This window comes from Clostridium tyrobutyricum DSM 2637 = ATCC 25755 = JCM 11008 (assembly GCF_000359585.1).
Lineage (GTDB): Bacteria > Bacillota > Clostridia > Clostridiales > Clostridiaceae > Clostridium_B > Clostridium_B tyrobutyricum.
The window spans coordinates 57,672-115,342 of the sequence record NZ_APMH01000003.1 but is presented as its reverse complement, the minus strand read 5'-3'; the positions used below and the strand labels follow the sequence as shown (position 1 = coordinate 115,342).

Genomic DNA, 57,671 nt, shown 5'->3' with positions numbered 1-57,671 from the left:
CTCTATTTTTTAATTTTTCATGTTTATCTTGTAATATATTATCCAATAATGATTTTATATTATTCAATCCATAACCAGTAATGCAATTTACTGATAAAACCCCTACATTATTTGAAGATAAAACTTTTATCCACTTATTCGTTACTTTATCTTCACTTAAATCACTTTTGTTAAGTAAAATTATTCTAGGCTTATTCCCACATATATCGTCGATTTCAGGATTTTTACTAGATCTTACTATTCTAGCATCTCTTATCTCAATTACAGCATCTATAAGCTTTAAACTCTCTCTTATTTCTCTTCTAGTTTTTACCATATGTCCTGGAAACCAATTTATATTCATATATAAACCTCCTGTATTAGATAATTTTCATATGTTAATATCTTATTTGGGAGTTTTTAAGGTACCCATTCTTGTAAATGGAAATAACCTAAATACTGCTCTACCAACTACTAATTTATAGCTTACAAAACCTACATCTGTGAATCTGCTGTCACGACTGTTATTTCTATTATCTCCCATGACAAATATAGTATTTTCAGGTACTGTAACTTCATTATAATTTCCAATCATAGGTTCTAGTATATATGACTCATTTTGAAGTTTATCATTTATATAAAGTTTGCCATTATCGATCCTTACTTTATCCCCACCTACTGCTATTACTCTTTTAATAAATTTTTCACTTGGATTTGCAGGATATTTAATTACAACAATATCGCCTGGCTTTGGTGCTCTAAAATAATAACTAACTTTTTCTACTATAAGTCTATCCTTGTTATTTAATGTAGGATCCATAGAATGACCGTCAACACTTACAGTTTCAAACACAAAGGTTATAATTAAAAAAGCTGCTATTATAGCAATTAATATTGATTTACCTATATCTAGTAGTTCTTTAAACAACTTTCACTACCCCCTCAACATAAAAAAGGGCTTTTATAGCCCCATTTTACTTTAATATCTCTTTTACCTTAGCAGCCTTACCAACTCTATCTCTTAAATAGTATAGTTTAGCTCTTCTTACTTTACCTTTTCTAATTACTTCTATTTTATCTATTATAGGAGCATTAACCGGAAAAGTTCTCTCAACTCCAACACCATAAGCAACTCTTCTTACTGTAAATGTTTCCCTCAAGCCACCATTCTGCCTTTTTAATACTATACCTTCAAATACCTGTATTCTTTCTCTATTTCCTTCACTTATCTTTACGTGAACTTTTACTGTATCTCCAACATTAAAGTTCTGTATATCCTCTCTTATCTGTTCTGCTTCTATAGCTTTTATTACATCTAACATTGTGTGCATTACCTCCTTATATTAATAAACCTTCTTGCCCAGCATATCATATGCAGACAGAGGAAGATCCGTGTAGCACAAGCTACATTGTATCATATTTAAATATTATTTTCAATATAATTGTTTAATAATTTCATATCCTCTTTAGAAAGTTTGGTTTTCTTTAAAATATCCGGTCTTTTTTCCATGGTTATTAAAATAGATTGAAGTCTTCTCCACTTTCTTATATTTTCATGGTGTCCTGACAATAAAACTTCTGGAACTCTTTCACTTTCAAAATATTCAGGCCTTGTGTATTGTGGATACTCCAAAAGTCCATTATAAAAAGATTCATCCTCATAGCTCTGTTCCGATTTAAGTACGCCAGGTATCATTCTGCATATACTGTCTACAATTGGGATACAGGCAGATTCTCCTCCTGTAAGTACAAAGTCTCCTAAAGAGACTTCCATATCTATGTACTTATATGCTCTTTCATCTATACCTTCATAATGCCCGCATAAGAATACTAATTCTCTTTCTTTTGATAGCTCTTTAGCCATTTTTTGATTGAAAGTCTTACCCTTTGGTCCTAAAAATATAATTCTACCTTTGTTTAACTTTTTAACTGCCCTTATACAATCTACTATTGGCTGAACTGACATTACCATTCCAGCTCCACCACCATATGGATAGTCATCTACCTTTTTATGTTTATCTTTAGTATATTCCCTTATATTGACTGTATTTATATTTAAAATTCCCTTTTCTCTTGCTCTACCAATTATACTATAATTAAAAACGTCAAACATTTCAGGAAAAAGAGTTAGAATATCTATTCTGCCATCCATGCACTCACCGGCTTTATAATAATCTTTGATTTTTCTATATCTATATTTAATACTATATTTTCAAGTGCAGGAATCAAAATCTCCTTTTTTTCTTTTATCCAATACACATCATTATTGGGAGTATGGATTACCTCACTTACTTTTCCATAGTAATTATCTTCATCATCAAATACATCGCATCCTATTATATCAGATATGAAATAGCTGTCTTTTGTCAATTCTACTGCATGTTCTCTTTCTACTTGAATATACTTTTCCTTGTAAGTTTCTGCATCTTCTATAGTATCTATTCCTTCTATTTTTAATATTACCCTCTTGGACTGAAGTTTACAATTCAATACATTTGTTTCTTTTTCTTCAATATATACTTTGTGTAATTGTTTGAATCTTTCTAAATTATCAGTAAGTGGATATATTTTCAATTCACCTTTTATCCCATGAGTATTTACTATTTTACCTATAGTAATAAATTGATCCATAAAATCAATCTTCTCTCCTTTCACCTAGTATTTTTTTATATAATATAAGAGTTAGGATAGACCTAACTCTTATATTATCTCTTATATTATCTCTACAACAACTCTCTTATTTTGTTTTATAGCTGCTGCTTTCACTACAGTTCTTATAGCCTTGGCTATTCGCCCCTGTTTGCCTATTACTTTTCCCATATCTTCTTGAGCAACTTTCAATTCAAGAATTATGGACTGTTCACCTTTAATTTCATTTACCTGAACCATATCTGGGTTATCTACTAATGATTTAGCTATAATTTCAACTAATTCTTTCATTCAATTCACTCCCAGTTACTACTTGCTCAATTTTTCATCTAATCCAGCTGTTGTAAAAAGTCTCTTTACAACATCAGTTGGCTGAGCACCATTTTTTATCCATTGTACAGCTTTTTCTTCATCAAATTTAATAGTAGTTGGTTCTGTTAAAGGATTATAATATCCTAATTCTTCTATAAATCTTCCATTTCTTGGAGATCTCGAATCTGCAACAACTATTCTATAAAATGGAGACTTTTTTGCACCCATTCTTCTCAATCTTATTTTTACTGACACCTAATATCACCTCCTTAAATATAATAGGAAATTAGCATATATTAAAATGGCATTTTCCCAAATAAATTTTTGCCAAAACCTTTTCCATTCTTAATACCATTAAATTGCTTCATCATTTTTTTAGTCTTGTCAAAGTCTTTAAGAAGTCTATTAACCTGTTGTATTGTAGTTCCTGAACCAGAAGCTATTCTTTTTTTTCTTGAAGAAGAACTGCTTATAATTACAGGACTCAATCTCTCTTTTTGAGTCATGGATTTTATAATAGCTTCCTTTATTTTCAAATCCTTTTCTCCTTGAGAAAGATCTACACCTTTTAAAATTTTTGAATCAACTCCTGGAATCATCTCTACAAGTTTACTAATAGGCCCAAGCTTTTTAGCCTGCTGCATAACATCCAAAAAATCTTGGAAGTTAAATTCCTTGTTTAACATTCTCTCTCCGAGTTGTTTTGCTTCATCCTGATCTATGGATTGCTGGGCTTTTTCTATAAGTGACAGTACATCACCCATACCCAATATTCTAGAGGCCATTCTGTCTGGATGAAATACCTGAAAATCATTCATTTTTTCTCCCAGGCCTATAAATTTTATAGGTTTTCCTGTCATGGCCCTTATAGAAAGAGCTGCCCCTCCTCTAGTATCTCCATCGAGTTTTGTCAGTATGACCCCTGTAATGTCGATTTGTTCATTGAAACTCTTTGCTACATTAACAGCATCCTGACCTGTCATTGAATCAACAACTAACATAATCTCATTTGGGTTTACTACTTGTTTTACATCTTTAAGTTCATTCATAAGTTTTTCATCTATTTGAAGTCTGCCTGCAGTATCTATTATTACCACATTTAAGTTATTATTTTTTGCATATTCAACAGCTCCTTTTGATATATCCGCTGCTGTAACTCTATCTCCCATGGAAAATACGGGAATATCTATCTGCTTTCCTACTACCTGTAACTGTTTTATAGCAGCCGGTCTATATATATCACATGCTACTAAAAGTGGTTTTTTATTCTTTTTTCTAAGTTCAAGTGCCAATTTTCCACACATTGTTGTCTTTCCTGCACCTTGAAGTCCTACAAGCATTATTATGGTTAATCCATTTTTTGAATACTCAATAGAACTTTCACTTTTTCCCATTAAAGCAGTTAGCTCTTCATTTACTATCTTTATGACTTGCTGTGCTGGAGTTAAACTCTTAAGTACTGCTTCTCCAAAACATTTTTCACTTACACTTTTTATAAAATCACGTACAACTTTATAGTTAACATCTGCTTCCAAAAGTGCCAATTTTACTTCTCTCATTGCATCTTTTATATCTTTTTCCGAAAGCTTACCTTTTCCTCTAAGCTTTTTTAAAGTTTCCTGAAGCTTAGATGCCAATCCTTCAAAAGCCATGTTAAACCTCCTATATTAAATATTATCTACTATATATCTCTTCATATTATTTACAAGTTCCTCATTACTTGAGTTTTCCAACAAATCCAAATCTCGTAAAATATTTTTTTTAACTTCTTCCAATTTCATTTTTTGTTTAGCTAAACTCAATTTCTCTTCATATTGGAACAGTATCTTATGACATCTTCTTATAATATCATATACCGCCTGTCTTGTTGTATCTGTATGTTCAGCTATCTCACCTAAAGACAAATCACAGTTATAATATAAATCCATTATATTTTTCTGTTTGTCCGTCAACAAATTTCCATATGCATCCATCAGTATGGACATTCGTATTCGTTCTCTCATGACACCTACAGTACGATCCACTGTCTCTGCCACTTCCTTAAAATTTATTTTTATAATAATTAAAACTTATATAGTTATCTACCAGAGATATAATATCAAAATTTAAATAAGGTGTCAAGTGTTTTTACTTAACAGGCTGCAGAATATATGAATTTAATTTAAAATAGTGCTTCTACAAAATCGTTAGCATTAAATTCCTGAAGATCATCTATACCTTCTCCTACTCCTATTAGCTTAACCGGTATACCAAGTGAATGTTTTATGGATATTACAATTCCTCCTTTGGCAGTTCCGTCTAATTTAGTCAATACTATACCGCTTACTTTACAAACTTCCATAAACTGCTTTGCCTGCTGAACTGCATTCTGTCCAGTAGTAGCATCTAATACTAGCAAAGTTTCCCTATTTGCCTCTGGATATTCCCTGTCAATTACTCTGTTTATTTTTCCAAGCTCATCCATCAAGTTTTTTTTGTTATGCAATCTACCTGCAGTATCACATATAAGTACATCAACATTTCGTGATTTGGAAGCCTGAACTGCATCAAATATAACTGCTGCTGGATCAGAGCCTTCTTGATGTTTTACTATATCCACTCCTGCCCTATTACTCCAAATTTCCAGCTGATCTATAGCAGCTGCTCTAAAAGTATCTGCAGCAGCCATTAAAACTTTATATCCTTTATCTTTTAACTTTGAACTTATTTTACCTATAGATGTTGTTTTCCCAACTCCATTAACTCCAACTACCAGTACAACCTCAGGTGTACTCTCAGGTTCCAATACAGCATTTTCACTTCCCAATATATCTATAATCACTTCCTTTAAACAATCATTTATAAGGTTTGGATCTTTTATCTTGTTTTCTTTTATCTTCTGTTTAAGCATTTCTATTATGTATAGTGTAGTATCAACTCCTATATCAGCAGTTATAAGTATTTCCTCAAGTTCATCATACAGATCTTCATCTATAGAAACATAACTACTCAAAACCTCCATTATCCTGCCTGTTAAATTATTTTTAGTTTTAGTAAGTCCATTTTTTAATTTGTCAAAGAATTTCTGAATCATATGACTGCCTCCTCATTTTTATCTTAAGATATATTTTCATTTAAATCTACAGAAACAATTTTTGATATACCTTTCTCTTCCATGGTAACTCCATATAGAACATCACTTACTTCCATAGTTCCTTTTCTATGGGTTATTACAATAAATTGGGTGCTTTTAGAAAACTTTTTTAGAAATTCAGCATATCTGGCTACATTTGCATCATCAAGAGCCGCCTCAATTTCATCCAGTATACAAAATGGAGTTGGTTTCATTTTAAGAATTGCAAATAAAAGTGCTATGGCGGAAAGTCCTTTTTCTCCACCAGACATGAGATTTATATTTTGAAGTTTCTTGCCAGGGGGCTGTACAGTTATATCTATATCTCCTGTAAGCTCATCACCATTTGTAATTATAATGTCTGCACTTCCACCCTTAAACAGTTCTTTAAAAGTTTCATTAAAATTTTTTCGAAGTTTATTAAAGTTTGCATTAAATACAACTTTTATTTTATCTGTCATCTCATAAATTACATTGTTCAACTCATTATTTGCATTTATTAAATCCTGCTTTTGAGATTCCATAAAATCCACTTTTTGTTTTAATTCCTTATATTCCTCAATAGCCCCTAGATTAACAACTCCTATATCAGATATTTGCTTTTTTAAATTCTGAATTTTTGTTTTAAATTCTTCTACATTTTCAATTTTGAATTTATATTTAAGAGCTTCTTCATATGTAATTTTCATATCTGAATTCAACTTTGAATACATATTTTCTTCATTAGCTATAAATTTAGTTAAATTTAATTGAGACTTATGCAATTCTTGTTCCTTCTTGTTTATTTCCAAAGCTAAATTTTGAGAATCACCATTTAGAATTTTAACCTTGTCTTTAATTTTTATTTCATCTATTTTTAATTTTTTTATTATATTTTCAAATTTTAATATGCAATTATTTTTTTCCTCTATATCCAACTTGTTTTTTTTAATTTCTTCATAGTATTTTTTGATATTACTATTAAAATCATTTGCTTCATTTTTTAAATTCAAAATTTTGTTTTTAAATTCATTTATATTTTCTTCATGGTTTTTAAGTGTATTATTTATATTTAATATACCTTCATCAACTTTAGCCTTTTTTATTTTTAAAGCTGTAAGTTTTTCTCTTGTATTATCTATAGTTTCATTTTTACCCTTTAAATCTTCTTCCAAAGTCAATATGCTTTCATTGTTAAAACTTTGTTTGTTATTAAAATTCTTTAATGTTAATTTTTTACTTTCCAGTTCTTTCTTATACTCTTTAATTTCTATATCATGATTTTGTATCTGCTTTTTAGATATATCTATATTCTTTTCCAATTTCAAGTTCTCATTATTTATATTATTTATTTTCCCTTTTAACTCAGTAATATCTATATTTTTAGAATATATACCATCTCTAAGATTTAAATTTTCTTCATCGAATTTTCTTATACTTTCTTCATAATTACTTATAAGCTGACTTATGGATTTTATTTTACCTTCAGATTCACCAAGTTTGATTTCAATACTTTTGATTTCTCTTTTTCTTCCTATTATATTGCTGGCTTTTGATTTTAAGCTTCCTCCTGTTAGAGCACCTCCAGGATTTACTATTTCACCTTGAAGAGTGACTATCCTTACAGTATAATTACTTGTTTTAGCTATATTTAATGCACTATCTATATCCCTAGAAATTATAGTCCTGCCTAACACATATTCTAATGCATTTTTAAAAAAACTATCACATTCAACTATATCACTTGCAATACCTAAATAACCATCTATTTTGCTAAACAATTTATTTTCAGATATCTTTCTAGCTTTTATTATTGTAAGTGGCAGAAACGTAGCTCTACCCAAATTATTTGATTTCAAATATTTTATAAGATGTTTTGCCATTTTTTCATCTTTGGTTATAATATTTGAAATAGCCCCACCTAGAGCTATCTCTATGGCTACTTCAAACTGTTTATCAACCTTTATTATTTCACCTAAAACAAAACAACTATTTTGCTCTACTTGAGCTTTGCCAGATTTTATATGTTTCATAAGCATTTTCACAGCTCTATTATATCCTTCATATTGATTGTCTAAATTTATAAGCATATTTCTATTTGCTTCATATCTCATATGTATACTATTTATTTGTTTTAACTCTTGCTGGAATTTTTTCAAATAATTTTTCTGATTTATTATACTTTTCTTATTTTCAACTATTTTAGCTTCATATTTTTTAATTTTTTTCTCTATATCTCTTATTTGTAAATCAATAACATCTTTTGTGCTAAAATTTATCCTCAGTGAATTTTCATATCCAGTATACGTTTCTTTTAAGTTTTCTATCTTATCTATAGTCTTTTTTATATCTTCTGTAAACGTTGAAATACTATTTTTTAAATTTGATATAGTACTTAAATACTCTATCTGGCTATCTTTCAAGTTTCTAATTAATTCATTTTTGTTATAAACTGTCTGTACATATTTATCTAAATTACATTGATGTTCCTCTATTTCATTATTCAGTTCAACTTGAATGTTGCAAAGCTTGGAAAGTTCATTATTCTTTAAAGTCTTTTCATCAATTGTAGAATACATTTTTTTCTTCAAAGTATCGTATTCCAAGTCATTTTTTTTCATAATATTTTCTATATTTGATATCTTTTCTTTTAATAATTCTACTTTTGAACGAAGTGCCTGTACTTCGGATTTACTATCATAATAATTTTTTTCGCAATTTCTTCTATCAACAATAATATTATCTATGTTTTTATTGAATTTATCTATTTTACATTTTAAATTTACAAATTTTAAATTTAAATTATCTACATTTTCTTTCTTTTCAGCAACTATATCTCTTAATTTTTCTACCTTTACCCTAATCTCATCTATCGAATGAATCAGTAAATTTATTTCTTTTTCCTTTAATCCTTCTGAAAGTTTCAAAAATCTATTGGCCTTGTCATTTTCTATACTAAGAGGTTCCAACCTATCTTTATAGGCACTCATTATATCATCTATTCTTATTAGATTTTCATTTGTATTCTTAAGCTTTTTTTCCGCCTCCCCTTTTCTCCACTTGAATTTTACAATTCCAGCTGCTTCTTCTAAAAGACTCCGCCTATCTTCTGGTTTTCCACTAAGAACAGCATCTATTTTACCCTGACCTATTATTGAATATCCTTCTCTGCCAATTCCAGTGTCCATGAATAGCTCATATATATCTTTAAGCCTGCATCTAGTACTATTTATATAATATTCACTTTCTCCTGACCTATACAATCTTCTTAAAACTGTTATAGAAGTATAATCCAATGGAAGAGCTTTATCTGAATTGTCAAGGTTCAATGAAACCTGGCATAACCCTACTGGTTTTCTAAATTGAGTTCCGGAAAAAATTACATCTTCCATTTTACCCCCTCTTAGATTTTTAACACTTTGTTCTCCTAGAACCCACCTGACTGCATCTGAAATATTACTTTTTCCACTTCCATTAGGCCCAACAATAGAAGTAACTCCATTTGTAAGTGTTAATTTGGTTTTGTCTGCAAAGGATTTAAACCCTCTTATCTCAATAGCTTTTAAATACATTTTATTCTCCACCTATCTCCCAAAAATCATTGGAAGCAAACCGACTATAAACATAATTACTATAAATACGACAAATATTTTAGTCATCTTATCTCTAGTATCTTTTTTCATAGTACACACCTCTTTAATATTTAAAATCCTTACTGGCTAAATAAATGTCAAAATATAATTTTCTTTCATCTTCTTCCAAATTTAAAATAAAAGTATCTCTTTTAAGGCTATTATCTTGAACTACTTGTATTTTAGATACATTAAGTTGCAATTTAACATCATTAAAAAACCTTTTACCATTAGCATATAATTTTGATATGTCTTTTCCATTAATCTGAATTTTTACTTTTCCACTATAATTATAAGGTATGTTTTTCCTCAAGAACTCACTGTATATACTCCCTATCACCAGTTCCCTAAAGGCAGGATGAAAAGGGCCACTTACAATTTCAGCACCCACGTTTATTTCTTCTGTAGGCTGAAGTCCAACTCTTATTATATTTATTTTATTTGATATTAACATACAATAGAGTATTTTAGTTATATAAATTGCTTCTTCTAAACTGTATGGACTATACATACCTTTTTTATACATATCTTCCATAGGAGTATTTTTTATTATAAGAGAAGGATATATTCTATATATATCCGGTTTCATATCTATGGATTGTTTAACTGAAGATATATCCTTCTGAAAATTATCGCCTGGAAGTCCAAGCATAATTTGGTGGCCTAATGTAAATCCGTATTTTTTGATTAAAGCTGAAGCTTTTAATACATCTTCTTTGGAGTGACCTCTACCAGACTTAAAAAGTACTTCTTCATCCAAAGATTGTACTCCTAATTCTATTACATCTACACCATATGATTTAAGATTGTCTAATATAGTATTATCTATATAATCAGGTCTCGTAGAAAGATGTATAAGATCTATAAGACCTGCATCTTTATACTTCTTAGCCACTTTCAAAAGTTCAGTCTGTTTTTTGATATCTATAGCTGTAAAAGTCCCTCCAAAAAATGATACTTCAACTTTAGCCTTATGTGAATTTATAGTATTTAAATATTTGTCTATAGTATTTCTAGTGAAATCAGCATCTACTTTTTTTTGACTTCCAGTTATAGTAGTTTGATCACAAAAAACGCAGTTATGTGGGCAACCTTCATTTGGAACAAATATAGGAATTATATAGTGCTTATTGCTCATATTGAAATTACCTCTTAATCTTTATAATAATTTGTATTTTTTAATGCTCTATATGCGGCATTTTGCTCTGACTGTTTTTTACTGTATCCAACACCATTTCCAAGTATATTTTCGTTTACAGATACCTGTGTGTAAAATTTTCTTCTATGTGGAGGTCCTTCAAATTTAGTAAGCTTATAGTCTATTGAAACCTCTCCGCTTTGCTGCATAACTTCTTGAAGTTTTGTCTTGTAGTCCAATATAATTTTATCATTTATTGCCTTTTCTATAATAGTGTGAAAATTGCTCATTATAAATTCATTAACCTTTTTGTATCCATTATCTATATAAACAGCTGCAATTATAGCTTCAACACAATCTGAAAGTATTGATACCCTTTCCCTGCCGCCTGTCATCTCTTCGCCTTTGCTCATGTTTATGTAACGGCCTATATCCCACTTCCTTGCAATTTCATAAAGTGAAGTTTCACATACTATAATGGACCTTTTTTTAGTAAGTACTCCTTCTGGCTCATCTTTATAATTTAAAAACAAATATTCTGATATGGAAAGTTGAAGTACTGCATCTCCTAAAAATTCCAACCTTTCATTGAATTTTATAGATTTCTTGCCATTTGCATAAGAACTATGGGTGAGTGCAGTTTTTAATATTTCCTTATCTTTAAAACAAACCTTTAATTTTTTCTCAAGTTCTCCAAAATCATTTGAAAATTGTTCCATTAGATATCTCCTTTTGAAGTTTATTCCTCAGTTTGCTTTTAAAAAACAAATTCAAGAATAAACTGCATATTAAATCATTATAAAATTTAGAGTCCCGTATAAAACGAGACTCTCTTCTTACTCCTCTGTATGAGCTTTTATGTACTCAACTACGTCTCCAACTGTAGATATTTTTTCTGCTTCTTCATCTGGTATTTCCAAATCGAATTCTGTTTCGAGAGCCATAATAAGTTCAACTATATCAAGTGAATCTGCACCTAAATCGTCTACGAATGATGAATCCATCTTTATCTCATCTTCACCAATTCCAAGTTGTTCTGCTATTATTTTTTTTATCTTTTCAAAAACCATAATTTCGCCTCCTAAAAATTTGTACATAAATAATATTACATAAATATTGTATACCGTCAATACATTAGCATTAAATTTATTATATACCAATATATTCTGTATTAATATACATATATTGATTTTTTTAATTACTATATCAAATATCTGATATTTTTTCTACTTCTAACTTTATTTTATCTACAACTTTACTGTCCACACAATCTTTAGCCCTAAAAATAGCATTCTTAAAAGCTTTACTGTCAGAACTTCCATGTGCCTTTACACATATTCCTTTGGAGCCTAAAAATGCACATCCACCATATTCAGAATAATCGAATTTTGACTTCAAATTTCTAAATACATTTTTCATTAATACTGCACCTATTTTAGCAGTAGAAGATTTTAATATTTCTTCTTTGAGCATACTCATTACATTTAATGCAACACCCTCATACATTTTTAAAACAGTATTTCCTACAAAACCATCACAAACCAATAAGTCCACATCACCATCAGATATATTTCTAGGTTCTACATTACCGATAAAGTTTAAATTAGATTCCTTTAAAAGTTTATATGCTGCTTTTGTAAGCTCATTGCCTTTTTGTTCTTCAGTGCCTATATTAACAAGACCAACAGATGGATTTTTTATATTCATCACATTTTCTAAATATATCTTACCCATTAAAGCAAATTGTAGTAAATATTTAGGTTTGCAATCTACATTTGCTCCTGCATCTACCACCATGAATTTACCATTTTTACCAGGCATAATTGGTGACAAGGCCACTCTGTCTATTCCCTTAATTCTACCTACTATTAAAGTAGCTCCTGTCATAAAAGCTCCTGTACTTCCTGCAGAAACTACAGCTTGTGCCTTTCCTGAAGATACAACATTAAGGGCCTTAACTAAACTTGAATCCTTTTTTCTCCTAACAGCCATGACAGGATGTTCATTAGTAGTAATTACTTCTTTTGCATCCAAAACATTAATTCTATTCTTATCATACTGATATTTTTTTAATTCATTGTTTATTATATCTTCTTTTCCAGTTATTATTATATCTATATTCGGTTCTTTTATAGCAGAAACTGCACCGCAAACAGCTTCTCCAGGTGCAAAATCTCCACCCATACCATCTACAACAATTATCATGATCTCACATCCTAACAATAAATAAATCAGATATAATTATATCATATTAGAATGATGAAAAATAAATATTAACCAAAAAAAGAAAGCCTATCGACTTTCTTTAACTATTTTGCAGCTGCAATAACCTCTTTACCACCATAGTAGCCACAATTCTTGCACACTCTGTGAGCAAGTTTCATTTCATGGCATTGAGGACATTCTACAATTCCTGGTAAACTTGCCTTAAATGTCTGAGCTCTTCTTGAACTCTTTCTTGCTTTTGATGATTTTCTTGCTGGACTTGTCATAGTAAAACACCTCCTTAATCATTTAGAAAACATATCTTTTAACTTTTCCCATCTAGGATCAATATTATTTTCTTTGCAATTGCAGATTGAATCATTTAAATTAGTCCCACATTCAGGACATAATCCCTTACAGTTTTCTTTGCAAAGTCTTTTTATTGGCAATGCTAATATTATATTATTTTCTATTATTTGAGTAATATCTATGTAACCATCATTAATAAAGAAAATATCCTCATCACAATCAACTATTTTCTTGTCTGTAAATCTTTCATTGATATTTATATTTATGGCATGAGCAAATTTCTTCAAACATCTCGAACAAGTAAGTTCAAGTACTCCACTGACTTTACCCTTTAAAGTAATCATATGATCTGTTTTCTCCAAATTTGCCAGTAACCTGATAGGGTTTAAAATACCAATATGTTCCTTGCCATCATAAAAACTATCATCTTTTAAAATAATATCTAGTTTTTTTGTAAATATCTCTTTATTTAGCAGATCAGATATATCCAATTTCATAATGCTCACCTCTATACATTAGCCACAATTTATTATATAGAGATGAGCATTAAAAGTCAAGATTTATTTAAATTTTACTCTTTATCTACCTTCAACTATTTCTTTTGTATCTCTAGCTATCATAAGTTCCTCATTAGTAGGAATAGCAAATACTTTTACTTTAGAATCATCTGAACTTATTTGAGCTGGTTTTCCCATAACATTGTTTCTTTCCTTGTCTAAAACTATACCTAAATTTGAAAGTCCAGCACATATTCTTCTTCTCAAAGGTTCTGAATTTTCTCCAGATCCAGCTGTAAATACTATGCAATCAACTCCATTTAAAGCTGCTATATAAGAGCCTATTACTGATTTAACCCTGTAAGTATAAACATTCAAAGCAAGTTCCGCTCTCTTATTTCCTTTAGCTTCTTCAGCTAATACATCTCTAAAATCACTGCTTACTCCTGATACACCAAGTACACCAGATTTTTTATTCATTAAGGTATCTACTTCATCTATAGACATTCCCACTGATTTTACTAGAAAAGGAATCACTGCTGGATCTATATCTCCACATCTAGTTCCCATGCAAAGACCTGCAAGTGGAGTAAATCCCATACTAGTATCTATTGACTTACCACCGTCAATTGCACATACACTAGCTCCATTTCCCAAATGGCAGGTTATAATCTTAAGAGATCTTATGTCCTTTCCCATCATCTTAGCTGCTTCTATTGATACAAATTTATGTGATGTACCGTGGAATCCATATTTTCTAACGCCATATTTTTCATATAGATCATATGGTACTGCATAAGTATATGCATAATTGGGAAGTGTTTGATGGAATGCAGTATCAAATGTTGCCACCATAGGAGTATCTGGCATTAACTCTTTACATGCATTTATACCTATCATATTTGGTACATTATGAAGTGGTGCCAATTTAGCACAATCTTTTATAGCTTTTACAACATCTTCATCTACTAGAACTGAATTTGCATATTTTTCTCCACCATGTACAACTCTATGTCCAACTGCAGATATTTCAGACATATCTTTAATAACTCCATAATCTTTGTCTACTAGTGCATTCAGAACTAATTTTATAGCTATTTTATGGTCTTCCATAGGCTGTTCAGTAATATATTTCTCTCCATTTACTTTATGAGTAAGGATGGATCCTTCTATACCTATTCTTTCCACAAGACCTTTAGCAAGTACATTTTCATCTTCCATATTTATCAATTGATATTTTAAAGATGAACTTCCACAATTTATTACTAATATTTTCATAAAATCATCTCCTCGTATATTAACAGAACCTTATATTGTAATATTCATTAAATTATTTTGCAGCTTGTGCTTGTACTGCTGTTACAGCTACTACATTTACTATATCGTCAGAACTGCATCCTCTTGACAAATCATTTATTGGTTTTGCAAAGCCTTGACATATAGGTCCTATTGCTTCCGCTTTTGCAAATCTTTGAACTAATTTATATCCAATATTTCCTGCTTGAAGTTCAGGGAATATAAGTACATTTGCTTTTCCTGCTACAGGACTACCAGGTGCTTTTAAATTTGCAACTTCCTGTATTAAAGAAGCATCCAATTGAAGTTCTCCGTCTATTTTAAGATCTGGTTGCATTTGTTTAGCAAGTTTGGTTGCTTCTCTTACCTTATCTACATTTTCATGTTGTGCACTTCCCTTAGTTGAAAATGAAAGCATAGCTACTTTTGGATCCATACCACATAAACTTTTTGCAGTTTCTGCAGTACTAATAGCTATTGCAGCTAATTGTTCAGTATTAGGTACAGGATTTACAGCACAATCTGAAAACAACAAGAAACCATTATCACCTAAATCACAATTTGGAACTTCCATCATAAATATGCTTGAAACTACTGAAGTTCCTGGAGCAGTTTTTACAATTTGAAGACCTGGTCTCAAAAGATCGCCTGTAGTATGTATAGAACCAGATACCAATCCATCAGCATCTCCTAGTTTGACCATCATTGTTGCAAAGTACAATGGGTCTCTAACTATCTTATTCGCCTTATCAGGAGTAATACCTTTTTTCTTCCTCAATTCATAAAACTCATGAGCATATTTTTCTAATTTATCAGAAGTTTGTGGATCTACCAATGTAACACCAGTTAAATCTACATTCAACTTGCTAACCTTTTCCTTTATTACATCAATGTTTCCAACCATTATTACATTGGCAAGACCATTTTTAGTTATTTTTTCACCTGCTTTAAGATTTCTTTCTTCTTCGCCTTCAGCTAAAACAATTGTCTTTTTATCTGTTTTTGCCTTTTCCCATATTTGTTTCATTAGTCTCATTTTCGTTTCTCCCTTCAAGATATAAAAATTAATATAAAATCACATATACTTATAATATAATCCTTTTTCAATATATATTTCAATAAAAAAACAGTATTTTTTTTATTTTTTTATAAAAAGATTTTTATCTGTTATAATAATATGTTTTATCTGTTATAATAATATTCATAAAGAATTAAATTAAGATAAATAAATAGGAGGTTTATTAGAATAATGAAGATAACCGGCATTATAGCGGAATACAATCCTTTTCATTGCGGTCATGCTTACCATATTCAAAATACACGTAAAATAACAAATTGTCAAGCTATTATAGCTATAATTTCAGGAAATTTTGTTCAACGGGGACTTCCTTCGATAATAGATAAATGGAATAAAACTGAAATCGCTCTTTTAAATGGAGTGGATTTAGTATTGGAATTACCTACATTATACAGTGTTTCTTCTGCAGAGTTTTTTTCTTTCGGAGCAGTAAGTCTAATGGAGAATTTAGGCGTAGTTGATACTATTTGTTTTGGAAGTGAATGTGATGATATATCTCTATTGAATTCTATATCAGAAATTCTATATGATGAACCTCCTGAATTAAAAAATTATTTAAAAGCTGAACTTTTAAAAGGTAATTCATATGCTGAAGCAAGAAGTAACTCTATAATAAAATTTCTTAAGGACAGGTATAAAAATATTTCTTCTTTAGAATTTAAATCTATATTATCATCCTCTAATAATATTTTAGCACTAGAATATTTAAAAAGTTTAAAAAAGTTAAACAGCAATATAAATGCTCTTTCTATAAAAAGAAAAGGTGAAAATTATAACAGCAATAAATTGCAAAATAATTTTTCCAGCGCCTCTGCTATAAGAACTTTCTTAAAACACAATAGAGACCTATCCCATATAAGAGAAACCGTTCCACCTGAAACTTACGATATTTTATGTAGATTATGCAGACAAAACTATAATTTTGATATGGAAAATTTAATGGTTCCGTATTTAAAATATAGATGTTTTTTACAAAAAAAATCTATATTAAATATTCCAGAAGTATCTGAAGGTATAGAAAATAGAATTTTTAGAGCTTTAGAAAGCAACTCTGATTATAATGAAATAATTAAATGTGCTAAAACCAAAAGATATGCTTATACAAGAATAAGCAGAATACTATGTCAATTTTTTCTTGGATTTGATGAGTTTGAAACTGATATTATGAGAAGACAAAAATGTCCTTATACACGAGTTCTTGGATTCAATGAAACTGGAATGAGAATACTAAAATCCATAAAAAAAAATTCCTCAATTCCTGTATACACAAAATTTCCTAAAAAACTGGATGATTTTTTATCTATAGATTTAAACTCTACAAAAGCATATAGTCTTTTAAATACTTTTGTGAAATTTAATTCAGATTACAAAAAAAGTCCAATTATATTTAAAGGAAACACTTTTTAAAACAAATAATATACGAAGTAATAAACATCCCCTTTTTTTAATATAATTCTAATATGTTTTTATATAAGAATTGAGTTAAATAAAAAGCAGGTGATTAAATTGGCAATATTATTCTATACACTATTATTTATAATAGTATTACTTCTAGCATTTCTGTTAAAAGACAGAAATTTATTTATAACTATATTGTGTTCTCTTTTGATTATACAGATTATATTATCTCCTAAATTATGTATAGATGGTGCTATAAATGGAGTTATACTATTCTTTTACAAGGTATTTCCATCGTTATTTTCTTTTTTAATAGTATCAAATATAATAATTAATTGTAATGGCATATATATATATGCCAAATTATTTGGTAAAGTATTATGTTCTCCCTTAAATCTTCCAAGAAATTGTAGTTTTGCTCTTATAATAAGTATGCTCTGCGGTTATCCTCTTGGTGCAAAATATGCCTGCGATTTATACGAAAATGATGAAATAGATAATAATACTTTTACAAGATTATTAAATATAGCATCTAATTCAAGTCCATTATTTATATTGGGTTCTGTAGGTATATCAATGTTTAAAAACAGTGTTTTAGGATATATACTTCTGCTTTCAAATTTAATTTCGTGTTTTATTATGGGATTTATTCTTCCATCCAAAGTTAGTTATAATAATAACAATCATATTCATAACTCAACAACATCAAATTCCAATATAGGAAATATATTAAAAAGAAGTATTGAAAATTCCATTAAAACTTGTCTATCCATTGGTGGTTTCGTTACCATGTTTTCTGTTATAAACGGCATACTTGAACATAACTTAATATTTGAAATAGTTACAGAAAAAATCTCCAATATATTCAATATTTCATCTAGTATTATTAAAGGTACAATACTTGGAATAATCGAAATGACAAATGGTTGTAATTTGATAACTACTTCTGATGGAAATATCTATATAAAGATTTTAATTATAAGTTTTTTATTCACTTTTAGCGGTTTTTCAATTATATCACAAGTATACTCTTTTACCTATAAATTTAAAATTTCCATGGGAAAGTACATATTTAGAAAAATAATCCACGGAATAATATGCGCTATATTAAGTTTATTTATATTTAAAATATATGAAAGTAAATTAATATCAAAGGAAATATTCTCTTACTATTATTCACCAATAGTAAGTAGTGACAACATATTTATGTTCCTAATTGGTGTCATTATATTTCCCGTTATACTATTTAAATTAAAAAATCTATTTAATATTTTTTAGTTCATCTATATTATCTCTTATTAAATTGGTTTTTATATTTACACTTTCATAAAGAGCGTCAATAAACTGCTGTGCCTGAAGCTTTAAATCTGAAAGCATAGCTTCACTTTTTGATTGTATTTCTGAATCTAACTGCTTGAGTATATTATCTGCATATTCTACTGAACCCATACGTATAGCTTTGGCATTTTTTTTTGCAGATGATATTATTTCAGCAGCACGTATATTTGCTTCTTTAGTTATATCATGATTTTCTATCTGCATTTTTAATATATTTAAATTTTCTTTTTTCATATTATCTGCTTCTTTTATAGCATCATTTAATATTCTCTCTTTTTCTTCTACTACCCATTTTGATTTTTTAAATTCACCTGGAAGACTGTTTGCTATTTTATCTAGTATATCTAAAACTTCTTTTTTGCTTATCATTACTTTACCAGTCATAGGTACCTTTGCTGATGTTTCTATGATTTCCTCAAGGTATTCTAACAACTTGATAGTATTCATAATTCTTCCTCCTAAGGATGACTAACTTTTTTTACAATATTTACGAGCTTTTTTCATTACATCAGTTATAATTTGATCTGGAACTAAATCTTTGATACATCCATTAAACATAGCAACTTGTCTTACTGCAGAGGAACTCAAAAATGAATTTTTAGCACTTGTCATCATAAATACAGTTTCTGCTTTGGGACAAAGCTTTTTATTCATAAGATCCATTTGGAATTCATATTCAAAATCTGATACTGCCCTAAGACCTTTTACTATTACCTGTGCATTTTTCTTTTTCATAAAATCAGTTAAAAGTCCACTAAAACTTTCTACACTTACATTCTCTATTCTATTTATAACCTTTTCTATGAGAAAAACTCTCTCTTCTATATTAAAAAATCCTTTTTTATCAGGATTGACAAGTACGGCAACTATTACATGATCAAATATTTTAGCAGATCTTTTTATTATATCCAGATGTCCATTTGTTATTGGATCAAAGCTTCCAGGATAAACTGCTGTTTTCACCTTATTTATCCTCCTTATATTTTTTATAAATGCATATAATCGTCTTTCCATATTTTCTATGGTCAATTAAAATTATATCATCATTTCCTTCATATATTTCTTCTCTACTGTCAATTTTGGAAACTATTATTCCGTAATCATCTAGCAATTCTTTATCTTTAATTATATTTAGTGCCTTCGGAATCATATTTTTTCTGTAAGGTGGATCTATAAATATAATATCAAACTTCATATTTTTAGAACCAAACTCTTCAAGCACCTTATAAGAATCCATATTAATACAACTGCATTTTTCATCAAATTTTAAATTTATTACATTTTGTTTTAAAAATGAAAAAGTTTCTCTACTTCCATCTATGAGATAGCATTTCTTAGCCCCTCTACTAACTGATTCTAGTCCAAGACTTCCAGTACCAGCAAATACATCTACTACTACAGAATCCTGTAACTTATTTTGAATTATACTGAAAATTGATTCTTTTACTCTATCTAAAGTAGGTCTTGTAGTATTATATCCAACTGGTGATAATAATTTTTTACCTTTGGCAAGACCTGCGATTATTCTCATTGTTTATTTCCTCCTCATGTCATTAAATCTAAGTATTTATCTTTAATATTTTACCATAAATTTTATTTATACACAAAATTTTTAACCTAGTTGAAACATATGAATTTAGAACTTTTCTCTATTTTATTGAATATATTATTTTTAATTTTGATATCCTCTTCTTTATCACTTTCTATAAGTCGTCTAGCCGACATGTTAGCTAATTTAAAAATATCTATATCCTGATTCAAGTCTGAAATTATAAGTTCATCCTCTCCATGTTGCCTATATCCAAAAATTTCTCCTGCACCTCTTATTTTCAAATCCTGCTCAGATATGAAAAATCCATCATTACTGCTTTTCATAATTTCCATTCTCCTTCTTATTATATTATTTTTTATATCCGCAATAAGAATACAATAGGATTTATACTTTCCCCTTCCAACTCTACCTCTAAGCTGATGAAGCTGTGATAAACCAAACCTCTCTGCATTTTCTATTATAATAAGGGATGCATTTGGAACATTTATTCCTACCTCTATAACTGTAGTAGATATTATTGCTTTTGTTTTTCCTGTTTTAAATCTATTCATTATATCTTCTTTTACTTTTGATGACATTTTCCCATGTATCATATCTAAAGGTATGTCTTTAAAATAATCTTTCTTCAACTCATCATATAGTTTCTCAACAGAACTTAAATCCATATCTTCATTTTCCTCTACCAAAGGGCAGACTATATAAACTTGTCTTCCATTTTTTATTTCATTTATGGCAAATCTATATGCCTTAATTCTTGAAGATTTACTTAAATACAATGTATCAATTTTTTGCCTTCCGGGTGGAAGACTATCTATAGTAGATACATTTAGATCTCCATATAAATATAGTCTTAATGTTCTTGGAATAGGAGTGGCAGTCATCACTAATACATCTACATTTTTACCTTTGTTCAATAATTTACTTCTCTGCATAACTCCAAATCTATGCTGTTCATCTGTTACTATAATTCCCAATTTAGAGAATTCTACATCATCTTCAATAAGTGCATGGGTTCCTATTATAATATCTATATCCCCATTTTTTAAATCTTGTTTTATATTCTCTTTATTTTTTTTAGTAGTACTTCCGCATAAAAGTTCTATATTTATATTGAATCTTTCCAATAGTTTTTTACTTTCAATATAGTGCTGCCTTGCAAGTATCTCTGTGGGTGCCATAAGAACCGCTTGATATCCATTTTTAACTACATTGAAGATAGCAATTAGGGCAACTATAGTCTTCCCGCTCCCTACATCTCCCTGAACCAGTCTATTCATAGAATTGTTTTTCTTTTCATCTAGTAATATTTCTCTTATAACCTTGTTTTGCGACTCTGTTAGTTCATATGGCAATGAATACTTCAAGTCTGTTAGTTCTTTCGAAATTTTAAAAGCTATACCCTTTTTATTTTTTACATAGTACTCTTTTAATGTCAATACTTTTAGTGAATATGTAAAAAGTTCTTGAAATTTAAGTCTTCTTTTGGCTTCTCTAAGTCCTTCTAAATCCTTGGGTTTATGTATAATTCTTATCGCTTTATCTAGACTACAAAGATTATACTTTTTTATTATCCAACTAGGAAGATTTTCTGAAATCTTTATTTTTTTTAAAACTTGACCTATTAACTTTATAAATGTATTATTTGTCAATCCAGCTTTAAGTGGATAAATTACCTCTATATTTTTATGATCTTTAAATTTGAAATCATCTTTTACTACAACTGGATTCATTATATATGATTTTCCTTTAAATTCATGTAATTTTCCAATTATAGTATAAGCACAGTTTACTGAAAACTTATTTTTCATATATGGCTGATTAAACCATCTACCAGCAAAAATACCATCTTCATTCTCAAATATTACTGTAGACATTATTTTTCCCGTTTTAGTTCTAATATCTCTTGTTATAGATTTAACTACACAGTTTAATATTATTTTACCTATATTGGAACTTGAACTTCCAAATTGTGAAATACTTTTATATTCCCTTGGAAGATAAAGTAAAAGATCTAATACACTAAATATACAGCATTTATTTAATGCACTCATTGTCTTAGGTCCTACTCCCTTTAAAATTCCTATATCACTGTAAGCATCCATAAAATCACCTGCCTTCTAAAACATATAAAATAAAAAAAGCCCTCTGGCTTTTTTTACTCAACTGAAATTATAAAATAATATAAAGGCTGTTCTCCATTATAGCACTGTACATCCATATCTGAATATTTATTTTCCACCTTATGCGTGAATTCTTCAATCTTATTATGGTCACAGTCTTTACCACAATATATGCTTATTAAATCACTGTCTTCACTTACAATACCATCTAATATATCCTCACAAACTTTAAATATATCATCTCCAACTTGTTTTATGTTTCCATCAACAAGTCCTAATATATCTCCTTCTTTTATTATTTTACCATCAATTTCAGTATCCCTTACTGCATAAGTTACAGAACCAGTAATTACACCTTTTATAGCTTCCTCCATTGATTTAACATTTTCTTCTACACTTAAGTCTGAATTAAATGTTGTAATTGCTGTTATTCCCTGAGGTATAGTTTTTGTAGGTACTACTATAAGTGACTTTTGACTAATTTCAGATGCCTGTTTAGCTGCCATAAAAATATTTTTATTATTTGGAAATATAAATATTTTTTCAGCATTTATGTTTTCTACAGCACTTAATATGTCCTGAGTACTTGGATTCATAGTTTGACCACCTTCTATAATGCAGTCTACTCCTAAATCTTTAAACATATTTGCCAACCCAGCGCCCATAGCCACTGTTATGAATGCATATTTTTTTATATCATTGCCATCTTGATTAATATCATCAGTTGAATTGTTTACATCTAAGCCCTTGTTATTAACATTGTCTATACCTAATACATGCCTATGTTCTTCCCTCATGTTGTCTATCTTTATTTTTGATAATTCTCCCAGTTTAATAGCTTGAGACAATATCCAGCCTGGATCATTAGTATGAATATGAACCTTTATTATATCTTCATCACTTACAACTACCATAGAATCTCCCATAGATGAAAGTTTATCCTTAAATGCTTGTATATCTGCATTTTTAGAATGTACAAAAAACTCTGTACAATATCCATATTTTATATCTTCCTGATCCAAATTCTGTGCCTGAGATTGAGTATCAATTTCTTCAAAATCCTGTAATTCAACATCTTCAATTCCGTCTCGCAGTGCTCTATACATTCCCTGTAATATTATAAGAAGTCCTTTACCTCCAGAATCAACAACTTTAGCTTTTTTCAGAGCTGGAAGCATTTCAGGAGTTTTATTCAATATAGCCTCGCTGTAGTCGCATACTTCCTTTAAAAGATCAGTTACATTGTTTGTATTAGAACTTAAAGCAGCTTCTCCTGCTGATCTTATAATTGTTAATATTGTGCCTTCTGTAGGTCTCATTACTGCCTTATAGGCAAATTTAGCTCCTTCATTTATACTATTTGCAATTTCTGTGGAATTAGCCTCTGATTTTCCTTCAAGCCCCTTTGATATCCCTCGCAATATTTGGGAAAGTATTACCCCTGAATTTCCTCTTGCCCCCATAAGAGCCCCTTTTGCAAGCTGTCTTGCTATATTTCCAAGAGACTCACTTTTCATATTTTTTATTTCAGATACAGCTGTTTTCAATGTCATTGACATATTACTTCCTGTGTCACCATCAGGCACTGGAAAAACATTCAATGAATTCACAAAGCCTTTCTGTTCTTCTAAATCATTACTAGCACTTACAAACATATTGTAAAAACGCTGTCCATCTATTTTTAAGTAATCCATTTTTACAATTCCTCCCTAGATTCTAACACCTTGAACATTTACTGTAATTGTTGAGACTTTTAAGCCTATATAATTTTCAACATTATATTTTATTCTCTGTATTATGTTATTTGCAATAACGGATATTTTGGTTCCATACTCAACCATTATATATAATTCTATCAAAAGTTCATTATTCTTAGAACGAATTTTTACTCCTCTGCTTAGGCTTTCCCCTCTTATTAATTCCCAAAATCCATCTTTTGCATTTTTAGATGCCATACCTACTACACCATAACACTCCATGGTAGATATACCAACTATATTTGCCACAGATTCCTCTGAATAATAAATTTCACCGATTTCACCTGTAATACTACCTATCACATTAAAACCTCCTTACAATAATAACGCCATATAACATATTTTATATTAAATAAAACATTTATTCAAGGAAATATTAGTATTGCCTTTTATTTTACTGCGATTCATAATATACAATTTATACATTAAATATTCAAGTTTTTTGTATAAATTGTACTCTTTGAAATGTTCTGAAGCCACATTACTTTGTTAAAAAATTTTTATTTAATTTCAAATTATGAATTGCACTTTATTTTACTATAGACTTGCAAAATTTATTACTATTGTGGTAAAATGATTAATGTTTGAGTTTAGGAGGTGTTTGTAATGTCAAAGAAATGTGAAATATGCGGAAAAGGTGTTGTATTCGGCGTTCAGTACAGCCATTCACATCGTCAATCCAAAAGGAACTGGGCCCCAAACGTAAGAAAAGTAAAAGCAATTGTTAAAGGAACTCCAAAAACAATACATGTTTGTACAAGATGCCTTCGTTCAGGCAAGGTTCAACGTGCCATATAAGAAATAAAATGCAGTTGTCCTATACAATTGCATTTTATTTCTATTGTGTATAATTTTATTCATTTCTTTTTCTTTTTAAATAGCTTTACAATAGCAGATAAAATTCCCGGAAGTTTAAAAGTTACTATTTTCATAAGACAATCCCCCTATCTATTTATATCATATGCTTTTTAATGTTTATTATGCTTACCTATTAAAGTCCAGCCACAATAGATAAAAGCCGCACCTCCAGCTATTATCCATCCCCATATTGGAATAATAACTGTAAGCAGAAGTCCAGCACCTATAGATAAGGTAATCAATCCTATTTTTTTTTTAGTTCTCCGCCTTAGATGTTTTCTACCCATTGTATTATTCCTTAGAAATTGCTTTATACTATTATATGCATTTTACAGTACATATGTTACAATTGTTTTAATCTTTGCTCCTAAATAATAATATCATACCCTTTTTAAATGAAATTTTAACATCCCCGTCTAAAAATTCATTTGATACAGTACGAGAATCTCCAAGTTCTAAATCATAGTTGTCTAATTTATATTTTGCTCCTGATATGCTTAACTTGTCCACTAGTTCACAGTATGCGTAAATTGAAAAAAATTCTCCTTTATTTCCCCTTATAATAACTGGTCTATCTATCAATTCTATTGAATTATTATCATCTTTTATATAGCCCTTTATACCAAATTTCAAACATTTCTTAAGCATTCCCAAATTGCCAAACATGTGATCTATTCTACTTCCTGTACATCCTAAAAACACTATTTCATTTGCTTTTAATTCAAGTGCCTTATTAAATACCAATTCTGTATCAGTAAAATCTTTTTTAGACGGATATTTTTCTATTATTACACCTGAATTTTTGAAATACTGCAATACATTTTCATCTATAGAATCAAAATCTCCCATTAAATAGTCAGGAATTATATGGTACTTGTAAAGGCAATTACCACCTGAATCTGCACATATTAAAATATTGCTGGATTCAACTTCTTCTTTTAAAAGCTTTAGAGATGGAGCAGTTCCCCCTGATATTATTGTTATTTTCAAATTAAATTTCACCTCTTAGGGATGATATGTTGTTTTTGATGTCCTTATCTTTAAATACGGCTGATCCGGCTACAATAACGTTTGCACCACTTTCTACAACTTTCTTTATATTGTTTTTTCCAATGCCACCATCTACTTCTATCATCATATCCCTATTATATTCATCTGCCAGTTTTTTTACCTCTTTTATTTTGTCATAACAATAATCTATATATTTTTGACCTCCAAAACCTGGATTAACAGACATTACAAGTACCATATCCAAATTTGGTATCAAATACTTTATATTTTCAATCTGAGTTGCAGGATTAAGAGCAACTGCAGCTTTTATTCCAAAACTCTTTATATAATTTATTGTTCTATCTATATGTCTATCTGCTTCAAAATGAACTGTTATAATATCTGCCCCAGCTTCAACAAAATCCCTAATATATCTAGAAGGGTCCTCTATCATAAGATGTACATCAAAAGGAAGTTTTGTTATTTTTCTTATAGATTTTATAATCGGAATACCGAAAGATATATTTGGCACAAACATTCCATCCATTACATCTATATGGATTAGATCAGCTCCATATTTATCTAAACTTTTTATATCCTCTCCTAATTTTGAAAAATCCGCTGATAATATTGAAGGTGCTATTTTCACCATAATTTTCCTCCTTGTGATTAATAATTCATACCTACCATTTATTTTTTTTATTATTTGAAATTTCTTCTAACATTTTAATATAAAAATCATATCTTAAACTATTTATCCTGCCTTCATTTACCATGCTTTTAACAGCACAACCTGGTTCTTTATAATGAAGACAGCTAGTAAACTTGCACTTTCCTAGGGCATCATTAAATTCAGGAAAACATTGTGCTAATTCCTCTTTATCTATAAAATCCATTTTAAATGATGAAAATCCGGGAGTATCTACTATGAACCCACCTTCTACTTCTATTAACTGGCTATGCCGTGTAGTATGTTTTCCCCTTTTAAGTTTTTGACTTATAACACCTGTCTCCATAAGTTTTTCACCAGCAATGTGATTTAATATAGTGGATTTTCCAACTCCAGAAGGTCCACATAAGACAGTAATCTCATCTTTCAATCTCTTTTTTACCTCTTCTATTCCTGTTCCCTCTTTTGCCTTTAAAAAAAGTATTTCATATCCAATGCTTTTTATCATATCTACAATATTACGTTCATCTTCAGATACTCCCAAATCCAATTTATTTATACAAACTATAATTTTCAAATTATTGTACTGACAATTTATAAGCATCTTATTTAAAAGTTCTGTATTTATTTCTGGTTTCCTAATGGAAAAAACTACAAGTGATTGGGTTACATTGGCAACAACTGGCCTAATTATCTGAGATTTCCTTGGATAAATCCTCTCAATAACCCCTGTATCTCCATCACATAGAATTTCTACATTATCACCTACCATAGGGGAAAGTTCATTATGTCTGAACTTTCCTCTGGATTTACATTCAATTATTTTTTCTTCTGTTTTTACATAATAAAAACCAGCTATTCCCTTAACTATAATTCCCTGCATAATTCCTCCAATCAAAATTTTTTATTTATAATCATATAATATTAATTTTTATTATGTGATCCACTTCCACTGCTGCTTCCGCTGCCTTGTTGTGATCCACCACTATTACTATTTCCACTGCCTTGTTGTGATCCACCATCGTTGCTGTTTTGTGATCCACCACTGTTACTGCTTCCACCACCTTGTTGTGATCCACCACTGTTACTGCTTCCACCGCCTTGTTGTGATCCACCACTGTTACTGCTTCCATCACCTTGTTGTGATCCATCACTATTACTGCTTCCGCTGCCTTGTTGTGACCCATCTTTACCATCATTATTGCCACTATTATCATTCTGATTCTTCGAACTTGCTGCTTCTACATATTTATAGTATGACAGAGTTATTGTAGATCCTTGTTTTTGGGATCCTACTGCACTCTGACTTGAAACCTTACCAGCAAGCGAGCTGTCTGGAGTATCTACTTGACTTGGTGCAACTTTAAATCCTGAATTTTCAAGTATCGAAGTTGCTTCGTCAATATTTTTCCCTGTTACATCGGGAACTGTTGCATACTTAACTTCCGGTCCATTGCTTACAACTAAATCTACTGAGGAACTATCATCCACATTAGAATCTGATTGGGGATCCTGGCTTATTACATTTCCACTTGCAACATTGTCACTATACTTATAACTTATATCTCCAACATTCAAACCACTTTTAGTAATAATATCTTTAGCAGTATCCAGATCAGTTCCCACTACATTTGGAACTGTAAGCTGCTTCTTGCCTCCACTTATACTAACTCTTACTTCTGAATTAACTTTTACCTTTGTTCCTGCTTTAGGCAAAACTTTTATTACTGTACCTTTCGGTTTATCACTATTTTCTTTACCAACTACTACAAATTTCAATTTTTTAGCTTCTACAGTGCTCTTTGCATCTGACTGCTTCATTCCCACTATATTTGGAACTGTAGTTTCTGCTACTCCACTGTATATCTTATTATATCCTACTATAAATCCTATAACTACTATCAATACAGCTAATGCAGCCAATAATATATTTCTTTTTTTCTTTGGATCAAGTATATTCTTTTTACTGGGCACTGAATCTTCAAGTTCTTCTTCATCGTCATCATTATCATTATTTTTATCATTTTGATTGTTAGCTGCACTTATGGCATTATTAACATCTGCTGGATCCATTATCCTAGTCATATCTTCTTCAAAATCATCATCTACAATATTAGGATTTTGATTATTTTGTATCTTATTTAAGTCCAGCAACATGGCGGTCATAGTCTGGTATCTTCTAATAGGTTCTTTTTCCACAGCTTTTAATATTAATTTATTTAGACTATCTGGAATATTTTCATCTAATTCTTTAGGTGGAACTACAGGTTCCTGTATGTGCTTTAAAGCTACTGAAACAGGACTATCTGCATCATAGGGAACACGTCCTGTAACCATTTCATACATAACTATTCCCAATGAATATATATCCGTTCTAAAATCTACAAAACTGCCTTTTGCCTGCTCTGGTGAAAAATAATGAGCTGATCCCATTATTCTGTTAGAATTAGTTATAGTCACAGAATTAGATGCCTTGGCTATGCCAAAGTCAGTTACTTTTGCTGTTCCATCATCTGTTACAAGTATATTATGAGGTTTTATATCCCTATGTATGATATTATTCTTATGTGCACATTCTAAAGCTTTTACTATTTGTATAGATAATTCCACAGCTCTATTTGGAGCAAGCTTTCCATTTTCTTTTATAACCTGTTTTAAAGTCTTGCCACTTACATATTCCATTATTATATAATTTATATCATTATCACTTCCTACATCATATATGTTGACTATATGATTATTTGAAAGACTGGCTGCCGCTGTAGCTTCCCTTTTGAATTTTTTAACAAATTCAGTATCACTTGAAAATTGCTCTTTTAAAATTTTAACAGCTACATTACGATTTAATAATTTATCTTTGCCCTTATATACAATTGCCATACCTCCTTCCCCTATTTTTTCCAACACTTCATATCTATTTCCCAGAGTTGTTCCTATCATATTTACACTCTCCTTCAAATACAATAACTGATATGTTATCTCTTCCACCTCTTAGCTTACTTAAATCTATCAGCTGTTTGCAGGCATCTTTGTTATTGCTATTTTTCATTATAATTTCATACATTTCATTTACACTAACTTCATTTGACAAGCCATCGGTACATATAAGTACTCTATCTACATCCTTCAAATTTACATTAAAGGTGTCCACTTCAACAGATGCATTAGTTCCAAGTGCTCTAGTTATTATATTTTTATTTGGGTGAACAGCTGCTTCTTCTTCTGTTATGCTTCCTTCATCTATAAGTTGTTGTACAAGTGAATGGTCTTTTGTAATTTTACTTATTCCGTCTTTTTTTATAATATAGCATCCACTGTCACCTACATTTCCTGTAATCATATGGTCATCTTTTACTAAACAAGCTGTTATAGTTGTCCCCATACCAGATAGATCCTCTCTGCTCTTTGAAAGTTTAAAAATCTTCTCATTAGCAATATTTATGGCTTTTATTAAATCATCTTGCATATTATCTGATATTTTTATGGATTTCATATAAGAAATTGTTGTATCTACTGCTATCTTACTGGCTACTTCTCCTGCATTGTGTCCACCCATTCCGTCAGCTATAACATATACTTTGAAATCATTACCTTCATAAAATCCTACACAATCTTCATTTAGCTTTCTTACCTTTCCTACATCCGATAAGATCCCCACCATTTTCTACACCCTTTCTCTATTCTTTTTGGAATCCAAATAACTTCTTCTAAGTTGACCACATGCTGCATCTATATCTGAACCCATTTCTTTTCTTATTGTAGTCTCTATTCCATGTTTAGATAATATACGTAAAAAATTTTCAATATTATTTTTAGAAGACTGTTTGAATCCATTTTCTTTTATTTTGTTTACAGGTATTAAATTCACATGGCACAGCATTTCTTTTAAAAGGTGTACTAATTTCAAAGCACATCTATCACTGTCATTTACGCCCTGAACTAATGCATATTCAAAAGAAATTCTTCTTCCTGTTTTATTTATATAATACCTGCAAGATTCCATAATTTCATCTATAGAATATTTATTTGCAATAGGCATCATTGTAGTTCTGAGTGTATCCTCAGCTGCATGCAGTGATATTGCAAGGGTTATCTGCATCTTTTCTTCAGCAAGCTTCTTTATTTTAGGTACTATACCACACGTTGAAAGAGTTATATGTCTCTGTCCTATATTTAAGCAGTACTGTGAGTTAACTATTTTAATAAATTTAAGTACATTATCATAATTATCTAATGGTTCTCCACTTCCCATTAAAACTATATTGGATATTTTTTCTCCAATTTGTTTTTGACAGGCTAAAACTTGTGCCAATATTTCTCCTGAGCTTAAATTTCTAACCATTCCACCTATTGTAGACGCACAAAACCTGCATCCCATATTACAGCCAACTTGAGTTGATACACAAATAGAATTTCCTCTATTGTATTTCATCACTACGGTTTCAATAATATTACCATCGTCATATTTATATAAGTACTTAAATGTATCTTTTCTTTCAGATTCATATGTTTTTACAAGCTGTGGAATACTTATATAGAAATTCTTTTTAAGAAGCTGCCTTGTATTTTGGGGAATATTTTTCATATTATCAAAATCCCATATTTGATTTTTATAAAGCCAATCCATTACCTGTTTTGCTCTAAATGAACTTTCCCCTGTATCCGTCATCCATTTTTTTAATTCATCTAAACTAAAATCTAAAATATTATACATATTAAACCTACCTACGTTTTATCATTTTTGCAATAAAAAATCCATCCATATTTTCATTTGGAAGTATGGTAATATATCCTTCTTTATGGTAAATTATATTGTCTATTGGACCATAATCAATCTTTTCCAACTCAAATTCAGGATTATTATTTATAAACCAATTTATATTTTTTTCATTTTCTTCTCTATTTATAGTACAGGTGGAATATATAAGCTTACCAGTGACTTTTACATATTTAGATGCATTTTTAATTATATTTCTCTGTATATTTATTATTTCCTTTAATTGTTTCATATTTTTATTCCACTTTATTTCAGGTTTTTTTCTTATTATACCAAGTCCTGAACAAGGTACATCTATGAGAACTCTATCTGCTTTCTCTTTTAATTTATCATTGTAAATTTCAGCATTTTGTAAAGTTGCCTTAATATTTTTTATTCCTAGTCTTTCAATATTTGCTTCTATCAACTTTATTTTATTTTTATATATGTCAAAGGCAAAAATTTGGCCTGTGTTTCCCATAATTTCCGCTGCATATGATGCTTTTCCTCCTGGAGCACTGCACATATCAAATACTACCATATTGTTAGCAAGATCCATAGATGTAACAGCGAGCATGGCACTTTCATCTTGTACTGATATCCTGCCGCATTTGAATAATGGATTTTCATTTATACTGCTGCCCCTATTTATTACTATGGAATCTTTACATACTATTCCTGATTGCACACTATACCCATTTTCCACAAGTTCATTGCATATTATATGTTCATCTGAAAATAGTCTATTTACTCTAACAGTAATCTTAGGAGTAGCATTTAATCCATTTAGTATTCTATTAATATTTTCATCTCCATATTGGGATATAAAAAGTTTTACCATCCATTTTGGAAAAGAGTAATCAAAACATAATTTATCTATATAATTATTACTTTTATGATATTTACCCTGTTTGTTTCTCAGATAGTTTCTAAGCACTCCATTTACAACTTTAGAAAGCTTTGATGATTTTTTCTTTGACAATTCTACAGCCTCGTTTACCACTGCAAAATCTGGTATCTTGTCTAAATATTTTATTTGATATATGGATATTCTCAATACATTTACTATGAATTTATCCATATCCTTTAAATTACTTTTTAAAAATCCGTCAAGTATACAGTCAATAGCATATTTATATTTCAATGTTCCATATACAATTTCAGTAACTAGGGACTTATCTTTTTTATTCAAATTACTCTTATTCAATTGGTTATTAAGAGCTATATTTGAATAAGCTCCCTTATAAAGTACTTCTTGCAATATAGTAATTGCTACAAATCTAGAATTATTCATTTTTTCTCCTATATCATTAATCTCTTTCTCTGCTTATATAAATCAATCTAAGAAGATTGGCTATAGATGTAAGTGCTGCAGCTACATAAGTCATAGCAGCCGCTCCAAGAACTTTTCTTGCTCCTCTCAATTCATCATTATATAATATTGCTCTTCTATCGAGTATTTTAAGTGCCCTACTAGATGCATTAAGTTCTACAGGAAGAGTTACTATTTGAAATAATACAACTGCAGTGAAAAGTATTATTCCTATGCTAACAAGTCCTCTTATGCCAAACATAAATCCCAATATAAATAGTATCCATGATGCACTTGAACCAAAATTTGCAACAGGTACTATACTATTTCTGAAAATCAAAGGAATATATTTTTCTTTATGCTGAATGGCGTGACCTGTTTCATGTGCTGCCACACCAATAGATGCTACAGAATTACCATAATACACACTTTCAGATAATCTCATAACTTTCTTGGAAGGATCATAATGATCACTTAAATGTCCTGGTATCAATTCAATTGGAACATAATTTAAGCCACTATAATCTAAGAGCATTCTTGCTACCTGAGCTCCAGTATATCCATTTTTACTTCGATATTTTGAATATTTATTGAAGGTAGATGATACTTTATATTGTGCATAGGCTGCAATTACAAGTGCTGGAATCAATATGATAAAACTTCTGTCAAACAACATATTTTTAACTCCTTTCTTTTTAGATTGAAATTAATTTTGCATTGTATTGAATAGATTATTTTCCTAGGATCAGGCCTTTTTCTATAGAATTTCCTCTTATATATTCATCTACACTCATGCATCTTTTCCCAGGAAATTGTATTTCTTCAATCAAGAGTATTTTGTCCTTGCAACATACTTTTATACCAGCTTCACATACATCAATTATAGTTCCAGGCTCCATACTTGAAATTTCATCTGTAATTTTGGACTTATATATCTTCATATTTTTTTTCCCATAATTAGTATAGGCAACTGGCCACGGATTCAATCCTCTTATAAGATTTTTTATATCTTTTGCATCTAATTGCCAGTTTATTTTTGCTATATTCTTATTTAACATTTTAGCATAATTCGTACATGTTTTACCTTGTTTTTTTCTAATTATAGTGCCATCTTTAAATTTCTTCAAAGTTTTGATAATAAGATTAGCTCCATCTTCCATCAATATATCATGTAGTTCTCCAGCTGTCATATCCTCTGTAATTTCAACTTTATTGCTCATAAGAATATCTCCAGTATCAAGTCCCTCATCCATAAGCATTGTAGTATTTCCAGTCTCTTTTTCTCCATCTATTATGCACCAGTTTATAGGGGCTGCTCCTCTATATTTTGGTAGAAGAGAAGCATGAAGATTTATGCATCCATATTTAGGTATGTCAAGTATCTGTTTTGTTAGTATTTGACCATAAGCTACTACTACAATAAAATCAGGATTTATTGATTTCAATTTTTGTATGGAAATTGTATCTTCTTTTAATTTTTCCGGTTGATATATTTCTTTTATACCATAGGATAATGCAGTTTTCTTAACAGGAGATTGAGAAATTTTTTTGCCCCTTCCTTTTGGTCTGTCAGGCTGGGTAAAAACTGCCCTAACATTAAATTTCTCTATTAGCGATTTCAAAGAAGTTACTGCAAAATCCGGAGTTCCCATAAAAACTATATCCATATATTAATCTTCTCCCCTTTGATCTGTAACTTTATCTATATAAAGTATTCCATCCAAGTGATCTATTTCATGGCATAAAGCTCTTGCCAAAAGTTCCTCTCCCTCTACTATTATTTCCTCACCTTTTTCATTAAGTGCCTTTACTTTTACTTTATATGGTCTTTCTACCTTTCCCTGTTTACCAGGTATACTTAGGCATCCTTCTTCATCTATATAACTGCCCTCTGTTTCTATTATTTCTGGATTTATAAGTTTTATTATACCTTCACCTATATCTATTACTATAACTCTTTTCAATACTCCAACTTGTGGGGCTGCAAGTCCAACTCCATTTGCATTATAGAGTGTTTCTTCCATATCTGATAAAAGTGTAGTTATTCTGTCATTTATATTATCCACTTTTCTACTTTTCTTTCTAAGTATTTCATCACCGTATTTTCTTATATTTCTTAAAGCCATTTTTTATTGCTCCTCTCCAATTTAAATAGTACTATTAGGATTGATATCTATGCTTATCTTTATATCACTATAGACATCTTTAATTAAATTATACACTGTTTTCTTGACATTTTGTGCTATATCCAAATCAATTTTTCCCTTAATCATTATCTGCCATCTAAACATTTCCTTTATCTTCGATATAATACAAGGACATGGTCCCATTACTTCAATTTTATCATGGTCTGCCAGTTTATTTTTTAACAATATAGCAATTCTTTGTATATTTTTTATTAATATGTTCTCATTTTTACTACTCATATTTATAAGCAGTATATTTGAAAATGGTGGATAATACATACTGCGCCTTATGCTTATCTCTTCTTCATAAAAATCCTCATAATCACCAGCTGCTGCATATTTTATACTATAATTTTCGGGGCTATACGTTTGAATTATGACTTTGCCTTGTTTGCTACCTCTTCCAGCTCTTCCCGAAACTTGAGTTATGAGTTGATATGTTCTTTCAGCTGATCTAAAATCAGGTAAATTTAATGATAAGTCTGCTGCTATAACTCCCACAAGAGTAACATTGCTAAAATCCAAGCCTTTAGCTACCATTTGGGTTCCTATTAAAATATCAGCTTTATGATTTTTAAATATATTATAGATATTTTCATAAGAATGTTTAGTTCTCGTTGTATCAAAATCCATCCTTAAAACTTTGGCCTGGGGAAATTCTTTTTTAACTTCCCTTTCTATCTTTTCTGTACCTATTCCAAAATATTTTACATATCTACTCCCACATCTAGGACAAACTTTAGGTACATTTATCTTACTTCCACAATAATGACAAACTAACTTCTTTATGTCATGATGATAAGTAAGAGATATGTCACAATTATTACACTTAAATATATATCCACATTTTCTGCAAGATACAAATGTAGAAAATCCTCTTCTATTTAAGAATAATATTATTTGTTCCTTTTTATTCAATCTATCAGAAATTAAATCATATAAGGCCTTGCTAAACATGGAATTGTTATTATTCAACAACTCTTCTCTCATATCAATAACTTTTACTTCTGGCATAGAAGCTCCATCTGCCCTATTTTTTATTTTTATAAGTTCTATATCCCCGGTTTTACATCTACTGTAAGTTTCAATTGAAGGAGTAGCAGATCCAAGTACCATTTTACAGTTATACTCATTGCATTTCATTCTACCAATTTCTCTAACATTATATTTAGGGTTACTATCAGATTTATAACTTTCCTCATGTTCCTCATCTACTATTATCATTCCAAGATTGTTAAAGGGTAAAAAAACAGCAGACCTAGCACCTATGGCTACTTTTATTTCACCTCTTTTTATTCTCATCCATTCATCGTATCTTTCGCCTTTTGAAAGTTTACTGTGAAATACGCTTATATTGTTTCCAAATCTCCCCTTGAATCTTTCTACCATCTGAGGTGTAAGAGCTATTTCAGGAACTAATATTATAACATCCTTTCCCTCTAAAAGCATCTCGTCTACTATATGCATGTATATTTCAGTTTTGCCGCTTCCTGTAACACCATATATAAGAAATTCACTTTTTTTAGAATTTAGTATCGATTTAACTGCCTTTTCCTGTTCATAATTTAACTTTTTTCTGGAATATACTTCATACTTGTTTTTGTCATATCTACTTACAACTTTTTTTTCAGTTATTATAAAACCATGTTTAATCATTGTATTTATTGATGATAGAGACAAATTATACTTTTTACTCATAAAATTTTTTGTATATATACCTTCATAATTGCTCACTATATCATAAATACTCATATAAGGTTCCTTTAAAAATCTTCCTGTTAAATTGTCACCTTTATAAAGCCGTATTTCACTTTTATCTTTCATTCCATTAAACAATCCCGTAGGGATAAATACTTTTATACATTCCAAATAAGTACACAAATATCTTCTTCTCATCTGTTCAATTAGATTCAAATCCTTTTCTGTTAAAAGAGGAAAATTATCACATATGGATATTATACTTTTTATTTTATTATTTAAATTTATTTCATCATATAATCTCAATACGAAACCATCTATACTTCTATTTCCCTTACCAAAAGGAACTTTTACTCTACAACCTATACATATATTTTTCTGCATATAATCTGGTATTCTATACGTAAAAATTTTATCTAAATTAATAGACGTCTTATTCACAATTACACCTGCATAATTCACCTTATCACCCTTTTTAGCTTATACATCAAATAAGAGAGGCCTGCTAACTAACCCCTCTTAATAAACCATCAATTTTGTTAAAATATATCTTTGCAATTATGCTAAATCAATTATGTCAAATAATTTTCTAGCTAGCTGTCTTTTACTCATCTTGAGTAAATCCAATTTTTCACCCGTCTTTGACAATACTGTAACTTTATTGTCATCTGAAGCAAAACCTGTATCTACAGCAGTTATATTATTTGCAACTATATAATCTAAATTTTTTCTTTTCAATTTTCCCTCGGCATTTTTAATCAGATCATTACTTTCTGCTGCAAATCCTACAAGTATCTGTTTGGTTTTTATTTCACCAAGTCTCTTCAATATATCTGTATCCTTTACAAAGTTCAATGAAAGTTCATCTTCTGACTTTTTTATTTTAATATCAGAATATACTTTTGGCTTATAATCAGCCACTGCTGCAGCTTTTACAACTATATCCTGCGAATCAAAATTATCCAATACAGCATTTAACATTTCTCTATTTGTATTGACGCCTATGTGATTTATTCCAAAAGGGATTGGCAATTTTGTAGGTCCTGAAATAAGTGTAACTTTTGCTCCCCTGTCTCTAGCTTCTTCAGCAATACAATAACCCATTTTACCTGATGATTTATTGGTTATATATCTTACTGGATCTATACAGGCTAAAGTTGGTCCTGCAGTTACAAGAACATTTTTACCTTTTAAATCTTTTTTATCGTACAGCATACTTTCTATTATCCCTGATATAAAAGAAGTATCTGGAAGTTTTCCATCTCCTATATCACCACATGCAAGTCTTCCACTATCCGGTTTTATAAATTCATAGCCCAACTTTGACAATTTATCTATATTCTGCTGAACTATAGGATTGTTATACATATTTGTGTTCATTGCCGGTGCAAATACTACTGGTGACTTTGTAGCCATAATAGTAGTAGATAAAAGATCATCTGCTATTCCAGATGCAACCTTTCCTATTATATTCGCAGTAGCTGGAACAATCAGCATTAAGTCGGCTTTTTTTGCCAGAGAAATGTGTTGTATTTCCCACGCACGTGGTTCTGAAAACATATCCGAGTTTACTATATTTTGGCTAATAGTTTGAAAGGTCAGAGGAGTTACAAACTCCATTGCTGACTTTGTCATTACTACATGTATATCAAAATTCTTTTTTTTTAGTTTGCTTATTACATCAAGTGCCTTATAAACAGCTATTCCCCCAGTTACTCCAACAACCACTGTCTTTTTACACTTATCCATTATTTTATACCTTCTATTACAGTTTCAAAATCTACTAGTCCCTTATCAATTTCATTTATAGCTATTGTAACTGGTTTAGTAGACTTTATGTCAACCATAGGCTCTGATCCTTCAATTAACTGTCTCGCCCTTTTAGATGTTATTGTAATCAAAGTGTATCTATTATCTACTCTTTTTAATAAATCTACAATAGATGGATTAATCATAGAGTTGCTCATTTATAATACCCTCCTTAGAATTTAATATTTCGTCTTTTACCCTATCCACTCTGCACCTTTCAGCTATAATTATGGATTGTATTGTTTCCACTGCATTTTCAACAGTATCATTTATAACAGCATAATTATATTTTGACACATAATTTATTTCTTTATAAGCAGATTTAAATCTAGTCATCAAAGATTCTGGAGTTTCACTTCCTCTTGATATTATTCTATGTTTTAATTCTTTCATAGATGGAGGTAAAATAAATACAAATACCCCCTGAGGATAGCTTTCCTTTACCTTAAGTGCACCTTGAATATCAATTTCAAGTATTACATCTTTTCCTTGTCCTATAGCTTCCAAGGCATACTGCTTTGGAGTGCCGTAATAATTTCCATATACCTCAGCATATTCTAAAAAATCTTCGTTTTTTATTTTACTTTCAAAATCTTTTTTTGTCAAAAAGTAATAATTGACTCCATCTTGCTCACCAGTTCTTGGCTGCCTTGTGGTAGCAGAAATAGACATCCAAAAATCATTTTTTTTGAGAAGAGCTGAACAAACTGTTCCTTTACCAGCACCTGATGGTCCTGATACTACTATTAAAAGTCCTTTTTTTTTCATTATTCCTCAACCTCTACTATATCTTCCTCCATGTCTTTATTGGATGACAATCTATGTGCTACTGTTTCGGGCTGCACTGCTGAAAGTATTACATGATCACTATCTGTTATTATTACAGCACGAGTCCTTCTTCCATAAGTTGCATCTATAAGCATTCCCCTATCTCGTGCCTCTTGTATTATTCTCTTTATTGGAGCAGACTCCGGACTTACTATTGCCACCAATCTATTTGCCGATACTATATTTCCAAAGCCTATGTTTATTAACTTTATGCCCATATGTTTCCTCCTCTTATTCTATGTTTTGAATTTGCTCTCTTATCTTTTCTATTTCATTTTTTATGTTTAAAGTTAATTTAGTTATTTCTAAATTGGTAGATTTAGAAGCTATGGTATTAGCTTCCCTGTTCATTTCCTGTAATATAAAATCTAATTTTCTGCCAACAGGTTCATCCAGCTCAAGAGTATCTTTGAATTGTATTATATGGCTGGATAACCTTACTATTTCTTCGTCAATACAGGATTTATCCGCAAATATGGCTACTTCCATTGCAATTCTAGTTTCATCTAGCTCATTATCATTTATTAAATCTTTTAATCTATTATTTAATTTACATCTAAATTCTTCGACTATTATATCAGATTTATCATCTATACCTTCTAAACTTTTTTTAATAGAATTACATTTTAAAATAACATTATTTTTAAGTTTAATTCCTTCTTTTTCTCTCATATTTAAAAGCATATGTATAGCTTCATTAAAAGCAGGTTCTAATATGTCCCAAATTTCATCCAAATTCTCTTCTGTCTGTTTTACAGTAATTATATCAGGAAACTTTGAAATAAGTCCTAAAGATATGCTTTCTTTTATATTATATCTTTCTTTTAACTCTTTTAGACATTTAACATAACTATCAGCAAGCCCTTGATCCAATACAGCCGTAACATTTTTATTTTCATAATTACCTTGAGTAATAAATATATCTACTTTACCTCGTTTTACTGACTTTTGAACCAATTTTCTCATTCTATCTTCAATTGGCATAAAACTTTTGGGCATTCTTATATTTAAATCACAATATCTATGATTTACTGTTTTTATCTCCACTACAAAACTGCCTTTGGGGTTATCTACACTTCCCCTTCCAAATCCAGTCATACTCCTAATCATTGAAATTCATCCTTCCACACTCAATAATAAATCATTATTAATTATAAGCTAATACCAATTACAATTTCAAGATATATATTAATATTTCAGCTTAAAGCACATTTTAAAACGATTATACCATAAAATACTCATAATAGACACACCCATAGAAATATTATACTATTTCTATGGGTGCGTCTATATGATAAATTAGTGTTATTGATTTAAAGTATTATACATATTAGCCCGCCATTTCCTTCATTTATTATTTTTTGGAGTGTCTTTTGTATTTTAACCTGTACATCTTCCGGCATCTTGTAGAGCTTATTTTGAAGTCCCTCTTTTACAAGTATTTCAAGAGACTTGCCAAACATATTGCTCTGCCATATTTTAGATGGGTCACTTTCAAACTGTTCAAGAAGTGATTTTACCATTTCCTCACTTTCTCTTTCTGTTCCCATTATAGGTGATATTTCAGCCTCTATATCAGCTCTTATAAAATGTAGGGATGGTGCACTGGCTTTTAATTTAACCCCGAATCTATTTCCCTGTTTAACTATTTGAGGCTCCTCTAATTTCATCTCGGAAAGCTGTGGAGCTACTAATCCATAACCATTTTCCTTTACATCTTTTAATGCATCAGATACCTTGTCATATTCAACCTTTGCACCATGCATCTCAATTACAGCATTTAAAAGATCACTTTCACTTTGAATTTCTTCGGAACAAACCTCACTTAATATTTTATAGAATAAATCCTGTTTTGGTTTGATTTCGATTCTGGATGTACCTTGTCCCATATTTATTTCCTTTATTATGGATTTTCCTATAAACTCCACATCACTAAAACCATCTAAGGACCGTTCTATATCTCTCACTTTATATATGTTTTTACACATATCTCTTGCGAGATTTATAAAATCCACTTTTAACCAATGGGAAAGCTCCAACTTTTCAATCCATTCTGGTATATCTATGTTTATCTCTTTTATAGGAAATTCTTTTAAAATTCGCTGAAAAACATTAGTTACATCTTCTTCTTTCATATTCATAACATCCATTATTTGAACGGGAACATCATACTTTTCTTCCATAGATTTTTTAACATCTATAGTTTCAGGATCATAAGGATGTTTTGAATTAAGTATTATTATAAAAGGTTTATTTATAGACTTCAATTCTTCTACTACCCTAGATTCAGGTTCCAAATAATCTTCTCTAGGTATATCTGCTATAGAACCATCTGTAGTTACTAAAAGTCCTATTGTAGAATGTTCATCTATTACCTTTTTAGTACCTATTTCAGCTGCCTCTTCAAAAGGTATCTCATAGTCATACCAAGGAGTAGATACCATTTTGGCCTCTTCCCCTTCCATGTATCCCACTGCAGTTTTAACAATATATCCTACACAGTCTACCATTCTTACTTTAAATTTGGTATTTTCATTTAAACTTATTTCTATAGCCTCATTAGGAATAAATTTAGGCTCTGTTGTATGAATGGACTTTCCTGATGAACTCTGAGGCAATTCATCTTTAGCCCTCTGTTTCTTATAGGAATTCTCCATATTAGGCAGAACCATAAGTTCCATAAATCTCTTTATAAAAGTGGATTTTCCAGTTCTAACTGGTCCTACAACTCCTACATATATATCTCCTTGTGTCCTTTCTGATATGTCCTTGTATATATCAAAGTTATCCAAAGTATACCCCCCAAGATTCTAATAATAACAATATATATATATTTATAGGAATTGCATATTATTCATATATTATAAAAATTTATTAGTTTTCATCCTTTTTGTCTCTAGTCATCAACTCATATACAACTTGTTTTGCATCTTTTTTCTCAAATAATACTTTATATAGAGAATCAGTTATAGGCATTTGTACATTTAGCTTATTCTTTAATTTATAGAAGGCCCTACAGGCTTTTATACCTTCAACTACCATTCCAACTTCCTCAACCGCTTCTTTTGCAGATTTTCCCTTTCCTATTAGTATTCCAGCCCTTCTATTTCTGCTATGCATACTAGTACAAGTAACTATAAGATCTCCTATTCCTGTAAGCCCAGAAAAGGTTTCCTTTTTTCCTCCAAGTTTAACTCCTATGCGGGATATTTCACTAATTCCCCTTGTCATAAGAGCTGCTTTTGTATTATCACCATATCCAATTCCATCAGATATTCCTGCTGCCAGTGCAATTATGTTTTTGACAGCCCCTCCTATTTCTATACCTCTTATATCTGAATTTGTATATACTCTAAATTTATCTGTCATAAAAACATCCTGTACATTTCGTGCTATATCCATATTTTCTGAAGAAACTACAACTGTAGTTGGCAACTTATTAGCAACTTCTTCAGCATGACTCGGGCCTGAAATAACTACAACTTCATTTTCAGGCAATTCTTCTTTTATAACTTCAGACAATCTTTTTCCCGTCTCTTCTTCAATTCCTTTAGCAATACTTATAATAATTTGGTCATTCCTTAAGTAATATCTTATATTTTTACACATATCTCTAATAACATGGGAAGGAATTGCTAAAACTATATACATACAATTCTGTACCGTGTTTTTTAAATCAAAAGATGCTTCTATAGATTGCGGCAGTCTCACTCCTTTAACATATTTCTTATTTTCTCTTGTAGAATTTATAGAATTAATTAAGTCGTGATTTCTATCCCAGAGTATAACCCTCTTTCCTTTTTCTGCTAATATTATTGATAACGCTGTTCCAAAACTTCCAGCCCCTAAAAAACATATATCCTTGTTCATAATTAGACATCCTTCTTTTCCCTAAATTCTATTTTTATGCCAGTTCCTGTAAAGTCAAAATTATCTCTAAGTTGGTTTTCTAGATATCTTTTATATGAAAAGTGAACACAAGAGATATCATTTACAAAAAATATGAATGTTGGTGGCTGAACTCCCGTCTGTGTAACATAATAGATTTTTAATCTTTTAAGTCCGATTACAGGAGGTTCTTTCATCATAATAGCTTTATTGATTACATCATTTAGGACTCCAGTTTTCACACGTCTGTTGTAGTTGTCATAACATTTTTTTACAGTATCTAAAACCCTATTTACTCTCTGCCCTGTCTTTGCAGATATAAATAAATATGGTGCATATGGCATAAAAGATAAACTTTTACCTATCATGGTCTTGAAGTTATTCATGGTCTTTGTATCTTTTTCTACCAAATCCCATTTATTTACTATTATAAGTATAGCCTTATTCATTTCATGTGCATACCCTATTATCTTTTCATCTTGATCACTTATTGTTTCAGTAGAATCCAACAATAATATGCATATATCAGCTCTTTCTATTGCGGTATAGCTTCTTATAACACTGTACTTTTCAATTTCAGCCTTGACTTTGCTTTTCCTTCTAATTCCTGCAGTATCTATTAATAGGAACTTATCTCCATCCCTTTCAAGGTAGCTGTCTATGGCATCCCTTGTAGTTCCAGGTATATCACTGACTATTACACGTTCTTCTCCCAATAATTTATTTATCAATGAAGATTTTCCAACATTCGGCTTTCCTATAAAAGCTATTTTTATATATTCATCATCTTTTGAATCACTATCATCATCTTCAAAATACTTTACTACCTCATCCAGCATATCTCCTAAAGCCAATCCTTGAGATGCTGATATAGTAATAGGTTCTCCTATACCCAAATTGTAAAATTCATAAGAATTTTCTTCGAGTTTTAAGCTGTCTATTTTATTTACTACAAGTACTATGGACTTTCCACTCTTTCTAAGCATTTGAGCTACTTCTTTATCTGCAGCAGTAAGTCCCTCTCTTCCATCTACCATAAATATTATTACATTGGCCGTTTCTATAGCTATCTGTGCCTGTCTTCTCATTTGAGAAACAATAATATCACTGCTCTCATGTTCAATTCCACCTGTATCTATTATGGTAAAGTTATATTTAAGCCAATCTGCCTGTGCATAAACTCTATCTCTTGTTACCCCTGGTGTATCCTCTACTATAGATATTCTCTTGCCTGCCAATTTATTAAATAGAGTAGATTTTCCAACATTAGGTCTTCCTACTATAGCTACTATTGGTTTTCCCATAAGTATTCCTCCCTTATTACTAATTAATTATGATATACAGTTTTGTATTATAATATCTAATAAATCCTCACCGCTATATTCACATACGAGGATATTTCTATCCAATTTATTTTCTAATTGTTCTACCGTTATGTCATCCAAAAATACTCTTCTCTTATCAGAACCAAGTTCATATCCTTTTCTAAGCATACAGTCCGGGATAATAATATTATCACCTAGTATGGTATTCCTTGTCTGCTCCATAATATCAGTAGCAGTAATCAAACCTGCTACAGTTATTGTATTTCCAAAAAAATTATTTACTATACCTTTAACATCTATATATATTTTTTCATTAAGCTCTCTTATCTTCTCTACAGCGTTCTTAATTTCAACATAGGCAGATTTTCCTGTAACAAATGTAAATGACCCTTTTAATTTAAAGAATCCATCTTCAACCATTTTCAAACTATTTTCTATATTGTTCCTAAATATTCTTATCATTCCTATTCCATCTTCCAATTGTCCAAATCCATCATAAAAATCAGTATCAGGAACATCACGTTTTGCTATTACATAAAATTCATCGGACATCCTCACAAAAGGTTTACCCGTCTGGGAGATGTATCTATTTTGAAGTTTTTTCATTCTATCAAGTTGAACTGCTGATGAATGCTGATCATACAACTTCATTTTAAAAAGACCGGTTCTGTATTTAGTGACTCCCACGGGAACTACGGATACATTTTCAACTTGAGGATATAGTTTATATAATTCTTCAATAGTTCTTTCCAATTCTTTATCATCATTAATTCCAGGACATAAAACTATTTGACAATTTATCTTTATTCCTGAAGATGTCAGTTTCTCTAATATTTTATACAGATTCCCTGCAAATCTATTATTGGTCATTTTTATTCTGAGTTCCGGATTGGTGGTATGAACGGATACATTTATGGGACTTATTTTATATTTAATTATTCTATTTATATCATCATCACTCATATTTGTAAGGGTTACAAAATTTCCTTGAAGAAAAGCCAATCTTGAATCATCATCTTTAAAATAGAGAGTTTCTCTCATGCCTTTTGGCAGCTGGTCTATAAAGCAAAATATACATTTATTATGACAGCTTTTAGGTTTGTCAAGGATAAAATCCTTAAATTCCACACCTAAATCTTCATCATATTCCTTTTCTATCTCCAGTTCCCATATCTCACTATTACTTTTTTCTATTTCAACCTTCACATAATTACCACTTATCAAAAATTTATAATCTATAATATCCTTAACTTCTTTTTCATTAATACTTAAAATACGATCTCCAGCTTCTATTTCCATTTCTTCTGCAATACTTCCATGTGCTACTGCTGATATTTCATTTTTCATTTAAAAACTCCTAGTGTTGATTTATTACATACTTACTTATAAAATATACCGTAATACTCCCATTTAGTCAATGTAGCGCTAAATTAATCTAGTATTAAAATGACTTTTGCTTTATTTATTAAACTACTAAATCGCAAAAGTCATAAAAAATATTAAAATAGATTTATAAAAGTTATAACTAAACTTGAAATAACAGCACAACCTGGTATAGTAAATATCCAAGTTACGAGAATGTCTTTTACTATAGCCCATCTTACTGAAGAAAATCTTTTTGATGCACCAACACCCATTATGGCAGTAGTTATTATATGAGTTGTACTTACCGGTGCATGGAACATAGTAGCTGTTAATATAACACTGGATGCACCCAATTCTGCCGCAAATCCATTTACAGGCACTATCCTTGCCATTTTAGAACCCATAGTCTTAATTATTCTTTTGCCACCAAGGGCTGTCCCAAGTGCCATAGCAAGAGCACAACTTACCTTTACCCACAAAGGTACTGAAAATTCCTTGATAAATCCAGCACTTATCAATGTCATTGTTATAATTCCCATAGTTTTCTGTGCATCATTTCCTCCATGATTTAAGGCTAAAAACATGGTAGAGAAAATCTCAGCTTTTGAAAATATTTTTGTAACAGTAGATGGTCTTTTATTTATTAGAAATGCATTTATTATATTCATAAAAATGAATCCTACTATAAACCCTATTACAGGAGATAATATAAGCCATAGTATGACCTTCCAAAAAAGATTTGACCAATTTACAATAAGAAAAGTCCCTTTGTATACGACAGCTGATCCAATTAAGCCACCTACAAGGGCATGTGATGAACTGCTTGGTATTCCAAAATACCAAGTTATTAAATTCCATATTATGGCCCCTATTAAAGCTGCTATAATTACTTTTTGTGTTATATCAGCAGGATGAATTATCCCACTTCCTATAGTCTCCGCAACTTTTACACTCATAAAAGCGCCTGTAAAATTAAGTACAGCTGAAATAGCCACAGCTTGTTCCAATGACAATACTCGGGTAGAAACAGAACATGCTATTGCATTTGCACTGTCATGAAAACCATTTATTATATCAAATATCATTGAAATTATAATTATTACAATAGTTAATATAAAAGTATTACTAAGCATTTTTCATTACTACTCCTTCAACAACATTGGCTAAATCTTCACAAGAATCCAATGTATCTTCTAAATATTGATATATTTCTCTCCATTTTATAATATCAATAACTTCCATATTGCTTCTAAAAATTTGTTTAATAGCTGTTCTGGAAATTATATCTCCATTCTCCTCTATTCCATTTACTCTTATTATTTTTTCAGAAAGTGTTTTGCTCGTCTTCATATTTTTCAGTTCTTTCATTATTTCTATAATAACTTTACATGATTCCAAAATCATTTGTGCAAGTTTTCTCGCTTCATCTGTACAAACATTAACATTCAAAAGCACAAATCTACTTGCAGAAGATTCTATCAAATCGACAATATCATCCATATCTTTCGCTATAAGATATATATCTTCCCTGTCAATTGGAGTAATGAATGTTTTATTCAATTCGGCCAATATTTCATGTTGTTTCTTATCCCCTTCATGCTCTATATCCTTTATTTTTTTCATATTTACTTCTGAATTTTTAAGATCATTTAAAAATTCTACCAATGAATTAGCTGCTTTATATGCTATATTGGCACTCTGTTCAAAAAATTCATAAAACTTGTCTTCTTTTGGAGTAAAACTGAACATTATATCCCTCCCGGTTATTGAAAATATTTGTTGCAACCTTATAAAGTATACCATAAAGTAAATAAATAATAAAATAATAAAATATCCTATTTTGTCGAAAAAAATACAAGTTTTTTGGTACATAAAAAAATTCAGCTATATTTAACATAAAGCTGAACCTTTAAAATATAATATTTAATCATTTAGATCTTTTTGTTCTCCTGTAACCAAATAAATAGTTCCTTCACATATATTTGTTACATGATCGGCTATTCTCTCCAAGTATTTAAATACAAATAGGAAATATGTCATCTGGTTTATTTTTGTATTGTCCTTACTCATTATTTCAAGTATTTCAGAAAATGTATTTTTAAAAACTGCATCTATTTTATCATCCATTTCACATGCTGCATATACATCTTCTATGTCCCTGGACACATAGGCATCAAGTGCCATCTTTATCATTTTGTTAACCATTGTAGACATTTCAGATATATTTATTGAGGTTACATCATATTGCTCATTTTTAATTCTAAGAGTTATTTTAGCGATATCAACAGAATGATCAGCCATTCTCTCTAGATCTGTAACTAATTTAGATGTCGTAAATATAGTTCTCAAATCTATAGCAAGCGGTTGTTCTTTTCCTATTAGTTTTATACATTTATCCTCAATTTCCTTCTGAAGGTCATCTACCATATCATCATTTTTTATAACCTGCCTAGCTAAATCTTCATCTTGATGTACCAATGATTCTATGCACTGGTGAATTTGCTTTTCAACTATACTTCCCATTCTTAAAACATCATTATGCATTTCCTCCAATGCATAATCAAAAACTTTCCTTGTCATACAATCACATCCCCTACTTAGCTTATATTATATATATTATCCAAACCTTCCAGTTATATAATCTTCTGTTCTCTTGTCCTTTGGTTTGTAAAATATTTCCTCGGTTTTTCCATCCTCCACTATTTCACCATTTAAAAAAAATGCAGTATAATCTGATATTCTACCTGCCTGCTGCATATTATGCGTTACTATTATTATAGTATATTTTTTCTTAAGTATATCCATAAGTTCTTCTATTTTTAACGTTGATATAGGATCCAATGCAGAAGTTGGTTCATCCATTAGAAGCACTTCTGGTTCCACAGCCAGTGTTCTCGCTATACATAGTCTCTGCTGCTGTCCACCTGAAAGTCCAAGTGCGCTCCTGTTTAATCTATCTTTTACTTCATCCCATATTGCTGCACCCTTTAAACTTCTCTCAACAATTTCATCTAATGTGTTTTTATTTTTCATTCCATGTATTCTTGGTCCATAAGCTACATTATCGTATATTGACATTGGAAAGGGATTAGGATTTTGAAATACCATACCTATCCTTTTTCTTAATTCTATTACGTCATAATCCTTATATATATCTTTGTCTTCAAAAAAAACTTCTCCTTCAATTCTCACTGAATCTATAAGATCATTCATTCTATTGATAGTTCTTAAAAAAGTAGACTTGCCACATCCAGATGGACCTATTAATGCTGTTACAGAATTTTTCTCTGCATTTAAATTTACTTTCTTAAGTGCCTGGGTATTTCCATAATATAAATCCAGGTCTCTAGTATATATTGTATACATAAACTTTCCTCCTTATTTCTTGCCTGTATATGATTCATATATCTTCTTACCCAATATTCTAGCTAGAAGATTAAACAGCAGTACCATTATTACTAAAACTGCTGAAGCTTTATTTGCAATTTGTGCAGCATCAGGTACCATACCTTCTGAGTTCAATTTCCATATATAAACTGCCAAAGTTTCAGCAGGTCTAAACAAACTAAATGGTGATGTACTGCTTGCCAAATTGTCAGCTGCAAAATTCAGTCTTGGTGCACTCATACCTGCAGTATATAAAAGTGCGGCAGCTTCTCCAAATATTCTTCCAGAAGCCAGTATTATTCCGGTCAAAATTTCAGGTATTGCAGATGGAAGAACTACTTTTGATATAGTCTGCCACCTCGTTGCTCCCAATCCAAGACTAGCTTCTTTCACAGGCTTTGAAGCCTCTCTTATGGCATTCTCACTTACACGGGTAAGTGCTGGAAGATTGAGTACAGATATTGCCAGTGCACCTGATAAAAGGGTAAATCCCCAATTAGTCATGCTGACAAATACAAGGAGTCCAAATAATCCTACTACTATAGAAGGAAGGGATGACATTGTTTCTATACAAAGTCTTATTATATTTAATATTATTCCTTTTCTTGTATATTCAGCTAAATATATTCCTGCCCCTACTCCTAATGGCACACTTATAATAAGTGCTACAACAAGCATATAAAAGGAATTGAAAAGCTGAGGTCCTATACCTCCTCCAGATTCACCATATTTAGCATTTCCAAATAGGAAGGATGGCTTGAAAAATCCAACACCTTTAAATAATATGTATATTATTAAGGCAAATAAGAGTAATATTACAAAACCGGATATTACATATAAAACTTTGGTCCAGATTTTATCCTTGAGCTTAGCTTTCATTACTTAATTTCACTCCCTTTTCCAATTAATCTTATTATAATAATAAATACAAAAGATATTATAAGTAATAATAATGCTAGTGACCAAAGTGCATCATTCCAGGCAGTTCCAGATACAGTATTACCCATGTCCATAGTAAGTATACTAGTTAAAGTTGCTGTTGGACTCAATAGTCCATGAGGAAACTTTATTGCATTACCGATTACCATTTGTACCGCCAAAGCCTCCCCAAAGGCCCTAGCAAGACCTAATACAACCCCTGTAAGCACTCCATTTTTAGCTGATGGTATTATTACCTTTGATATAGTCTGCCATCTTGTAGCCCCCAATCCATAAGAACCTTCGACATAAGTTTTAGGTACAACTTTAACTGCATCTGCAGATATACTGGTAATAGTGGGTAATATCATTATACTCAGAACAATTATACCTGCAATCAAACTAAAACCTATACCACCAAATCCTGATTTTAACAATGGAATCAAGACACTAAAACCGACCCATCCATACACTACCGATGGAATACCCACAAATAATTCAATTGCAGGCTGAATTACTTTTGAGCCCAATCTTGGAGATATATAGTTCATAAATATGGCAAGTGAAATACCTATTGGAGCAGCTATCATAACTGCTCCCAAAGAAACAAGTGTGGATCCTGCAATAAATACAAGAGCACCAAGTTTAGGAGGAGTAGCATCCGGATTCCATGAAGATTTAAATAAAAATTCAGTTATTGAATATTCGTGTTTTATAAAAGTGTTTAATCCCTTGGATGCTATAAAAGCTATAATACAAAGAGTTAATATTATAATTAAAAATCCGCAGAATGTAGAAAATGCCCTTCCTATATATTCATTTTTCAAACTCTTCCATAAAGATTTTTTTTTCATTTAATCAACCTCAAATTTAATTTTATTATGTGTTGTAATAATTTAGAAAAACTCAACAAATGGTTGACTGTGTTTGAAAACAGTCAACCTACAGAAAATTACTATTTTGCTTTAATATCACTCATTGGAATATATCCAAGCTTAGTTATTGTTTCTTTGTTGGCATCATCTAATACATACTCTATAAATGCCTTTGAAAGTTCCTTTGGTTCTCCTTTTGTATACATATGTTCATAAGACCAGAATGGATATTTTCCACTTTCTATATTTTCATTAGTAGCTTCTACGCCATCTATCTTTAAAGGTTTTACATTTTGTTTAACCGCATCTGACAAGTATGATAATGCTAAATAACTTATAGATCCTTTTGTAGTTTTTATAGCATTTTCTACATTTCCATTAGAATCCTGTGTTGTACCAAGACCTTCTTTTTCATCTTTTCCACCCATTACAGTATCCTTAAATGTAGCTCTAGTACCAGATGACTTAGTCCTATTAATAACCTGTATAGGAGTATTATCTCCTCCAACCTGACTCCAGTTTGTTATTTCTCCTGTAAATATCTTCTGAATCTGATCTTTAGTTAAGCTATCAACTTTAGTAGAAGAATTTACAACTACAGCAAATCCTATACCACAAACCTTATTATCTACTAACTGTTTTGCCTTATCTTGAGATAATTTTGATTCTGCAGCAACATCAGAATTACCAATATCAGCAGTTCCATTTAATGCCAAGTTTAATCCAGTACCGCTTCCGCCACCTTGTACATTTACAGTAACACCTGAATTTTTATCCATAAAAGTTTTGCCAAGTTGTTCTGCCAATGGCTGTAATGCAGTAGAGCCTGCCAATGTTATTGATCCAGATAATTTTTTTGTCTCAGTACCTTTAGTCCCTCCATCTTTACTAGTAGAAGTGGATCCACATCCTGTAAAGGCTCCAGCTAATACTGTAATTGCCATAGCTACAACAAGAGCTTTTAAACTTTTTTTCTTCATAATAATTATAGACCTCCTCAAATTTGCATTGGAATATTTTATAACCATAGTTAGTACATATATAATATTATTACACAAAAGTTAATGATTTATTATTGCTATGTTAATTAAATTTAACAATGGCAGGGGCTTGACTCTTCCCAAAAAGTCTGTATACTTCTATGAGGTGAGTGTTTTAGCCATTCATCTTTATGAGTATAAAAGATTATTTCTATTTAAAGTTATCTTTTATTTTAAATTTTTGATGAAAAAACTAACGCTAGCTTTAAGTTAAGCTAGCGTTGTATTAAAATTATTAATTTACTGGAATTTGCACAATAAATTTACTGCCTACTCCAATCTTACTTTCAACTTTTATTTTTCCATTAAAAGAAATTACAATATGTTTAACTATAGCAAGTCCTAGTCCTGTACCACCTTGACTTCTTGACCTAGCTTTGTCTACTCTATAAAATCTTTCAAACAATCTCTGTTTATGTTCTTCAGATATTCCAACTCCATTGTCCTCTACCCATATTATGGACTTATTCGCATCAAATTTTGTACCTATTTTTACTCTACCACCATTATCAGAATATTTAATTGCATTATCTATAAGGTTTATTATCATCTGTTTAAATCTGTCTTTATCTCCATAAATATCAGGTACTTCTGAAATATTAGTTTCTATATGTATGTCTTTCTTCTTAGCAGAACTCGACATAAGATAACATACATCTCTTATTACAGAATTTATATCAATTCTATCTTTTACAACTTCTTTATTGTTCTCTATATTGGAAAGTGTTAAAATATCATCTATAAGTCTTGTTAATCTATTGGCCTCATCATCTATTATATTTAAAAACTTATTTTTATTCTTATCATCTTTCACATATCTTAGTGTTTCAGAAAAACCTCTTATGGAAGTCAATGGCGTTTTCAATTCATGAGAAACATTAGCTACAAATTGAGATCTCATGTTTTCCAGCTTCTTAATATCTGTTATATCCTGAACTACCGCTACTGTACCAATTCTATTATGATCTCCGTTTATTATATTGGCAGTTTTCACCCTCAAATTTCTTTCTTTTGGCCACAATATTTTTATTTCTCTATAATCTGTATCGTCATATTTAAATATATCTTCTAATTCAAAATCTCTTATACTGTCCATTAAATTTTCTCCGATTATATCTCTATTTATTCTAAACATATCTTTAGCGTATGGATTAATCATTATTATTTTATTATTAGTATCCACTGCAATAACTCCACTATCCATACTTTTCAATATAGCCTCAAGTTGGTTATTCTGGGATGCAAAATCATTTAATATTAATTCAAGTTTATCTGCCATATTATTAAAAGTATTAGCCAATTTTCCGATTTCATCTTTACTTCTTATATTGACTCTCCTATCTAATTGACCATTAGCCATATCAAAAGTTATTTTTTGAAGTTTCTTGACAGGTCCAACTATAGATTTAGAAAACTTATTTAAAAGTAGAATAGATATACCTATAGAAAGCATCATTATTATAATGTAGTATTTAAGATATGCATTTTCAAATCCTTTTACTACCTGCATTGTCATAGAACTTCTAACTATATATCCATCTTTCATCCTAGTTGCAAAATAGAGTGTATTTTTTTTTGTAGTTACACTTATTCTTATGTCATATCCAATTCCATTTTTTCTGGCTTCTTCTATTTCTTTTCTTGAATTATGGTTCTCCATATATTGTTCATGTGCTACTGAATCACTTATTACCTTACCATTTCTATTTATATATGTATCCCTTATAATTCCATTTTTAAAATTATTTTTTAAAAATTCACTTTTATCTTTATCGTCTTTCATTTCAAGAGTATTTATTATAATTTGATTGTTTATTTTCAAAGTGCGTTTCATGTTTTCTACATATTCATGATTTTGAATTATTATAAACAAGATAGTCATTATAATAAGACTAGTTACAAGTGTTCCAAGCATATATATCATTAATTTTTTTTTCATAAAATCACCACTAATTTTCAGAATTAAATCTATATCCTATTCCTCGAATAGTTTCAATATATTTAGGGTTTTTATCATCATCTTCAATTTTCTGTCTTATATGTCTTATATGAACATCTACAGTTCTTGTCTCACCTACATATTCATAACCCCATACTTTATCCAAAAGAAAGTCTCGTGTCATAACTCTTCCTTTATTTTTTATAAGAATTTGCAAAAGTTCAAATTCTTTAAGAGTTAATTCTATCTTTTCACTATTTTTCAATACTTCATGTTTTTCAAAATTTATATTTATGTTATCAAAAGCATAACTTTTATTTATTTCTTTCACTGTAGTTCTTCTAAGTACTGCTTTCACCCTGGCTAACAATTCTCTTACAGAAAATGGTTTAGTAACATAATCATCCGCTCCAAGTTCTAATCCCAGTACTTTATCAAATTCTTCTCCCTTAGCAGTTATCATTATAATAGGAATAGAGAATAAATTAGGATTTCTTTTTATTTCTTTACACACATCATATCCATCCATCCCTGGCAACATTAAATCAAGTAATATCAAATTAGGCATATCTTTTTCCACTTTTGATATTGCATCCACTCCATTGTGGGATATTATAGTTTTATATCCATTATTCTCGAGATTAAATTTGATTAACTCACATATATGTTCTTCATCATCTACTATTAATATTTTATCTTGTGACATAATATACCTCCATTTATATCAGCTCAAAAAATTTATTTTGCGTGTATAATCTAATTCAAATATAGGAATGAAAATTGTCTGCCACATTTTTTGTTTTTTCTATAAGAATGTAGTTTATATTCACTGCTACAAGATGTGCATATATCTAGGCAATTTATATTTCTATCTTTAATTCCTTTATCTTTTAATTGATACAATAAACATTTCTTCAAATCTAAATTATTATTAACAAATATATCTTTATCTTTATAAAACATTGAATTTTTAAATTTAGCAATTAATTCCTCACCAACAGTATAACAACATACCCCTATATGTGGTCCAATGTACACCTTAATATTCTCAACATTACTTTTATATTCTCTTTCTAATTTTTCAATGGCTTTAGAAAGTATAAGATTATATGTTCCTCTCCAACCACTGTGTACGGCAGCAATTATACCTTTCTCCTTGTCATACAAAAGAATTGGAACACAATCTGCATTAAATACACCCACTGCTATATTAGATTCTCCGGTAAATATTCCATCTGCATCTTCTATTTTATTTTTATAGATAATCAATTTATCTCCATGAACCTGGCTTAAATATCCTACATTTTTTAATTTAAACCACTTTTTTAAATTTTCCATATTTCTTCTACCTGAAACTGTTGCCTTATTAAAGTCTAAATTATTTTTAGCCGTTGAAAATACAGCCGTTGCTCCACCTAAATCTATTTTTATAAATTCATATCCCTCGATTAAAATATTTTCCATCTTTATCCTCCAAAATTTATGATTAATTAATACTTCAATCAATATTTTAACATTATTTATTTATGAATTACACTTTATATATATAATTTAAATTTGTTAACTTAAATTTAACATAGAAAATATAATATAAAAACCCTATAAGTAAGTATAGCTTGTTTACTATACCTGCTTATAGGGTAAATACCCTTTATTAAATTGATTTTTTATTGCAGAAGTTTATCAACAGTATTTTGAGATACTACACCTTCTCCACCGAGAATATAGATTTGATTTACAGTTGCTAATCCTGATTTAATATAAGTTTTTAAATCATTTGAATTACCATCTCTATTGAGTAGTATGATTGGTGCCTTTTCCTTGCCTGCTGCAGAAGATCCACAGAGAGCATCTGCAAAATCATTTCCTGATGAAATATAAATATTTGATAAATTGTATTTATCATTAAATTTATTTAATACAGCAAGATTTGTAGTATATCTATCTTTTCCTGATATTCTTGCAGCTCCTAGAGTCTTAACTACACTGTCACTTACAACTCCAGTTCCACCAACTACATACATTTTACTACTATTGTCTTTTACATATTGCAAAGTAGCATTAGTTAGCTTATTTCCATTTATCAAGAGTACCGGACTTCCCGATGAAGCTGCATAGGATGATATTGATAGCCCATCTGCAAAGCCTTGTCCTGAAGCTATGAATATTTGTTCAGGTTTGCTTATCTTTTTAGCAACTTCAAGTGAAGTAGCATATCTATCTGATCCCGATATTCTCTGTACATTTATTTTCATTTTCTTTACAGCATTTTCTACTGAACTTGATACAACTCCAGTACCTCCAATTATATATACGTTTTTAACTTTTAATCTTGAAAGTTCTGATGATGTATTATTATCAAGTGAGTTGCTTGAAGTTAATAATATTGGTGCATTTATCTGTTTTGCAAAAGGTGCTGCACTAAGTGCATCAGCAAATGCTTCTCCAGAAACCACTACTGCTGAATCAGCACTAGTCCATTTATTTTGTGATATTTTTGCTGAAGTCTCGTATCTATTTTGTCCACCCAATCTTACCTGTTTAGGTGATTCTGTCTTGGTTATAGTATAGGTATCAACAACTTCCATATTATCAGTTCTATATGTTGTAATTTTAAAGTTATTATCATCTATACTTACATTTGAAAATGTTGGAACGTGATCCTGCCATTTTACAGCTTCATAGTAGTTTTTCTGGTCGGGTTCCTTTATTTCATAGTACTTACTTCCACTTGCTGAGTTTGCTGTTACATAAAGGATTCCTTCTGGATTTGTAACTTTTCCATCCTTTGAATCTTCAACACTAACTGCTTTTCCACCTAACATCTGATTACTTCTCGTATAACAGTGGTCATGTCCATCCAATACTACATCTATTCCAAGTTCCTCAAAAACTTCCGGATGTGTAAGTCTTCTTTGAGCTATATCATCATCTTTTTCATGATTTGCAGAACTGTAGATTGAATGATGCATTCCTACTATCTTCCATTTTACATTTGGATTTGCTGCTATTGCCTGCTGCATAAATGCTTTGTGGTCTTCTGCATTTATATCATTACTGTTCAGCATCATAAATAGTGTATTTCCATAAACATAATAGTAGTCATTTCCAGTAGTTCCATTACTCTTGTCTGATTCAAATCCATTGTTGCTGAATATACCATATTTATCGGACATATTAGGGTAATTAAAATGTGTACTATGTCCAGGGCCATATCCCTCGTGGTTACCTGCAATTGTTACAAGAGGTGTGTTTTTAACTTGGGAAGGTTTGAAGAACTGATCATATTCTCCTTCATTTTTAACTGATCCATTTTCATCCTTGGATTCCTTACCGTTGTTTACCTGATCTCCTATTGACATTATAAAATCTGTATTTGTGAATTTAGCTAAAGCTTTATTTAATGTATCTACCCAGCCGTCTCCATCTTTAGCTATATCACCACTGGCACCAATCTGTGGATCTCCTGCAAATAG

61 protein-coding genes (2 of these 61 cut by a window edge) are annotated in these 57,671 nt (G+C 30.2%); 3 read left to right on the top strand and 58 right to left on the bottom strand.

The window, feature by feature from the left end; translation table 11 throughout:
- The 20 genes from ylqF to pta form a co-directional block, all read right to left on the bottom strand.
- Positions 1 to 343: the 5' portion of a ribosome biogenesis GTPase YlqF gene (gene ylqF / locus J418_RS0102725; RefSeq protein ID WP_017750630.1), read on the bottom strand. Its footprint begins 503 nt before the window's first position; the window shows 343 of its 846 coding nt (coding positions 1–343); it begins with the start codon at positions 341 to 343; the stop codon falls past the left edge of the window.
- A gap of 42 nt (positions 344 to 385) precedes the next feature.
- Positions 386 to 907 carry a signal peptidase I gene (gene lepB, locus J418_RS0102720; protein WP_017750631.1) on the bottom strand — a complete coding sequence of 174 codons (522 nt, stop codon included), beginning with the start codon at positions 905 to 907 and terminating at the stop codon, positions 386 to 388.
- A gap of 46 nt (positions 908 to 953) precedes the next feature.
- On the bottom strand, positions 954 to 1,301 hold the full coding sequence (gene rplS, locus J418_RS0102715) for a 50S ribosomal protein L19 (RefSeq protein ID WP_017750632.1): 348 nt from the start codon (positions 1,299 to 1,301) through the stop codon (positions 954 to 956).
- A gap of 98 nt (positions 1,302 to 1,399) precedes the next feature.
- Positions 1,400 to 2,131 carry a tRNA (guanosine(37)-N1)-methyltransferase TrmD gene (gene trmD / locus J418_RS0102710; protein WP_017750633.1) on the bottom strand — a complete coding sequence of 244 codons (732 nt, stop codon included), beginning with the start codon at positions 2,129 to 2,131 and terminating at the stop codon, positions 1,400 to 1,402.
- Entirely contained in the window at positions 2,116 to 2,610 is a 495-nt protein-coding gene (rimM, locus tag J418_RS0102705; protein WP_017750634.1) for a ribosome maturation factor RimM, read from the bottom strand. The genes trmD and rimM overlap by 16 nt, the downstream gene beginning before the upstream one ends.
- A gap of 81 nt (positions 2,611 to 2,691) precedes the next feature.
- A complete protein-coding gene (locus J418_RS0102700) occupies positions 2,692 to 2,919 on the bottom strand; it encodes a KH domain-containing protein (protein ID WP_017894739.1) in 228 nt (75 codons plus the stop codon).
- 18 nt (positions 2,920 to 2,937) lie between these two features.
- Positions 2,938 to 3,195, bottom strand: a complete 258-nt coding sequence (rpsP, locus tag J418_RS0102695) for a 30S ribosomal protein S16 (RefSeq protein ID WP_017750636.1) — start codon at positions 3,193 to 3,195, stop codon at positions 2,938 to 2,940.
- A 41-nt stretch (positions 3,196 to 3,236) separates the two neighbouring features.
- A complete protein-coding gene (gene ffh, locus J418_RS0102690; RefSeq protein ID WP_017894738.1) occupies positions 3,237 to 4,592 on the bottom strand; it encodes a signal recognition particle protein in 1,356 nt (451 codons plus the stop codon).
- 15 nt (positions 4,593 to 4,607) lie between these two features.
- Positions 4,608 to 4,943 carry a putative DNA-binding protein gene (locus J418_RS0102685; protein WP_026142612.1) on the bottom strand — a complete coding sequence of 112 codons (336 nt, stop codon included), beginning with the start codon at positions 4,941 to 4,943 and terminating at the stop codon, positions 4,608 to 4,610.
- A 158-nt stretch (positions 4,944 to 5,101) separates the two neighbouring features.
- Entirely contained in the window at positions 5,102 to 6,013 is a 912-nt protein-coding gene (gene ftsY / locus J418_RS0102680; protein WP_017750639.1) for a signal recognition particle-docking protein FtsY, read from the bottom strand.
- 23 nt (positions 6,014 to 6,036) lie between these two features.
- Positions 6,037 to 9,603 carry a chromosome segregation protein SMC gene (gene smc / locus J418_RS0102675; RefSeq protein WP_017894736.1) on the bottom strand — a complete coding sequence of 1,189 codons (3,567 nt, stop codon included), beginning with the start codon at positions 9,601 to 9,603 and terminating at the stop codon, positions 6,037 to 6,039.
- A gap of 12 nt (positions 9,604 to 9,615) precedes the next feature.
- Complete coding sequence (locus J418_RS16335; RefSeq protein ID WP_017750641.1) at positions 9,616 to 9,714, bottom strand: hypothetical protein; 99 nt, start codon at positions 9,712 to 9,714, stop codon at positions 9,616 to 9,618.
- Positions 9,715 to 9,727: 13 nt separating this feature from the next.
- Positions 9,728 to 10,801: an elongator complex protein 3 gene (locus J418_RS0102665; RefSeq protein WP_017894735.1), complete on the bottom strand. Its 1,074-nt coding sequence runs from the start codon at positions 10,799 to 10,801 to the stop codon at positions 9,728 to 9,730.
- A 14-nt stretch (positions 10,802 to 10,815) separates the two neighbouring features.
- Positions 10,816 to 11,520 (bottom strand): ribonuclease III, encoded by a 705-nt coding sequence (rnc, locus tag J418_RS0102660; RefSeq protein WP_017750643.1) that lies wholly within the window; start codon positions 11,518 to 11,520, stop codon positions 10,816 to 10,818.
- Positions 11,521 to 11,637: 117 nt separating this feature from the next.
- Complete coding sequence (gene acpP, locus J418_RS0102655; RefSeq protein ID WP_017750644.1) at positions 11,638 to 11,871, bottom strand: acyl carrier protein; 234 nt, start codon at positions 11,869 to 11,871, stop codon at positions 11,638 to 11,640.
- A gap of 136 nt (positions 11,872 to 12,007) precedes the next feature.
- Complete coding sequence (gene plsX / locus J418_RS0102650) at positions 12,008 to 13,006, bottom strand: phosphate acyltransferase PlsX (protein WP_017750645.1); 999 nt, start codon at positions 13,004 to 13,006, stop codon at positions 12,008 to 12,010.
- A gap of 104 nt (positions 13,007 to 13,110) precedes the next feature.
- Positions 13,111 to 13,293, bottom strand: a complete 183-nt coding sequence (gene rpmF / locus J418_RS0102645; protein WP_017750646.1) for a 50S ribosomal protein L32 — start codon at positions 13,291 to 13,293, stop codon at positions 13,111 to 13,113.
- A gap of 18 nt (positions 13,294 to 13,311) precedes the next feature.
- The gene (locus tag J418_RS0102640; protein WP_017750647.1) at positions 13,312 to 13,812 is read right to left on the bottom strand and encodes a YceD family protein; all 501 of its coding nucleotides are present in this window, start codon (positions 13,810 to 13,812) and stop codon (positions 13,312 to 13,314) included.
- An 81-nt stretch (positions 13,813 to 13,893) separates the two neighbouring features.
- On the bottom strand, positions 13,894 to 15,090 hold the full coding sequence (locus J418_RS0102635) for an acetate kinase (RefSeq protein ID WP_017750648.1): 1,197 nt from the start codon (positions 15,088 to 15,090) through the stop codon (positions 13,894 to 13,896).
- Positions 15,091 to 15,142: 52 nt separating this feature from the next.
- Complete coding sequence (pta, locus tag J418_RS0102630; RefSeq protein ID WP_017894734.1) at positions 15,143 to 16,144, bottom strand: phosphate acetyltransferase; 1,002 nt, start codon at positions 16,142 to 16,144, stop codon at positions 15,143 to 15,145.
- A gap of 213 nt (positions 16,145 to 16,357) precedes the next feature.
- Between pta and J418_RS0102625 the strand changes: the two genes are divergently transcribed.
- Together J418_RS0102625 and ylbJ are read left to right on the top strand one after the other, a co-directional pair.
- Positions 16,358 to 17,593 carry a nucleotidyltransferase gene (locus J418_RS0102625; protein ID WP_017750650.1) on the top strand — a complete coding sequence of 412 codons (1,236 nt, stop codon included), beginning with the start codon at positions 16,358 to 16,360 and terminating at the stop codon, positions 17,591 to 17,593.
- A 99-nt stretch (positions 17,594 to 17,692) separates the two neighbouring features.
- The gene (gene ylbJ / locus J418_RS0102620) at positions 17,693 to 18,862 is read left to right on the top strand and encodes a sporulation integral membrane protein YlbJ (RefSeq protein WP_017750651.1); all 1,170 of its coding nucleotides are present in this window, start codon (positions 17,693 to 17,695) and stop codon (positions 18,860 to 18,862) included.
- On the opposite strand, the gene J418_RS0102615 is transcribed toward ylbJ, so the two are convergent.
- The 6 genes from J418_RS0102615 to J418_RS0102590 all read right to left on the bottom strand — a co-directional run bounded on the left by J418_RS0102615 (position 18,845) and on the right by J418_RS0102590 (position 24,654).
- Positions 18,845 to 19,369 carry an ATP synthase subunit B family protein gene (locus tag J418_RS0102615; RefSeq protein ID WP_017750652.1) on the bottom strand — a complete coding sequence of 175 codons (525 nt, stop codon included), beginning with the start codon at positions 19,367 to 19,369 and terminating at the stop codon, positions 18,845 to 18,847. The two genes, ylbJ and J418_RS0102615, sit on opposite strands and share 18 nt — an antisense overlap.
- A 21-nt stretch (positions 19,370 to 19,390) precedes the next feature.
- Positions 19,391 to 19,885 carry a pantetheine-phosphate adenylyltransferase gene (gene coaD, locus J418_RS0102610; RefSeq protein ID WP_017750653.1) on the bottom strand — a complete coding sequence of 165 codons (495 nt, stop codon included), beginning with the start codon at positions 19,883 to 19,885 and terminating at the stop codon, positions 19,391 to 19,393.
- 1 nt (position 19,886) lies between these two features.
- A complete protein-coding gene (gene rsmD, locus J418_RS0102605; protein ID WP_017750654.1) occupies positions 19,887 to 20,453 on the bottom strand; it encodes a 16S rRNA (guanine(966)-N(2))-methyltransferase RsmD in 567 nt (188 codons plus the stop codon).
- An 86-nt stretch (positions 20,454 to 20,539) separates the two neighbouring features.
- Complete coding sequence (gene recG, locus J418_RS0102600) at positions 20,540 to 22,576, bottom strand: ATP-dependent DNA helicase RecG (protein ID WP_017894733.1); 2,037 nt, start codon at positions 22,574 to 22,576, stop codon at positions 20,540 to 20,542.
- A gap of 53 nt (positions 22,577 to 22,629) precedes the next feature.
- Positions 22,630 to 24,288, bottom strand: coding sequence for a DAK2 domain-containing protein (locus J418_RS0102595; RefSeq protein ID WP_017894732.1), 1,659 nt, complete (start codon positions 24,286 to 24,288; stop codon positions 22,630 to 22,632).
- Between the two features lie 15 nt (positions 24,289 to 24,303).
- Positions 24,304 to 24,654 (bottom strand): Asp23/Gls24 family envelope stress response protein, encoded by a 351-nt coding sequence (locus tag J418_RS0102590; protein WP_017750657.1) that lies wholly within the window; start codon positions 24,652 to 24,654, stop codon positions 24,304 to 24,306.
- Between the two features lie 303 nt (positions 24,655 to 24,957).
- On the opposite strand from J418_RS0102590, the gene rpmB reads away from it, so the two are divergent.
- Entirely contained in the window at positions 24,958 to 25,149 is a 192-nt protein-coding gene (gene rpmB / locus J418_RS0102585) for a 50S ribosomal protein L28 (protein ID WP_017750658.1), read from the top strand.
- Between the two features lie 170 nt (positions 25,150 to 25,319).
- Here rpmB and J418_RS16550 read toward each other — a convergent pair whose 3' ends face one another.
- From J418_RS16550 to J418_RS0102425, 32 genes are all read right to left on the bottom strand, one after another.
- Entirely contained in the window at positions 25,320 to 25,496 is a 177-nt protein-coding gene (locus J418_RS16550; protein WP_017750659.1) for a hypothetical protein, read from the bottom strand.
- A gap of 67 nt (positions 25,497 to 25,563) precedes the next feature.
- Positions 25,564 to 26,199, bottom strand: a complete 636-nt coding sequence (locus J418_RS0102575; protein ID WP_017894731.1) for a thiamine diphosphokinase — start codon at positions 26,197 to 26,199, stop codon at positions 25,564 to 25,566.
- Position 26,200: 1 nt separating this feature from the next.
- Positions 26,201 to 26,851 carry a ribulose-phosphate 3-epimerase gene (gene rpe, locus J418_RS0102570; RefSeq protein WP_017894730.1) on the bottom strand — a complete coding sequence of 217 codons (651 nt, stop codon included), beginning with the start codon at positions 26,849 to 26,851 and terminating at the stop codon, positions 26,201 to 26,203.
- Between the two features lie 31 nt (positions 26,852 to 26,882).
- On the bottom strand, positions 26,883 to 27,752 hold the full coding sequence (gene rsgA / locus J418_RS0102565) for a ribosome small subunit-dependent GTPase A (protein ID WP_017894729.1): 870 nt from the start codon (positions 27,750 to 27,752) through the stop codon (positions 26,883 to 26,885).
- 41 nt (positions 27,753 to 27,793) lie between these two features.
- Entirely contained in the window at positions 27,794 to 29,809 is a 2,016-nt protein-coding gene (gene pknB / locus J418_RS15415) for a Stk1 family PASTA domain-containing Ser/Thr kinase (protein WP_017894728.1), read from the bottom strand.
- Positions 29,784 to 30,530 carry a Stp1/IreP family PP2C-type Ser/Thr phosphatase gene (locus tag J418_RS0102555; RefSeq protein ID WP_017750664.1) on the bottom strand — a complete coding sequence of 249 codons (747 nt, stop codon included), beginning with the start codon at positions 30,528 to 30,530 and terminating at the stop codon, positions 29,784 to 29,786. Before J418_RS0102555 ends, pknB begins: the two co-directional genes overlap by 26 nt.
- Before the next feature lie 3 nt (positions 30,531 to 30,533).
- The gene (gene rlmN, locus J418_RS0102550) at positions 30,534 to 31,583 is read right to left on the bottom strand and encodes a dual-specificity RNA methyltransferase RlmN (protein ID WP_017750665.1); all 1,050 of its coding nucleotides are present in this window, start codon (positions 31,581 to 31,583) and stop codon (positions 30,534 to 30,536) included.
- 7 nt (positions 31,584 to 31,590) lie between these two features.
- The gene (gene rsmB / locus J418_RS0102545) at positions 31,591 to 32,919 is read right to left on the bottom strand and encodes a 16S rRNA (cytosine(967)-C(5))-methyltransferase RsmB (RefSeq protein ID WP_017894727.1); all 1,329 of its coding nucleotides are present in this window, start codon (positions 32,917 to 32,919) and stop codon (positions 31,591 to 31,593) included.
- Between the two features lie 16 nt (positions 32,920 to 32,935).
- Positions 32,936 to 33,613, bottom strand: a complete 678-nt coding sequence (locus J418_RS0102540) for a zinc metallopeptidase (protein ID WP_017894726.1) — start codon at positions 33,611 to 33,613, stop codon at positions 32,936 to 32,938.
- 55 nt (positions 33,614 to 33,668) lie between these two features.
- Positions 33,669 to 34,604 (bottom strand): methionyl-tRNA formyltransferase, encoded by a 936-nt coding sequence (gene fmt, locus J418_RS0102535; protein ID WP_017894725.1) that lies wholly within the window; start codon positions 34,602 to 34,604, stop codon positions 33,669 to 33,671.
- A 3-nt stretch (positions 34,605 to 34,607) separates the two neighbouring features.
- Complete coding sequence (gene def, locus J418_RS0102530) at positions 34,608 to 35,063, bottom strand: peptide deformylase (protein ID WP_017750669.1); 456 nt, start codon at positions 35,061 to 35,063, stop codon at positions 34,608 to 34,610.
- A 21-nt stretch (positions 35,064 to 35,084) separates the two neighbouring features.
- Positions 35,085 to 37,283, bottom strand: coding sequence for a primosomal protein N' (gene priA, locus J418_RS0102525; RefSeq protein WP_017750670.1), 2,199 nt, complete (start codon positions 37,281 to 37,283; stop codon positions 35,085 to 35,087).
- 96 nt (positions 37,284 to 37,379) lie between these two features.
- Positions 37,380 to 38,570 (bottom strand): bifunctional phosphopantothenoylcysteine decarboxylase/phosphopantothenate--cysteine ligase CoaBC, encoded by a 1,191-nt coding sequence (gene coaBC / locus J418_RS0102520; protein WP_017750671.1) that lies wholly within the window; start codon positions 38,568 to 38,570, stop codon positions 37,380 to 37,382.
- Positions 38,570 to 38,788 carry a DNA-directed RNA polymerase subunit omega gene (gene rpoZ / locus J418_RS0102515; RefSeq protein WP_017750672.1) on the bottom strand — a complete coding sequence of 73 codons (219 nt, stop codon included), beginning with the start codon at positions 38,786 to 38,788 and terminating at the stop codon, positions 38,570 to 38,572. The genes coaBC and rpoZ overlap by 1 nt, the downstream gene beginning before the upstream one ends.
- Complete coding sequence (gene gmk / locus J418_RS0102510; protein WP_017750673.1) at positions 38,769 to 39,398, bottom strand: guanylate kinase; 630 nt, start codon at positions 39,396 to 39,398, stop codon at positions 38,769 to 38,771. Before gmk ends, rpoZ begins: the two co-directional genes overlap by 20 nt.
- On the bottom strand, positions 39,398 to 39,676 hold the full coding sequence (gene remA / locus J418_RS0102505) for an extracellular matrix/biofilm regulator RemA (RefSeq protein ID WP_017750674.1): 279 nt from the start codon (positions 39,674 to 39,676) through the stop codon (positions 39,398 to 39,400). The genes gmk and remA overlap by 1 nt, the downstream gene beginning before the upstream one ends.
- 13 nt (positions 39,677 to 39,689) lie before the next feature.
- Entirely contained in the window at positions 39,690 to 40,568 is an 879-nt protein-coding gene (locus J418_RS0102500; RefSeq protein WP_017894724.1) for a YicC/YloC family endoribonuclease, read from the bottom strand.
- 203 nt (positions 40,569 to 40,771) lie between these two features.
- Positions 40,772 to 42,250 (bottom strand): stage IV sporulation protein A, encoded by a 1,479-nt coding sequence (gene spoIVA, locus J418_RS0102495; RefSeq protein WP_017750676.1) that lies wholly within the window; start codon positions 42,248 to 42,250, stop codon positions 40,772 to 40,774.
- A gap of 82 nt (positions 42,251 to 42,332) precedes the next feature.
- On the bottom strand, positions 42,333 to 43,328 hold the full coding sequence (locus J418_RS0102490) for an NAD(P)H-dependent glycerol-3-phosphate dehydrogenase (protein WP_017750677.1): 996 nt from the start codon (positions 43,326 to 43,328) through the stop codon (positions 42,333 to 42,335).
- 2 nt (positions 43,329 to 43,330) lie between these two features.
- Positions 43,331 to 44,650: a ribosome biogenesis GTPase Der gene (der, locus tag J418_RS0102485; protein WP_017750678.1), complete on the bottom strand. Its 1,320-nt coding sequence runs from the start codon at positions 44,648 to 44,650 to the stop codon at positions 43,331 to 43,333.
- 27 nt (positions 44,651 to 44,677) lie between these two features.
- Positions 44,678 to 46,018, bottom strand: coding sequence for a DUF512 domain-containing protein (locus J418_RS0102480; RefSeq protein ID WP_017750679.1), 1,341 nt, complete (start codon positions 46,016 to 46,018; stop codon positions 44,678 to 44,680).
- Between the two features lie 152 nt (positions 46,019 to 46,170).
- The gene (locus tag J418_RS0102475; protein ID WP_017750680.1) at positions 46,171 to 47,169 is read right to left on the bottom strand and encodes an inorganic phosphate transporter; all 999 of its coding nucleotides are present in this window, start codon (positions 47,167 to 47,169) and stop codon (positions 46,171 to 46,173) included.
- The gene (locus J418_RS0102470; protein ID WP_017750681.1) at positions 47,162 to 47,785 is read right to left on the bottom strand and encodes a DUF47 domain-containing protein; all 624 of its coding nucleotides are present in this window, start codon (positions 47,783 to 47,785) and stop codon (positions 47,162 to 47,164) included. Before J418_RS0102470 ends, J418_RS0102475 begins: the two co-directional genes overlap by 8 nt.
- A 174-nt stretch (positions 47,786 to 47,959) precedes the next feature.
- Complete coding sequence (gene phoU / locus J418_RS0102465; RefSeq protein ID WP_017750682.1) at positions 47,960 to 48,616, bottom strand: phosphate signaling complex protein PhoU; 657 nt, start codon at positions 48,614 to 48,616, stop codon at positions 47,960 to 47,962.
- 36 nt (positions 48,617 to 48,652) lie between these two features.
- Positions 48,653 to 49,402 (bottom strand): phosphate ABC transporter ATP-binding protein PstB, encoded by a 750-nt coding sequence (pstB, locus tag J418_RS0102460; protein WP_017750683.1) that lies wholly within the window; start codon positions 49,400 to 49,402, stop codon positions 48,653 to 48,655.
- A 12-nt stretch (positions 49,403 to 49,414) separates the two neighbouring features.
- Positions 49,415 to 50,302, bottom strand: coding sequence for a phosphate ABC transporter permease PstA (gene pstA / locus J418_RS0102455; RefSeq protein ID WP_017750684.1), 888 nt, complete (start codon positions 50,300 to 50,302; stop codon positions 49,415 to 49,417).
- Positions 50,302 to 51,195: a phosphate ABC transporter permease subunit PstC gene (pstC, locus tag J418_RS0102450; protein ID WP_017894723.1), complete on the bottom strand. Its 894-nt coding sequence runs from the start codon at positions 51,193 to 51,195 to the stop codon at positions 50,302 to 50,304. The genes pstA and pstC overlap by 1 nt, the downstream gene beginning before the upstream one ends.
- 101 nt (positions 51,196 to 51,296) lie before the next feature.
- Positions 51,297 to 52,196 (bottom strand): phosphate ABC transporter substrate-binding protein, encoded by a 900-nt coding sequence (locus J418_RS0102445; RefSeq protein ID WP_017894722.1) that lies wholly within the window; start codon positions 52,194 to 52,196, stop codon positions 51,297 to 51,299.
- A gap of 295 nt (positions 52,197 to 52,491) precedes the next feature.
- Positions 52,492 to 54,195, bottom strand: a complete 1,704-nt coding sequence (gene pnpS, locus J418_RS0102440) for a two-component system histidine kinase PnpS (protein WP_017894721.1) — start codon at positions 54,193 to 54,195, stop codon at positions 52,492 to 52,494.
- A 10-nt stretch (positions 54,196 to 54,205) separates the two neighbouring features.
- Entirely contained in the window at positions 54,206 to 54,901 is a 696-nt protein-coding gene (locus J418_RS0102435) for a response regulator transcription factor (RefSeq protein WP_017750688.1), read from the bottom strand.
- 50 nt (positions 54,902 to 54,951) lie between these two features.
- Entirely contained in the window at positions 54,952 to 55,659 is a 708-nt protein-coding gene (gene pgeF / locus J418_RS0102430; protein ID WP_017894720.1) for a peptidoglycan editing factor PgeF, read from the bottom strand.
- Between the two features lie 203 nt (positions 55,660 to 55,862).
- On the bottom strand, positions 55,863 to 57,671 hold the 3' portion of the coding sequence (locus tag J418_RS0102425; protein ID WP_017894719.1) for a cell wall-binding repeat-containing protein. The gene runs 468 nt beyond the window's last position; the window shows 1,809 of its 2,277 coding nt (coding positions 469–2,277); the start codon falls outside the window, past its right edge; it ends in the stop codon at positions 55,863 to 55,865.

Bases quoted from the DNA above. Each gene is read 5' to 3' on its own strand.
- rplS (WP_017750632.1), bottom strand. From the start codon at position 1,301: ATGTTAGATGTAATAAAAGCTATAGAAGCAGAACAGATAAGAGAGGAT.
- trmD (WP_017750633.1), bottom strand. From the start codon at position 2,131: ATGGATGGCAGAATAGATATTCTAACTCTTTTTCCTGAAATGTTTGAC.
- rimM (WP_017750634.1), bottom strand. From the start codon at position 2,610: ATGGATCAATTTATTACTATAGGTAAAATAGTAAATACTCATGGGATA.
- J418_RS0102700 (WP_017894739.1), bottom strand. From the start codon at position 2,919: ATGAAAGAATTAGTTGAAATTATAGCTAAATCATTAGTAGATAACCCA.
- ffh (WP_017894738.1), bottom strand. From the start codon at position 4,592: ATGGCTTTTGAAGGATTGGCATCTAAGCTTCAGGAAACTTTAAAAAAG.
- J418_RS0102685 (WP_026142612.1), bottom strand. From the start codon at position 4,943: ATGAGAGAACGAATACGAATGTCCATACTGATGGATGCATATGGAAAT.
- ftsY (WP_017750639.1), bottom strand. From the start codon at position 6,013: ATGATTCAGAAATTCTTTGACAAATTAAAAAATGGACTTACTAAAACT.
- smc (WP_017894736.1), bottom strand. From the start codon at position 9,603: ATGTATTTAAAAGCTATTGAGATAAGAGGGTTTAAATCCTTTGCAGAC.
- J418_RS16335 (WP_017750641.1), bottom strand. From the start codon at position 9,714: ATGAAAAAAGATACTAGAGATAAGATGACTAAAATATTTGTCGTATTT.
- J418_RS0102665 (WP_017894735.1), bottom strand. From the start codon at position 10,801: ATGAGCAATAAGCACTATATAATTCCTATATTTGTTCCAAATGAAGGT.
- rnc (WP_017750643.1), bottom strand. From the start codon at position 11,520: ATGGAACAATTTTCAAATGATTTTGGAGAACTTGAGAAAAAATTAAAG.
- acpP (WP_017750644.1), bottom strand. From the start codon at position 11,871: ATGGTTTTTGAAAAGATAAAAAAAATAATAGCAGAACAACTTGGAATT.
- plsX (WP_017750645.1), bottom strand. From the start codon at position 13,006: ATGATAATTGTTGTAGATGGTATGGGTGGAGATTTTGCACCTGGAGAA.
- rpmF (WP_017750646.1), bottom strand. From the start codon at position 13,293: ATGACAAGTCCAGCAAGAAAATCATCAAAAGCAAGAAAGAGTTCAAGA.
- J418_RS0102640 (WP_017750647.1), bottom strand. From the start codon at position 13,812: ATGAAATTGGATATATCTGATCTGCTAAATAAAGAGATATTTACAAAA.
- J418_RS0102635 (WP_017750648.1), bottom strand. From the start codon at position 15,090: ATGAAAATATTAGTAATAAATTGTGGAAGTTCATCTTTAAAATATCAA.
- pta (WP_017894734.1), bottom strand. From the start codon at position 16,144: ATGAGACTAATGAAACAAATATGGGAAAAGGCAAAAACAGATAAAAAG.
- J418_RS0102625 (WP_017750650.1), top strand. From the start codon at position 16,358: ATGAAGATAACCGGCATTATAGCGGAATACAATCCTTTTCATTGCGGT.
- J418_RS0102615 (WP_017750652.1), bottom strand. From the start codon at position 19,369: ATGAATACTATCAAGTTGTTAGAATACCTTGAGGAAATCATAGAAACA.
- rsmD (WP_017750654.1), bottom strand. From the start codon at position 20,453: ATGAGAATAATCGCAGGTCTTGCCAAAGGTAAAAAATTATTATCACCA.
- recG (WP_017894733.1), bottom strand. From the start codon at position 22,576: ATGGATGCTTACAGTGATATAGGAATTTTAAAGGGAGTAGGACCTAAG.
- J418_RS0102595 (WP_017894732.1), bottom strand. From the start codon at position 24,288: ATGGATTACTTAAAAATAGATGGACAGCGTTTTTACAATATGTTTGTA.
- rpmB (WP_017750658.1), top strand. From the start codon at position 24,958: ATGTCAAAGAAATGTGAAATATGCGGAAAAGGTGTTGTATTCGGCGTT.
- J418_RS16550 (WP_017750659.1), bottom strand. From the start codon at position 25,496: ATGGGTAGAAAACATCTAAGGCGGAGAACTAAAAAAAAAATAGGATTG.
- rpe (WP_017894730.1), bottom strand. From the start codon at position 26,851: ATGGTGAAAATAGCACCTTCAATATTATCAGCGGATTTTTCAAAATTA.
- rsgA (WP_017894729.1), bottom strand. From the start codon at position 27,752: ATGCAGGGAATTATAGTTAAGGGAATAGCTGGTTTTTATTATGTAAAA.
- pknB (WP_017894728.1), bottom strand. From the start codon at position 29,809: ATGATAGGAACAACTCTGGGAAATAGATATGAAGTGTTGGAAAAAATA.
- J418_RS0102555 (WP_017750664.1), bottom strand. From the start codon at position 30,530: ATGGTGGGGATCTTATCGGATGTAGGAAAGGTAAGAAAGCTAAATGAA.
- rlmN (WP_017750665.1), bottom strand. From the start codon at position 31,583: ATGTATAATATTTTAGATTTTAGTTTAGATGAATTAAAAAAATGGATG.
- rsmB (WP_017894727.1), bottom strand. From the start codon at position 32,919: ATGAATAATTCTAGATTTGTAGCAATTACTATATTGCAAGAAGTACTT.
- J418_RS0102540 (WP_017894726.1), bottom strand. From the start codon at position 33,613: ATGTTGTTTGACAGAAGTTTTATCATATTGATTCCAGCACTTGTAATT.
- fmt (WP_017894725.1), bottom strand. From the start codon at position 34,604: ATGGATATAGTTTTTATGGGAACTCCGGATTTTGCAGTAACTTCTTTG.
- def (WP_017750669.1), bottom strand. From the start codon at position 35,063: ATGGCTTTAAGAAATATAAGAAAATACGGTGATGAAATACTTAGAAAG.
- coaBC (WP_017750671.1), bottom strand. From the start codon at position 38,570: ATGGATAAGTGTAAAAAGACAGTGGTTGTTGGAGTAACTGGGGGAATA.
- rpoZ (WP_017750672.1), bottom strand. From the start codon at position 38,788: ATGAGCAACTCTATGATTAATCCATCTATTGTAGATTTATTAAAAAGA.
- gmk (WP_017750673.1), bottom strand. From the start codon at position 39,398: ATGAAAAAAAAAGGACTTTTAATAGTAGTATCAGGACCATCAGGTGCT.
- remA (WP_017750674.1), bottom strand. From the start codon at position 39,676: ATGGGCATAAAGTTAATAAACATAGGCTTTGGAAATATAGTATCGGCA.
- J418_RS0102500 (WP_017894724.1), bottom strand. From the start codon at position 40,568: ATGATTAGGAGTATGACTGGATTTGGAAGGGGAAGTGTAGATAACCCC.
- J418_RS0102490 (WP_017750677.1), bottom strand. From the start codon at position 43,328: ATGAACAAGGATATATGTTTTTTAGGGGCTGGAAGTTTTGGAACAGCG.
- der (WP_017750678.1), bottom strand. From the start codon at position 44,650: ATGGGAAAACCAATAGTAGCTATAGTAGGAAGACCTAATGTTGGAAAA.
- J418_RS0102480 (WP_017750679.1), bottom strand. From the start codon at position 46,018: ATGAAAAATGAAATATCAGCAGTAGCACATGGAAGTATTGCAGAAGAA.
- J418_RS0102475 (WP_017750680.1), bottom strand. From the start codon at position 47,169: ATGCTTAGTAATACTTTTATATTAACTATTGTAATAATTATAATTTCA.
- J418_RS0102470 (WP_017750681.1), bottom strand. From the start codon at position 47,785: ATGTTCAGTTTTACTCCAAAAGAAGACAAGTTTTATGAATTTTTTGAA.
- phoU (WP_017750682.1), bottom strand. From the start codon at position 48,616: ATGACAAGGAAAGTTTTTGATTATGCATTGGAGGAAATGCATAATGAT.
- pstB (WP_017750683.1), bottom strand. From the start codon at position 49,402: ATGTATACAATATATACTAGAGACCTGGATTTATATTATGGAAATACC.
- pstA (WP_017750684.1), bottom strand. From the start codon at position 50,302: ATGAAAGCTAAGCTCAAGGATAAAATCTGGACCAAAGTTTTATATGTA.
- pstC (WP_017894723.1), bottom strand. From the start codon at position 51,195: ATGAAAAAAAAATCTTTATGGAAGAGTTTGAAAAATGAATATATAGGA.
- J418_RS0102445 (WP_017894722.1), bottom strand. From the start codon at position 52,196: ATGAAGAAAAAAAGTTTAAAAGCTCTTGTTGTAGCTATGGCAATTACA.
- pnpS (WP_017894721.1), bottom strand. From the start codon at position 54,195: ATGAAAAAAAAATTAATGATATATATGCTTGGAACACTTGTAACTAGT.
- J418_RS0102435 (WP_017750688.1), bottom strand. From the start codon at position 54,901: ATGTCACAAGATAAAATATTAATAGTAGATGATGAAGAACATATATGT.
- pgeF (WP_017894720.1), bottom strand. From the start codon at position 55,659: ATGGAAAATATTTTAATCGAGGGATATGAATTTATAAAAATAGATTTA.